Source organism: Claveliimonas bilis (assembly GCF_030296775.1).
Classification (GTDB): Bacteria; Bacillota; Clostridia; order Lachnospirales; family Lachnospiraceae; genus Claveliimonas; species Claveliimonas bilis.
Window position 1 is genome coordinate 1,730,148 of sequence record NZ_AP027742.1, and the last position, 57,671, is coordinate 1,787,818.

Genomic DNA, 57,671 nt, shown 5'->3' on the forward strand with positions numbered 1-57,671 from the left:
CCTTCGTTAACCTGAATATTTTTAGTCCGGCAGCCTGCCTTCATACATGATACTCAGCTCGCCATATACCTGGCCCCAGTTCCGGATGGTAGTAGTCCATCTTTTGGTGGCTTCGAAGGTAGCGAGATATAGGGCTTTCAGCAGCGCCGTATCGCTCGGAAAAACGCTTCTCTGCTGGTTCAGTCTCCGATAGGTGGAGTTTAACGATTCTATCGCATTTGTCGTATATATGACCTTCCGGACAGCTGCTGAAAACTTGAAAATCGGAGAAATCGCATCCCAGTTATCCTTCCAGCGCTTCATGGAATTCGGGTATTTTGGCGTCCATTTCTCTGTTACCCGGTCAAGGGCTGCCAGGGCTTTCTTTTCGTCGGCCGCCTGATAGATGGTTTTCAAATCCGTTGCGAAGGCTTTCCTGTCTTTATCCGGAACATACTTCAGGGTGTTTCTTACCTGATGGACAATACAGCGTTGATACTCTGTTTTCGGAAAGGAGGCTGCAATGGCTTCTTTGATCCCGGTCAGACCATCAGCACAGAGAATCAAGATATCTTTTACACCGCGGTTTTTCAGCTCATTCAGAACGGACAGCCAGTATTTAGAGCTTTCGTTATCTCCAACCTGAATGGTAAGAACTTCCTTCTTTCCTTCCGTATTGATCCCTAAGATCACATATGCCGCCAGTTTGCGGATCACTCCATTATCCCGGACTGAATAGTGGATCGCATCGATAAAGAGGATTGGATATACTTCATCCAGAGGGCGGTTCTGCCAGTCCTCTATCTGTGGAAGGATTTTATCCGTCACATCAGAGATAAAACCCTCTGAAGTTTCAAAACCATAAATATCCTCTATGGTTTCAGAAATCTGTCTGGTTGTCATTCCTTTGGCATACATGGATATGATCTTCTGATCGATATCAGAGATATCTTTCTGGCGCTTTTTGACCACCTGTGGCTGGAAAGTTGATTTGCGGTCCTGTGGAACCTCAATCTCCATAGAGCCATAGCTGCTGTTTATACGTTTACGTTTGTAACCATTCCGGTAATCATCATTATCTGAACGCTCAGATTTTTCGTACCCAAGATGATCCTCCATTTCTGCTTCCATCATTTCTTTGATTGTTCCGCCAAGTAAATCCTTGAGAGCATCCTGAATATCTTCGGCTGTCTGAATATCGTATTCTTCCAGTAGCTGATGGATAATGTTACGTTTCCCTTCTGTCATTTGTACTCGATGGACAGGTTTCTTCTGTTTTGCCATAATAAAAGGCCCTCCTATGAATTAGATTTTATCATAGAAGAACCTTTGATGACATATTTACAGAAAAAGTTTCACACCGCCGTGCCTGCTGCCGTTTCCGGAATGATTCTCACGGCCCGTCCCGGTATTCTTTCTGCTATTTTCTCCATTATCGTCTACATTGCCCGATAATTGGCTGATCCGCTCTCTGATCTCGCGCATTGTCATGCTCTGGATTTCTTCAACGGTAATTGTGGGATCAAGCTTTTGCAGCTCTAAAAATGCTTTGTATTTTCCATAGGAAAGACCGCTTTCATGCGCTTTTTCCACTTCTTCCGAATGAGTATAATAACAATAGGTATTGTCTCTTCCAGCTGTACAGGACTGCATATTGGAAAGGACCTCTTCGGATTGTAAGTTGTCTGTTCCGACAACGGCAATCGTCATGACTTCATCATTCTCCAATAATGTCAGTATTTCTTCACTGTCTATGATCCTGTTTACCGCTTCTGAATAATCCATAAATTTTATATCAAGAGAATCCGTTAATTTATCCCCGTCATCATTGTAACTTTCAAAAGAAATGATGCGGTTGAAGCGGTTCACGCCTAATTCCACAGAGGGATTGATGTCTATGCTGATCTGCACTGTAGGAGTAAAATAGAGCCAGTACCCGCCGATCAGAAGGAAGGCGACGCACGCAAAAGCCGATGCCAGGTATTTGAAATTAGCAGTCTTTGCCTGTTTGTATCCTTTTGTCTTTTGGAAGATAAAATCTTTTGTTTTGTCTTTTAATTCGTTTTCTGCCTGTACCTGATCAAAGGCTTGCCGGATTTTATCATTCATATTCCTCACCTCCCAGCTTTTCTCGAAGCATTTGCCTGGAACGGGTCAGGAGCGTATAAATCGTATTTACCTTTTTCCCCAGAATCTGACTGATTTCCGGAGCAGTGCAGCCCTCATAGTAATGTAAATATACAACCTCTCTGTATTTTTGCGGAAGTGATAATACGGCCTCCAAAACTTCTCTGTGATCCTCCTGCATTTCTGTGGAATGTTCCCAAATTTCATCCAGTGATGTGACATGACTGTGAAAAAAATTTCTGAGCAGATCTTTACACGCATTGATTGTAACACGAATGAACCATGCTTTCTCGTGTTCTTCATTTTCAAAGGCAGCCGAACTGAGGACATATTTTAAAAATACCGTCTGAAATATATCCTCGGTATCAGCATAATTTTTCAAATGTATCATACAAAGCCGCCGAACCATATCAGAGTACTGTTCGATAGCTCTGGTTACCTCTTGCTCACTCCGCATTGAATTGTCCCCTGCTATTTGTTATGACAGCCGCGAAATCCTCTTCCATGTTTTGCGCCATAGTTGTCACAGATTCCATCTCCATCGGCGTCAATAAAATTTTCATTACATTTTTCACGGCAAAGCTGATTTTTGCCGCTGTTGTCGCAAATTCCATCATTATCTGCGTCAATATAGCGGCAGGCGTTTCCTATATAGCGGCAAACGCCGTCACCACCAGTATTTACAGGATTCTTTCCATATTCCGCTCCAGCCGCAAATGTGCTTGCCGTTCCAAGTGTCAGCACAGCTGCTGCCGTTAAAATACCCACGACTGTTCTGTTCATTTTCCGCTTCATTCTTAATTCCTCCTACCTTATTTATTTAAGATATATCTTACCTGTTTCACTTATAATACGACTGGAAGAACAGAATCCATTCATTTTTTGATAATTTATTTTGGTTTATTATAGCATATTATTTCGAGGAAGCAGGAGTTTCTGTCCCTTTCTCTTTGCTCGATTTAATTTTCAGGATAATCTGTATATGTATAATTTTGAAGAATACGCCCAAATATCAAACATATGATAACGCCAGTAATTCCCAGAAGGAAGAGCATAAACGCTGCACCGGATCCTTTGCCTGTTCCAAACAGACGGGCGGCCAAACTACCGACAGCGACAGAACGCATCAGAGGCTCACACACCTTATCTACCATGCCGCCTCCTACAAACAGCCCTATAGGAATGGTAAAAAACTGCAGAGTGTTTCTGCAGGAATAAACCCGTCCCTGCATTTCCAGAGGAATGGATGTCCTTAGGATAACATCAAGATTCGCATTCATTACAGGAACGAAAAACCATCCAATCAGTTGCCCAAGACACCATAAAATCGGCGAATCAGAAAATGACAAAAGGAAATTCTCTGTCCCAAGAGAAAACAGCATCGTAAGGTAGATTACCCGGATGCGGTTCTTTGGAGCGGGGAGAAGTACAGTTGCCAGACTTCCGACTAAAGTTGCGATTCCGGCACAGGAACTGACGATTCCAAGAATGGCCTCGCCGCCGTTTGCTTTAGGAAGAATCAAAGCTGGAAGAACTGCATCAAAAGCGGATGCAACAAAATTGATTCCTGCAAGAAACAGTATCAATGTAAGAATGAGCCGGTTATTGTTTAAATAGCTAAGACCTGACCTGACAGTTTCTATAAAAGATTCTTTCTTGGCGAAATCTCTTTCTTGACCGGAAGGAATATTTACCTTAAAAAGAAGTGCCAGAAAGGCAATTGCAAAAGTAGTCAGATCAATAGAAATTACTGCCTCCATTCCCAGAAGGGAGAATACGGCTGTGGCAAGCACAGGATTAAAAATTGTAATCAGGGAATTGGAAAGAGATTTCAGTCCGCTTGCCTTTTGATAATATTTGTCCGGTATAATTATTGTCATTGCCACATCGCTGGCTGGCTGCTGTACTGAATTCATCAGACCGCTAACGGCATTTAAGAGATACATGTGAACCGGTTGAAGAAGTTCTGCTTTCAGGAGAAAGAGAACTATTACACTACAGCAGGCGGCAAAAGTATCACATGCCAACATAATTTTTTTCTTGTTCCAACGGTCGCTGAAAGCACCGGCAAAGATACTTGTAGCAACATAGGGGGCATAGGAACAAATGGACAGAAGAGCTGTTTGGAGTGCGGATCCTGTCTTCTGATACAACCACAGAGTCAACGCAAAACCTGTCATGGAACTGCCGAGCTGAGACAGTGACTGTGTACTCCACAAAATTAGAAATGTTTTTAAATCTGTTATTAAATTTTTCATTGTTATACTTTGCTCCTTTGATGTTTTATTTTCAAATATTTTGTGAGAGAAATATGGACATCAAAAAGCAAAGTCTGAGGACAGGTCGTTTCAGACCATACGCGCAGCAATTTTGTTTTTTAAGCATTATGACTGCGCTGCCTCTCCATGCAACGTCCTCAGACTTTGCATGGAGCGATTGCAATACATAACATTGTCAAATACCTCCGGATCTTATATACTAATGATAGTATATGCTGGGCTGCAGATTCCTGTCAACTGGAGGAGGAAAGGGAAAATGTAAATATGAAAGGAGGCAGGTAAATGGCATATTTTGAATATCGCGGAAAATCTGTTTATTATGGAGAATACGGTCAGGGAACACCTCTTATTTTTCTGCATGGAAATACCGCTTCTTCCAAAATGTTTGAGCTTCTTATGCCATTATATTCAGAAAAATTCCGGTGCATATTAATTGATTTTCTGGGGAATGGGAAGTCTGACAGAATAGAAAAATTTTCACCGGATATGTGGTTTGATGAAGCAATGCAGACCATTGCACTTGTGGAATATTTGCATTTGCGCGGTGCCAGTCTGGCAGGAACCAGCGGAGGGGCGTGGGCAGCCATGAATGCGGCGTTAGAGCGTCCGGATTTATTTGACAGAATTGTAGCGGACAGTTTTGACGGCCGGACACTCAATGAACATTTTGCAGATAATCTTTTGAAAGAAAGAGAAGGAGCAAAAGCAGATCTTCAGGCCAGACAGTTCTATGAATGGTGCCAGGGAGCGGACTGGGAAAAAGTAGTCGATCTTGATACAGAGGCGCTGCTTCAGTGCGCAAAGGAAAAGACTCCTTTGTATCGGAAATCATTGGAAGAGCTGAAAGTTCCTGTCTTGTTTTTAGGAAGCAGGGAAGACGAGATGTGCCGGGAAAATTTAGAACAGGAGTATAAAGAAATGGCGGCTTCTATTCCGGAGGCGTCTGTTTATATGTTTCCCCATGGCGGGCATCCTGCCATAGCCTCAAACGCCGAAGAAGCAGCCGGAGTTATCGAGACTTTTTTAAAAGGGGGAAAATAAATGAAACTATTTTTTAATACCTTATCGGTTATCATGCTCGTTCTTTTGGTTATATGTGCGGTGCTGTATTTTATAAAAGGAGTTTTCCTGCCCGTCAGCGGCATGATGCTGATCTTGTTTATCATTGCTGTGGCAGGTACCCAAAAGTACAGAGACAAGAAATAAAATAATATCTCATAGATACGCAAACAAAGTCGGCTTTTATAAGTCGACTTTTTCAAATCTGCGGACAGAGATACGATAGGAAAATATAAGAAAAGTGATGTAACATAAGATACCAAGCAATAGGAAAGGTATCTGTCTGAAAAGGTCACGGGGAATGCTGCTGTCCAGATAGGAAAAGACCGGGAAGCGAACAGATCCTTCAGCAATTATCATTAAAAGCAGCATGGGAATAGCTGCAACTATAAAAGCTTTTCCGGCTTTATATCCATTTTTATAATAGGCCGGAAAAAATATCAGATCAAAAACAGCATAAATAATAAGACCTAATCCATACCAGGCTACAGTTGCGTCTATTCCTACCGGATTATTTCCAACTTCCAGAATGTGCCGGAGAAAAAGGCAGGGAATGGAGATGAGAAGTTGGAAAATTTGCAAAGAGACGGCCAGCAGAAATTTTCCTTTTACGTTTTCTCGCTTTGTGACAGGCAGAATGGATGTATACCAGGTATCATTTGTTTCCCTTGCATAGAGTAAGGTCAGATAAAGAGCCAGACATCCAAACATAAAGATGACGGTATATGGATAGGCCGGCACAATAACCAGACATCCCAGAAAAGCAAATACAATAGAAGTAGGATGGGCGGCAAGAGTTAATTCTTTATAAAGCAGTTTCATATAGATCGCTCCTTTCTGTTCGCAGCATAATTTCCTCCAGCGTAAGTTCTCCGGTGTCTTCCGGAGACTTCAGATAGTCAAAAGAACGGAGAAAAGTTTCTTTGTCTGAACTTTTTAAAACCTGTCCTCTTTGTATATAAGTGATATCATCCGCACAGTGATCCAGGTCTGATGTGATATGGGTAGAGAATAGGACAGATTTCTCCTTGTCTTTTACAATGTGGGTAAAGATGTGGAGAATTTCATCCCTGGATACAGGATCCAGACCGGAGGTGGGTTCATCAAGCAGATAGAGTCGGGCATTATGGGAAAGGGCAAGGGCCAGTAAATATTTTACCTTCATCCCGTTAGAAAGTGATTTGAATATTTTGTTTTCGTCCAGAGAGAACTGCCGAAGGTAGTTCTCGTATTTTTGCTGATCCCATTCCGGGTAAAAAGTTCTGGTGACAGCCGTAATAGCGGACAGCTTTTTCAAAGGGTAAAAGTCAATACCGCCGAACACTACACCAATGTTTTGTTTACAGGCTTTCTCATTCTGAAAAAAATCCTTCCCGAACATAGTGACCGTTCCCTGATCCGGTTTTACGATGTTCAGCATAGATTTTAAAATCGTACTTTTCCCGGCCCCGTTTTTCCCCACAAGCCCCATGATCCGACCTGGTTTAAGCGTAAAAGATACATCCTGAAGACTAAATCCGGGATAATGTTTGCTTAAATGTTCTATTTTCAGCAGATCCGTCATTGTTCTTCCTCCTTTTCGCTGGCATTGAGGAGAGTTTGTAAAAAGGTCATTTGGTGAAGAACTGTATCTTCCGGGATCAGCGCAATTCCGGCGCTTTCCGCAGTTTCATCTCCCAGTACGATCAAAAGGTTGCCTGGTTCTATGTGAAAAATATCCCTTGCCTTTTTGGGAAGGACGATCTGTCCTCGTTCGCCAACCTTGACAGTTCCAAAAAGATGTTTCCCGCGCGGTGGAATTGGGATTTTGGCTTCTCCCTGGTCAAAATGGATGAGATCGTCTATAGAGACATTATAAAGCTTTGCCAGAGCATCGCAGTTAAGGATATCAGGTACGGTTTCTCCGGATTCCCATTTCGCGACAGCCTGCCGTGATACACCGATTTTTTCCGCCACTTCTTCCTGAGAATACTTGTGGTATTGACGAAGTGCCGATAAATTCAGAGAAATCAAATTGGATTGTTTTTTCATGTATTTCATACCTCCTTTTCTTTTATTATACTGGATCTATCCTGTATTTCTACCAACTGAACATAACAGAAAAAGTCTGTTTCAGTTGCGGCTTTCAGAAAGATTGGAAGCATTGAAAAAGAATGACAGGAAGAAGGCAGGGTGATATAATATAGTCATTCGTTATTGTAAGAGAAAAGTAGTCAGAGTCTTAAAAAATATTGTTTCAGCTTTATGAGGAGGAGAAATATGGCAAGTTATTATGACGAGGATCTTCACCGGCTTCATCAGGAGACGCTGGAGAAGAAAGGAATAGAGGCAATGCTTTCCGATCTTCAGATACAGAAAGAAGAACTGGAGAAAAAATCAAAAGATTTGGAAAAGTCAATGAACGAGGAGCAGGAAGATGTAGAACGCCTTAACAAGGGAAGTCTTACCGCGTTCTTTTACAGGGTATCCGGGAAGCTGGAAGAAAAGCTGACGAAAGAGGAAGAAGAAGCCCGTGCGGCGGCTATAAAATGGGAGGCGGCAAAAGCTTCCCTGCAGTCAGTAAATGAGGATATTGCACGTTATCAAAGCCGGCTCCTGGAACTAGAAAACTGTGATACAGAATATGAAACGGTGCTGGCAGAAAAAATGGAAGCGATCAAGTCATCGGAGACTCCGGAGGCAGAGAAAATCCTGCAGCTGGAAAGGAATCTGACATTTTTTGAAACACAGGAAAAAGAAATCGACGAAGCCATAAGTGCCGGGGAGAGGGCACTTCAGATAGCACGGGAGGTATTGGATGAACTTGGCGGAGCGCAGACCTGGAGTATTATAGATATGGCAGGCAATAGTATAATAGATGATGTTATAAAATACAGCCATCTGAATACGGCACAGTCCAAAATCAATTCGCTCCAATTGGCGCTGCGCAGGTTTCGGACAGAACTGTCAGATGTTTCAAAGGGGATATCAGGAGATATCAGAGTGGAGGTTGGAAATTTCCTGTATTTTGCCGATTATTTCTTTGATGATCTTTTTACAGACTGGATGGTTTACGGCAAGATCAAGAATGCGAAAGAAAAGGCCCGGCAAACCTGCGCTCAATTGGAAAATGCGATGGAGAACCTGAAGCAAATGAAAGAAGAGTTCCAAAGCAGGCAGGCGCAGGCGAAAAAAGATCTGGAACAAACAGCGCTGGATCTTAAATTGTAATATTAAAAAGGCAGGAGGCAGAAATTTTGCAATTCTGCAATAAATCGTTCTGCAATGGGAGTAAACAGCTGCTGTTTCTTCCAGATAATATACATTTGCGTTTCCAGTACGGGAAAAAGCGGTCGGAATACAAGACCGCTTTTTTCACTTGTATCGATCAGATGGTCAAAGGTAAGAAGATAGCCCAGACCTTCCCGGGCGAAGACAGAGCCATTATAGGAAAGGCGAAAGGAGCCTTCCAAGCGTAGTTCATCCATGCGGTTCTGGCACCATCTGGGAAGATCAGCCCTCCAGCTTTGTTCCGAACAAAAGAGGGGAAGACCTTTCAGATCATCAAAAGTAATCTGTTCTTTCTGTGCAAGAGGACTGTCAGAAGGCATAATGACGCCCCAGCGGTCGCCGCCGGGTATCTTCAGAACATTATATTTTTCGTAATCCGGTTCCTCTACAATAACTGCAAAATCAAGAATGCCTTTGTCCAGTTTCTCTGTGACCTGTTCTGTGTCGCCGCTGGTGATGTGATAGTGAAAATCCGGATACTGTTCTTTGAAACGTTTGATCACCCGTGCCAGATGGCGGATCTGATAAGATTCAGCGCATCCGAAATAAATATTCCCGCCGACAATATCATCCATAGCTGAAAATTCTTCCAAGATCTTGTCAGCCATAGAAAGGAGATCCTCGGCACGTTTTCTAAGCAGCATTCCCTCTTCCGTCAGTTCGATGGAAAAGCTGTGTCTAAGAAACAACTTTTTGCCCAGCTCATTTTCCAAGGCCTGCATCTGTTTTGAAAGGGTGGGCTGGGTGATGTGAAGGATTTCTGCGGCCCGGGTCATATTTTCCTCTCTGGCAATTGCCATAAAATAGCGAAGTGTACGAATTTCCATAGGAATCTCCTTTCCCGTTTTTTCTCATGTCCGAATCATTCTCTTACACTTAAGTGTAGCATATGAAATGCAAAAAAGGAATAACACGAAATAAATTATAACAATTAGGTTGATTGAAATCCTTACTGCAACATTGAAGTTGTAACTGCACATTGAAAACTTTATGAAGTTGTAACTGCACGCTGTCATGAGTAACTGCAACAGTTTTAATCTGTTTTTCTAGCTTTGGATTGCTTTTTTTCGATTTTCCTTGTAAAATTTCTTAAAGGAAGGCATCACAAAACACAGACTGCATTTTTTACTTTTCGCAGAAGTTGTAAATGCACCCCGTTTGTGTTCTCTTTTTTATCGTGTCCTGCCTTCTCTAAAATTCCGGTTTACTTCTTAAACAAAGCCGGTGTAAGGGTTATGGAATTGGACGGGATTTTCTCAAGGCCCAGGAGGTTCGCAGTTTCCTGACCGTAGATCTTGACAAAAAGATCGATTGGAGCCTGTCCGTTCCATTTTTTTCGCGGATAGGAATTGATATGGTTCATCATTTTCCTAATCTCTTCCTCCGTATATTCATCCTTTCCATGTTTCTTAGGTATGATATAGCGGATCAGTTCATGGTTCCTTTCACAGTTGCTCTTCTGATTTGTATTCATCGGATCACAATAGAATACGCGGCATTGAATTTCCCCGGTCTCCATATCTGCTTCGATTTTTTGGGGATCGCTAAATTCACTTCCCCGATCGGTAATAATAACCTGGAAAAGTATCCGAAACTTTTCGTCTCCAAGTGCTTTCCTCAGCCGACAGAATATTTCCGTTACAGATCCTGCTGTATTGCGTTCTCTCAGAAACATGAGCTGCAAGTCACAGTTGGTAAACAGGATTGTCAGCAGTGTCTGGCCTCCTTTGTGTATGACCACACTGTCCATCTGGCTGACCATGGCATCTGGATTCTGGTGCATATATTCCTCGTATTCTTCATAACTGCGTCCGATATGGCATTTCCGGTCTACCCGGAGAACCGGGCCGCTCTTTTTCCGTTCCGGCCTGCGCAGTTTCCTTCTCAAGTCTATATTTCTGGCATCCAGAAGACCTGCATCAATATAGGAATAGATTGTCCGTTCCGATACTGGCAGTTCATCTCTGTGACGTTCACAGATAATCGGGAGTGACTGTCCTTTTTTTAACAGCGGTGTGATCGTATCATTGATCCGATTTAATTCCTGCTCCGAGAGAGAGATGCCTTTCCGTGATTCAGAGAGCATCTGTTCATACTGTTGCTGAGCATACCTGGCGTCGTAAAGCATCCTGCGCAGACGGCAACGAAGCCGGTGGTCACATACATTGCATACAAACGGCGACTTTTCATAGTCTATACAGAACTCTTCCTGATAATCAGGGCACCCTTCCTGACATCGTCCACAGGCTGTCTGGCACTGCTTCTTCCCACGAAAGCAGCCTAGACGACAGTTCGGGATTCTGGTGCAGGTACGATGATGGATACAGTTGTTGCCTTTGGAAGTGGAGACCAGCCTCCTGTGTGCTTTAATCTCTCTGCCGACAGTAGACCGATCCTTTCCAATGTTTTTGGCGATCTGTGCGACCTTCAATCCCTGCTGCAGACCTGCCTGGATGGCAAGCCTGTCATCATATGTAAGGTGTTTATTACTCATGGTTACCTCCAATCCGAAGGCAGGACAAGGATAGTATACTGGAAAAAAGGCAAAAAGAAACCATGAAGTTACAACTGCAACTCCATGGCCCATATGCCTTATAATTCTAACTGCAACGACCTATGTTGCAACTAATTTTTCAATTGACCAATTATAACAATTAGCGAAATAGAAAGCCGCAGATATATAATCATATCAGAAACTTTGGAAAGGAGATTCTTTTTTATGAATAAACTTTTTGATGAAAAAGAAAATCTGATCCAGCTTCTTGGAAATGTGGGATGCAGGGCAGATGACATCGCTGTTATACAAAAATTTATCAGAGAAGATGACTTTTGCGCTGCCAAACGCCTCTTGCGGCGTCATCGCGCTGAATTACTTGAAAATCTTCACAAAAGCCAGGCGCAGATAGACTGTCTGGATTTTATTGTGTACCAGATGGAAAAGTGTAAGAAAGCAAAAAAATGAAAGGATGATTGCAACATGGAAGAATTAAAATTAACACAGGAATGGGACAAAGTATTTCCCAAAAGTGACAAAGTTGAACACAGTAAAGTGACATTCCACAATCGCTATGGCATTACTCTGGCGGCGGATCTTTATATTCCTAAAAATGTGGAAGGCAAGCTTGCGGCAATCGCGGTGTGCGGTCCTTTTGGCGCGGTAAAGGAGCAGGCGTCAGGACTTTACGCACAGACAATGGCAGAACGTGGCTTTTTAACAATGGCTTTTGACCCTTCCTTTACAGGCGAGAGCGGAGGCAAGCCACGGTATATGGCTTCTCCGGACATCAACACCGAAGATTTTCAGGCGGCGGTAGATTTCCTATCTTTACATGAAAAGGCCGATCCTGAAAGGATAGGTATTATCGGTATATGCGGATGGGGCGGTATGGCGCTGAATGCGGCAGCGCTGGATACACGGATCAAGGCGACAGTAGCATCTACCATGTATGATATGACGCGCGTCAACGCAAAAGGGTATTTTGACGCAGAGGATTCGGAGGAAGCCCGCTATGAGAAGAAACAGGCTATGAATGCACAGCGTCTGGAAGATTACCGGAGCGGAACCTATGCTTTGGGCGGCGGTGTAGTTGATCCGCTTCCGGAGGACGCGCCTTTCTTTGTAAAAGATTATCATGACTACTACAAAACAAAGCGGGGATATCATGCAAGATCCCTTAATTCCAACGGCGGATGGAATATAACGGGCTGCATGTCCTTCCTGAATCAGCCTATTCTTAAATACAGCAATGAAATCCGAAGCGCTGTACTGATCATGCACGGAGAAAAAGCCCATTCCTGTTATTTCAGCCGGGATGCTTATGCAGATATGGTAAAGGATAATCCATATGCTGATAACAAGGAACTGCTCATCATTCCGGGAGCAGTTCACACGGACCTTTACGACGGAGGCGGGAAAGACGCGATCCCATTTGACAAAATGGAAGAATTTTTTACAGAAAATCTGAAATAATCTGCAGAAAGCAAAAGCGTCTGGCGGTATATACTGTCAGGCGCTTTTGACCTTTGCTGCTTTTGCCCGAAAGTTTGACAGTCATTGGCAGCCATAGTAAAATGAAGGAAAAATGTGCGTATCAGGAGGGAAAAATGAGGACAAGTCAGATTACAAGAGAGCAGGCACTGAAACTGCTGAAAACATATAACAAAGAGGAATTCCATATTCAGCATGCTCTGACAGTGGAAGGTGTAATGCGCTGGTATGCAAAAGAACTTGGATATGGAGAAGAAGAGGAATATTGGGGAATCAGCGGCCTTCTGCATGATATTGATTTTGAATTATATCCGGAAGAGCACTGCAGGAAAGCTCCTGAGCTTTTGCGAGACGGAGGCGTGGGTGAAGATATGATTTATACGATCTGCTCTCACGGCTATGGCATCTGCAGTGATATGGAACCTGTACACGAGATGGAAAAAGTTCTTTTTGCCGCTGATGAACTTACCGGTCTTATCTGGGCGGCAGCTCTGATGCGTCCATCAAAAAGTGTAATGGATATGGAAGTTTCCAGCGTGAAGAAAAAATTTAAAGATAAAAGATTTGCGGCAGGATGCTCCAGGGATATCATCCGGACGGGAGCAGAGCGCCTTGGCTGGGAATTAAATGATCTGTTTGAAAAGACGATCCTCGCTATGCGCTCCTGCGAAGAAAGTATCCAAAAAGAGATGGAAACTATGAGATAATTTTTTTAATGATTTTCTCTGTCGGCTAAGATTAGGTTTTACACGGGATTTCAAACATTAATAGGAAATCTCTATAACTTGGATGAGTATATAAACATAATCGATTTGTCGGAAAAATTATGTGTTGATATAATAAATATGTTCACAAAGCACATAAAGGAGGAAAATCATGAAAAAGAAATTGATCAGTGTACTGCTTACAGCTTCTATGTGCATGGCTCTTGCAGTGGGATGTGGAAGTCAGAGCAGTGATGAGGGGGAAGCATCAGAGGAAGGCGAAAGCGAAAAAATTACTTTTATGGTTCCGGACTGGGGCGTTCCGACAGATGAACAGCTTGCAGCATTCACAGAGGAAACGGGGATTGAAGTAGAGATTTCAGAAGTAGGCTGGGATGATATTCGCGAAAAGCTCGGAACAGCTGCCGCAGCGAACGAATGCGTTGCGGATGTGGTAGAAGTTGACTGGTCCTGGGTCGGTGAGTTTTACGCTGCCGGCTGGCTGGAACCTTTGGAAGTATCGGAAGAAGATAAAGCGGATATGCCTACCATTGATACATTTACCATTGATGACCAGGTACTGGCTATGCCATATGCAAACGACTACCGTCTGGCATACTACAATACAGAACAGTTTAAGGCTGCCGGTATCACAGAAGAGCCGCAGACATGGGATGACGTTCTGGAAGCTTGCCGTCAGTTAAAATCAACAGGTACAGTAGACTATCCATTTGCTATTGCATTAAATGCTGAAGAAAAAACAGCCACCTGTCTGATGTGGCTTGCGTACACTATGAATGGAGTTGTATGGAATGACGATGGTACCTTTAATGAAGAGTCTGTTATGGAAGCGTTGAAGTATATGGAGACTTTGATCAATGAAGAGCTGGTTGCTCCGGAAGATAAAACATCATCAGGAATGGACGCTTATATGCGGATCTGCGGAGGAACTGCAAGCTTTTTGACGGGTCCGACTTCCTTCGTTTCCAGAAGTCAGAATGAAGAACTTTGCAGTGTTGTTGGACAGATCACTCCGATTCTGGTTCCAGGCAAAGATGGAAAAGCTGCACAGACAATGCCGCTGCCTGAGGCTATCGGGGTAAACAGCCTGTCAGAAAACAAAGAAGCTGCAAAGACATTTATCGAGTGGTATACATCTGCCGATATGCAGAAACAGTTAAATGAGACAAACAGTGCAATCCCGACACGCAACTCAGTTCTGGAAGAGCTGATCAACGATGGAACAATCCAAAATTCCGGAGCAATGCTGGAGCAGGCAAAGCTGGTTTCTTCACCATTCCCGAATGGTGTGCCGTCCTATTACGCAGAGATGAGCAGCGCTATGTATAATGCAATTAACAAAATGGCTCGCGGTGAGCTGAATGCAGAAGAAGCATATGCAGAAATGTCCGGTGCGCTGGAAGAACTTTTAAACGAATAATTTAGGAAGAAAAGATGAAAAAGAAATTATTTCCTTATTTGTTACTTACACCCATGATTTTAATCATGGGTGTGTTAGTGTTTTATCCCATTATTACAACATTCTCATACAGTTTAAAAAAGTGGAAGCTGACAGCACCAGGAGATATCCGATTTATAGGATTTAAGAATTATATTGATATTATTCAATCTGATTCTTTCTGGTACAGTCTGCAGAACACGATTTTCATTTTAGTAATTGTTGTTATCTTTACTACAGTTTTCGGCTGGCTGGTTGCCTCTTTTTTAAACATTAAAGTAAAGTGTTCCGGGCTGCTTTTGGCGCTTTCTGTCCTTCCATGGGCGCTTCCACCCTTTGTAAATGGAATTTTGTGGAGATTTGTATTTTTCTCCGGATATGGATTTTTAAATAAGCTTCTGATCGGGATCGGTCTTACAGATGAACCTGTTGAATTTCTAAGCTCCAGGTGGATGCTTCTTTTTGTGCTGTCTATTGTGGTAGTGTGGAGAAGCGTGCCTTTTATGGCCCTGGTCTGCTTATCTGGAAGACAATCTATCCCTGAAGAACTTTATGAGGCTGCAAAAATAGACGGAGGTACAAAAGGGAACATATTCCGTCATATTACTATGCCTTTGATGATGCCCTTTGTGGCAGTGGGAGTGACCTCTACTTCCGTCACAGCTATCAATGTATTTGATGAAATTGTTGCTCTTTCAGGATATAGTGATCTTGGGAAAAACATCCTGATGGAAAGCTATCTGACAACCTTCAATTTCCTGAACTTTGGAAAGGGAAGCGCGATGACATATATTGTTATGCTGTTTGCTTTAATTCTTGGAATCTTCTATCTTAGAAGTTTGAACAAGGAGGTGGAGTATTGATGAAATATTTTAGAAAGGGCGGCTATATTCTGGCACTTGTTTTATTTCTGATTTTTACAGTAGGTCCCTTTATCTGGACATTTATTTTATCTGTGACTCCTGATTACAGCATGTTTTCACCGGACAGTAATCTGCTGCCAGACAAAATCATATGGGATAATTACAGGGAGTTGTTTTCCGGCGGACAAAGAGGCGCCAGATTTTTTACAGGTATGTTTAATTCTCTGAGAGCTGCTGCCATTACACTGGTTATTGGGATTCCAGTTGCTTTGATGAGCGCTTATGCTCTTGGACGAATGCAGTTCAGAGGAAGAAAAGCAATCAAAAATATTCTTTTGATTACAATGGTGATTCCGGTGATGGCGACGATCATTCCTCTGTATCGTATGTTTGCTGACGCAAGGCTTCTTGACAATATTTTCTGGCTTTCTGTCGTATATGTCAGTTCTTACCTTCCCCTTGCAGTCTGGTTGATTTCCAACTATTTTGCAACTATTCCAAAAGAATTGGAAGAGGCGGCCTTAATTGACGGCTGCGGAAGAACAGCTACATTTTTTCGCATTATGATTCCTTTGTCTGCTCCGATTATTTTGTCTATTTCGCTGATCATGTTTTTGAATACCTGGAGTCAGTTCCAGATTCCTTTGATCTTGGCTTCTTCTATGGAGACAAAGCCGATGGCCATCGTGGTATCAGAATTTGTTACGAAGGATACCATTCAGTACGGCCTTGTAGCGGCGGCAGGTATGATCGCATTGATTCCTCCTGCACTTGCAGCGCTGGTTTTCCGGAAATATTTGGTATCGGGGATGATGAAAGGTTCTGTAAAAGGGTAGTACAGGAAAAGCTTTTCTGTACATAGAAGAGAAATTCAGATATAATTAGAGCTCAATGATGAGAAAAGTCGGAGGAAATTTCGGGAAATTACTGAAAAAGGACAAAGAAACGATACTATGAAAGCCAGAAGTAAGGAAAACTACAGGATTTTAAACAGGGACGCCATAAAATACATCGCCGCATTTACCATGCTCTTGAATCACATTGCGTTGATCTGGATGAGGCCGGAAAGCTTTGTGGCAAATATATTTGAGAATATCGGATATTTTACGGCGATTACGATGTGTTATTTCCTGGTAGAAGGGTTCTACTGTACCAGATCAAGAAAAAGATATGCCTTCCGGCTGTTCCTGTTTGGAGTGATCTCGCAAATACCATATGATCTGGCTATCATAAAACGGGCGCCGGAAGGGACAGCGCGTCTGAATATGATGTTTACCCTTCTGATCTGCTTTTTGATCCTTCTTGCCCTGGAAGTGATATCCAATGAAATTCTTCTCGTTCTGACAATTGGAGGGCTGTTTGGACTGTCCGTTTTTTGCGACTGGTCACTTTTGGCTCCGGGATTTACCCTGTTGTTTTGGTGGGCGTACGGACTGAAGAGAGAAACAAAAACAGCCTTTGCAATTTCTGCCGTTTTGCTGGGATTATTTCATTTGTCCGGCGGGATTTTGTCTGCTCTGGGAAGCATGGCGGGAGGAGTCCTTTCCGGGGTGGTGATCGTCTGTCTCTACAATGGGAAACGGGCAGAGAAGAGAAAGAAGTTTTCCAAATGGTTCTTCTATTGGTTCTTCTATTGGTTCTATCCGCTGCATCTTCTGATCTTAGGGATTTTGCGGATTGCAGGAGAACAGGGCCGGATATAAAGAGAGGGTAAGGAAAGGCAGGAATTAGTATGGTAGAATGTATGATTGTCGGCGCCGGAGGGTTTATCGGAGCGGTGTGCAGATACTTGATCGGATTGATCCCACTGGAACAGGGATCTGTATTTCCGGTGAAAACCTTTGCGATCAATGTACTGGGATCTTTTGTGATCGGAGTTATAGCAGCGCTGGCAGCAAAGGACAGTTGGCTGGATCCGCAGATCGTCCTGTTTCTGAAAGTAGGGATATGCGGAGGTTTTACGACATTTTCCTCTTTTGCATTGGAAACGGCGGATATGTTGAAAAGCGGCAGCGAAGCTACAGCAGTTTTGTATGTATCCCTAAGTATGGTAATCGGTGTGGCTGCCGTATTTGCCGGTCAATGGGCTGTAAATTATATGAAATAATAAAAAGCGAAAATAAAATTGTGTTTTTTCTGTGATAAGTCTTGATTAATTTCCACCGAAATTTATAATAGTTTACGGAGAAACAGTTTACGAGGAAACTATTATAAGTTTGGCGGAAAGGAGAGCAAGATGAGAAAGAATGCAGAGACCTGGATGGGGATCCGCGCAGTACTCAGATTATATGAGAAAATGCTAAGAAAAGTATGTGCCCGACATCAGTTGACCGGCACAGAGGCAGATGTGATCGGATTCCTGCATAATAATCCGGGAAAAGACACAGCAGCGGATATTGTAGAGCTTAGAGGTCTTTCCAAGGGTGCTGTTTCCAAAGCGGTCGATTCTTTGATACGGAAATCTATGTTAGAGAAAATTCCGGACAAGAAGGACCGCCGGAAGCAGCACCTTTGTCTGCGCTCGGAGGCACAATCTGTAAGAGAAGATATTGAGTCAGTGCAGGAAGAATTTTGGGATACTGTGCTGGAAGGCTTTACGGCCGCGGAGCTTGAAGGATATGAACAGTTTAAAAAGAAGCTGTTGAAAAATATAGAACAGGCGACAGAAAGGATGAAAGACAATGAATCATAGAGAAAATGCACAGCCAGCGTCAGATAAGGAATTTCTGGGAACGGATCCGATAGGAAAGCTTTTGTTCCGTCTTGCAGTTCCTACTGTCATCGCACAGCTTATCAACATGCTCTACAATATTGTAGACAGAATCTACATTGGCCACATTCCGGAGATTGGAGCGACGGCACTGACAGGTGTGGGCGTATGTATGCCCCTGATCATGATCGTATCAGCTTTTGCAGCCCTGGTTGGATACGGCGGCTCACCAAGAGCATCTATTTTCATGGGAAAGAAAGATAATGAATCTGCAGAAAAAATACTGGGAAACTGTTTTATTGTCCAGGTCATTATTTCTCTGATCCTGACGGCGGTACTTCTTATATGGAACCGGGATTTGCTCATGGCTTTTGGAGCCAGCCAAAATACCATTGAATATGGCGTAAACTATATGAATATTTATGCCCTTGGAACGATATTTGTAGAGTTGACTCTTGGCATGAATGCATTTATTACAGCCCAGGGATTTGCAAAGACCGGAATGATGTCTGTTTTGATCGGGGCCGTAGCGAATATTATTTTGGACCCGATTTTTATTTTCGGATTTGATATGGATGTCAGAGGAGCTGCTCTTGCCACTATTATTTCACAGGGACTTTCCTGTATATGGGTTGTTTCTTTTCTGTGCGGAAAAAAGACATTCCTGAAGATCAGAAAGAAAAATCTGATCCTTGTTCCCAGGTTTATCCTTCCCTGTCTTGCTCTCGGAGTATCCACTTTTGTGATGCAGGCAAGCGAGAGTGTTATTTCGGTATGCTTCAATTCATCTCTGCAAAAATATGGGGGAGACATTGCAGTGGGGGCTATGACAATTCTGACCAGTGTCATGCAGTTCGCCATGCTTCCACTTCAGGGACTTGGGCAGGGAGCGCAACCTATTATCAGCTATAACTATGGTGCCGGCAATGCTGTCAGGGTACAAAGTGCTTTTAAATTACTTTTGAAAGTCAGCCTTTGCTATTCTGTGATTCTGTGGCTGCTTGTTATGCTCCTTCCGGGAGGGTTTGCGGCAATGTTTACCACAGATGCTGCTTTAATGGAATTTACAAAAACAGCTCTGCGCATCTATATGGGAGCGATGTTCCTTTTCGGAATCCAGGTTTCCTGTCAGATGACTTTTAACGCCCTTGGAAAAGCGGTAGAATCCATTATCGTAGCGGTTATGCGGAAGTTTGTGCTTCTCCTTCCGCTGATCTATATTATGCCGCGTATTTTTTCTTCAGATCCGACAACGGGCGTTTATACGGCAGAACCCATTGCGGATGTGATCGCAGTAACTTTTACAGCAATACTCTTTTCTATACAGTTTAAGAAAGCGCTTTCAAAAATGAAAAAACAGTGTTAAGAAAGTGCTAAGATTTTGTTAAAAACTGTCAAATTATTCTTTTAAGTTTTTCTGAAAGTGCTAAAATAATCATTTGTGAAAACAGCTACAAATGATGACGGAGTGTTGCAATATGACAGAAGAACAAAAAGTGAGCAAAACGCCGTTCCTCCTTGTTGGTGTAGATATAGGATCCACTACGACGAAGCTGGCGGTAATGACAGAAGACATCCTATCGTGGTGCGCAATTCGGACAATCCTGCGAAGCGCTGGAACATTCCTTTTGATGCGCCATTGTTTCACTGGTATAAGGACGAGGACCGGAACCGGCAGCTCTGTCTGTATATGAAAGAAACGTTCCGGATTTCGGCAGATGAGACTATGGCGGCAATCGAAGCAGGAGATACGGCGCAGAAACAGTTCCATAAAGAACTGACAGAGGCCGGAAAAAAGGTATGCGAGGATGTAAAGAGTAAGGGAACCTATGCGGTTATTTTGGCCTCCCGCCCCTACCAGAACGATGCGCTTGTTAATCACGACCTTCCTGATATGTTCACGAAGCTTGGGATCCCGGTACTGACAGCGGACTCTCTTCCGGAGATTAATCATGTGGAGCTGAAGAAGAGCAGGCTTGATGTTGTCAATAATTATCATGCCAGAATGCTCTCATCGGCGGTTCTGGCTGCAAAAACAGATTATCTGGAATACGTACAGCTGGTCAGCTTCGGGTGCGGTCACGATGCTTATCTTTCTGATGAGATCATCCGTCTTATGAAAGAAATATCAGGTAAGATACCCTTGATCTTAAAGCTGGACGAAAGCGATATTCAGGGCCCTCTGCGCATCCGTATCCGTTCTTTTACAGAGACGGTAGACATGCGACGCAGAAAGGAGAGCCGGCCTAAGATCCATTCGCTTTCGGATCCTTATCCTGTCAAATACACAAAGCAATCCCGCAAAGAAAAGATTGCTTTGATCCCAAATACTTCCCATGCCTTCAGCAGATTGATGGCAGCGGCCTTTGCCGGACAGGGAGTGAGAACAGAATCCCTGGCTGTGGGACGTGAAGAGGCGATCCGCCTTGGAAAGCAGTACGTACATAACGATATATGTTTCCCGGCACAGATTGTAATAGGCGAAGCCCTTGCCGCTTTGAAAAGCGGAAAATATGACGGGGACGAAGTGGCTATCGGAATGGGAAAATATGTAGGAGACTGCCGTCTGACCCACTACAGCGCGCTGCTTCGCAAAGCGCTGGACGATGCAGGATATCCCCAGGTTCCGATTCTGACTAATGATGACAAAGATTCCCACAAGCTTCACCCCGGCTTTCACATGAATCTTTTTACTGCAGTTAAGATCGCCTTCGGCCTTCCAATGATCGATGTCCTCGAAGAGCTTTTAAGGAAAATCCGTCCTTATGAGAAAGAAAAGGGAAGCGCCGATCAGGCATTTGAGAAGGCCTTGGATGAGGTGATCAGGGGACTGGAGAGAAGAGGAATCTCCGGGGCCAGGAAGGGATTTGAAAAGGCCATTGAAATCATGAAAGATATTCCCTATGACCGTTCGGAAAAAAGACCGCAGGTATGGATCGTGGGAGAGTATCTTCTGAATTTCCATCCCGGAGCTAATCATGATATTGAAGCATATCTGGAGAAGAATGGTTTTGAGATCATTGAGGCCAGAATGACAGATGTCATCCGGAAAACCTACTTTTATCAATATACCCAGATCCGGGAATACCGCCTGAAAAAGCCTCTGGCAGACAAAGTCTGGCTCCGTACGGCGAATCAGGCTTTTGAGATCGCCCATGATGTGACAGATAAGATTGCGGCAAGACATCCGCTTTATACGCCGGCCTGCAGGCTGCCGGATCTTGTGAAAGACAGTGATCCTATTATCCATCATACCTTTGATGCAGGGGAGGGCGTCCTGATACCGGGAGAAATCCTGCATCATGCAAAAAAAGGCTGCAGAGCCTTTGTAATCCTTCAGCCTTTTGGATGCCTGCCTAATCATGTGGTGGGGCGGGGAATTACGAAGAAATTAAAGGAGATTTATCCGGATGCCCAGATTCTGCCCCTGGACTATGATCCCGACGTCAGTTTTGCAAATATAGAGAACCGGCTTCAAATGCTGGTTATGAGCTGTAAAAAGTAAATAAAGTCAGGCAGCGGCGCTTCGTGCCGCTGCTTTTTCTGTACATACAGTAAAACATCGGGTATAATAAATACAAATCTGTCTTATGATAACACCCGGCAGGAAAAGAAAAGGAGGCAGCTATGGTGAGAGAAGAAGAATCCTTTTTGCAGGATGTGACAGAAAAAATTAAAAAGAGAATAGAAAAAATAGATCAAACCCTTCTTACAGGACAAAAAGAGATCGAAAACATGCACGACTATTACTGGGAAAATTATACGGAAATGGACCAGTACGGATATGAAGACTACGACAATCAGCAGGCTCTTCTTAGCCAGGTAAATGCCAATCAGGAAGCGGCTAAACAGAAGCAGCGCTTTTTGAAGATGTTGGATTCTCCATACTTCGGCAGAGTAGATTTCGTATATTCAGGGGAAACAGAAAAGGAACCTTTTTATATAGGAATTGGAAATTTTGCAGAGGAGGCGGGAAGTATCCCCCTCATCTATGACTGGCGGGCCCCTGTGGCAGGTCTTTTCTATGATTATGACAAAGGAGAGGCTTCTTATGAAGCTCCTGCCGGAGTTATGACAGGGGAGATCATTTCAAAATGGCAGTATAAGATCAGAAACGGCAGGATGATATATGCTTTTGAAAGCGACACAAAAATCGACGATGACATTTTGAAAGAAGAACTTGGAAGCAGCAGTGACGTCCAGCTGAAAAATATTGTACGGACGATCCAGAAGGAACAAAACGCTATCATCCGGAACCAGAGGGATAAGATCCTGGTGATCCAGGGAGCGGCAGGCAGCGGGAAAACCTCGGTAGCGCTCCATCGGGCGGCCTATCTTCTGTATCACGACAGGAAGAATCTGAAGGCATCAGATATCCTGATCCTTTCGCCCAACAGTGTTTTTGCGGATTATATTTCTCACATCCTCCCGGAACTGGGAGAGGAAAATATCCAGGAAATGAGTTTTGATCTCTTTGCTTACAGGGAGCTTAGGGGAATCACGGATGACTGCGAAGACCGATATCATCATCTGGAGCGGATGATGAAATATCCGGATGCGGAGCAAAGCAGACGCTTTCAAAAAAAGCAGTCTTCAGAGTTCATCGGGGAAATGGAAGGATTTCTGGCCATTTTAGAGGACAGATTGATGGATTTTAGGGAAGTCTCATTTCGGGGAATAAAAAAGACAGAAGAAGAGCTTATCCGCCTTTTTTATTTTAAGTTTCAGGATCTTCCGCTGCTTGCCAGGATGGATGCCGTACGGGAATACGTAGTGGACGAGTATGAGACCCTGTATGGGAAAGAACTTACCGAAGAAGAAGCAGAAGCGGTGAAAGCCCAGTTTGACCGTTCCTATGTGACAAAAGATATCTATCAGATCTACAGCTGGTTCCTGGAAGACAACGGTTATCCGCCATTGCCGGATATTTCTCTGGGACAGAGAATGACAGAATATGAAGATGTATATGGCTTGCTGTATCTGAAATATCGTCTTCTTGGCAGAGGAAAGCACCGACGGATCAAACATCTGATCATCGACGAAATGCAGGATTACTCCTATCTGCAGTATGTGATCCTTGACATGCTGTTTGACTGTAAGATGACAATCCTTGGAGATAAGGCCCAGACACTGGATGAAACTGTGCATGATGTATGCACGTTTCTCCCCGGAATCTTCGGAAAGAAGATGCGGAAGATCACCATGAATAAGAGTTACCGGAATACGGTGCAGATTGCATCTTATGCGGCACAGTTTTCATCGGATCCGGATGTGGAACTTTTAGAAAGACAGGGAAAGGAAGTGGAGGAAAGACAGTTTCAGAAAGAGGATGATCTGCTGGAGGCAATCCTGGAGGCAGTGAGCGCAGGAGAAGAAATGTTTGAGACAGCGGCAGTTCTGACACGGACGGAAGAGGAGGCCGAGGATATTTACCATATCTGGAAATCAAAAGGAGTTCAGGTTTCCTATATAGACAGGAACAGTACCTCGTTCCGGAAGGGGCTTACCGTGACAACATTTTATATGGCTAAAGGACTGGAATTTGACCAGGTTTTTGCGGTGAAAGACAGAAAAGAGACGCCTCTTGATAATCAGGCGGCCTATATTTCAGCAACAAGAGCCCTCCATGAGCTGTATGTATTTTCTCTGTGCTGAATCGGTGAGAAAGAACTAAGCCGGAACAAAAAAGGGAGGAAGGAAAGATGGGACAGGACAAAGAAACGAGAGGGGAAGGAGAGCCGGACAGAATCCGAAAGCAGTTTGATTTTATACGGGAAATCGACAAGGAGAAGTTTATCGGGCGTCAGACCTATCTCACAGACGGAAACCGAAAAGAAAATGATGCGGAACATGCATGGCATATGGCGATCATGACCTTTCTTCTGGCAGAATATTCCAACGAAGAAATTGATGTTTTAAAGACCATGGCAATGCTCTTGATCCACGATATCGTGGAAATCGACGCAGGCGATACCTATGCTTACGATGAAGAGGCCAAGAAGACGCAGAAAGAGCGGGAAACACGGGCGGCGGATCGTATATTCGGGCTCCTTCCCGGGGATCAGGAAAAAAAACTGAAAGATCTGTGGCAGGAATTTGAAGAGGGCAGAACAAAGGAAGCTAAATTTGCCCGTACCATGGATAATCTTCAGCCTATTATGCTGAATGCAGCCACAGACGGGAAAGCATGGGAGGAGCATCAGGTACATCTTTCGCAGATATTGAAGCGCAACGAAAAAACGGCAGACGGTTCCCGTTTTCTCTGGAAATATGCATATGAAAATTTTATTGAACCCAATGTGAAAATGAAGAAAATTCAAAGTGAAAAGTCAAAGCAATAATAAAGGAGGAAAAGAAAATGGATGGAAAAGCGATGTACAAATTAAGCTATGGGCTCTTTGTGGTGACAGCCAGAGAGGGAGAAAAGGATAACGGCTGCATCACAAACACAGCGGCACAGGTGACAACAACGCCGAACCGCATTACTCTTGCCGTAAATAAGGGAAATTACACTCACGATATGATTGTAAGGACAGGAGTCTTCAATGTGTCTGTCCTGTCGGAGAAAGCATCCTTTGATACTTTCAAACACTTTGGGTTCCAGAGCGGAAGGGATGTTGACAAATTTGCAGATTACGAAAAGACCGGAAGATCTCCAAACGGACTTTATTATGTGACAGACGGAACTAATGCCTGGCTTTCTGCAAAGGTCGTTGATACAGTGGATCTGGGAACCCATACGCTGTTCCTTGCAGATGTGACGGACGGAGAAGTATTGTCTGATGATAACTCGGCTACCTATTCTTACTACCAGTCCAACATCAAACCGGCTCCGGCAAAGGAGGAGAAGAAGGGCTGGAGATGTAAAATATGCGGTTATATCTACGAAGGAGAGATACTTCCAGAGGATTTCGTCTGTCCGATCTGCAAGCACGGAGCGGCTGACTTTGAGAAAATATAGCGCAAATATAAAAAACGGGCAAGTATAAGGAAAGAATAATGCCGTCAGGGGATGATAAAAATGACAATGTATGAATTGATCTTGAAGAAAAAGAGAGGCGGAGCGCTTACTTCCGAGGAAATAAACTGGATGGTCCGGGAATATACAAACGGATGCATTCCGGATTATCAGATGTCAGCCATGCTGATGGCAGTCTGTTTCCAGAAAATGAACACCGAAGAGACAACAGCGCTGACGCTGGCTATGGCGGACAGCGGTGACAGAATGGACCTTTCTTCCATAAAAGGGATCAAGGTGGATAAGCACAGCACAGGGGGCGTCGGAGATAAGACCTCCCTTGTACTGGCGCCCCTTGTGGCTTCGCTGGGGATCCCGGTGGCAAAAATGTCCGGGAGAGGGCTGGGACACACGGGAGGAACCATTGATAAACTGGAAAGTATATCAGGATTTCGCACTTCTTTATCAGAAGAAGAATTTCTGAAAAACGTGGCGGACATTCATATAGCAATTGCAGGACAGACCAAAAATCTTGCACCGGCAGACAAAAAACTCTATGCGCTCCGGGATGTTACCGGAACCGTAGATAATCTCTCCCTCATTGCCAGCAGTATCATGAGTAAGAAACTGGCATCCGGAGCAGATGCTATTGTACTGGATGTGAAAGCCGGCGACGGCGCTTTTATGAAGACGCCCGGGGAAGCAAAGGCTCTTGCGCGGATGATGATCCAGATAGGAGAAAAGGCGGGAAAGGCCATGACAGCAGTGATTTCGGATATGAATCAGCCGCTGGGAAATGCGGTAGGCAATGCGCTGGAGCTTGAGGAAGTCATTGCCACACTCAAAGGACATGGACCAGAGGATCTGACAGAACTTGTCTTTACTTTAGGGGCCTGTATGCTTCTGTCAGCAAAAGCAGCAGACAGTATGGAAGATGCCGAAAAGAAATTGCAGGACGCCCTTTTTTCCGGAAAGGCTTATGGAAAATTCCTGGAGTTTGTAAAGGCTCAGGGCGGTAATACGGATCAGGTTGAGGATCCCTGTCTTCTTCCGCAGGCGTCTCTTCGTATGGAGGTATATGCGGACAGGGAAGGATTTGTTACAGGAATCCATACGGAAGAGATCGGAAGGATCTGCCTGCTTCTTGGCGGCGGAAGAGCCGTAAAAGAGGATCCGATCGATCCGGCCGTGGGCATTGTCCTTCATCGTAAGATCGGAGATTTTGTCAAAAAAGGAGATTCCATTGCCACGATCTGCGCAAATGATAAAACAAAGTGCCAGGCGGCAGGAGACCGGCTGAAAGCAGCCTACGAATACGGCGACCGGTCTTTAGAGGAAAGAAAGATCGTGTACGAAGTGATTCATTAGATTGCCATATGTTGTTCATATTTTCAGAATGCCCCACATAGATTAGATAGAAAGCTATGTGGGGCATTTGCCATGAAAAAGAACAGAAATGAGGAAGACAGAGTAATCGGACGCATGGCAGAGGCAGCCGGTGTGCCAAAAGAACTGGTACTGGGCGTACCTGTTCTTCATATAACAGGAAGGGAAGAAATAAGACTGGAAAATTATCGGGGCATACAGGAGTATACAGAGGAACTGATCCGGATCCAGACAAGAACAGGACAGATCCGGCTGACAGGCAAAAGGCTCAATGTTGAGTATTATACCAATGACGAGATGAAGGTCACAGGTTGGATTCAAAGTATTGAATATCTATAGGGGGCAGAAGAGTTGCTTTTATCCATGATCCGCTTTTTGCGGGGCTATATAAAAATAAGAGTATCCGGGTATTCTCCGGAGCGGTTTTTGAACGCCTGCAGCCACAAAGGTATCTGTCTGTGGGGACTTAAACCGGTCCGGGGTGCTTATGAGATGTATACAGATGCCAGGAGTTTAAAGAAGATGAAGGCAGTCCTTAAAAAGACCGGAACAAAGGCAGAGATTACAGGCCGGTATGGACTTCCTTTTTTTTTACACAGATATCGGAAAAGAAAGGTGTTTTTTGCTGGAATTTTCTTTTGTGCCGCATTGATCTATATTTTCTCTCTTTTTATATGGGAAATTGATATCGAAGGAAATTTAAGAAGAACAGATGAAGCTATTCTCTCTTTTCTGGATTCCGAGGATGTCCGGCACGGAATGCCTGTAAGCAAAGTGGACTGCAGCAGGATCGCATCCAGGATCCGCGAGGAGTACAGCGATATCATATGGGTTTCTGCTTCCATTCAGGGGGCAAAGCTGGTGATCCGGGTAAAGGAAAATGAAGATCTGTCGCAAGAGGAACCGTCGGCAGACAGTGAAGAGAAAGCAGAAGATTCGAAAAAAGGCACGGATCTGGTTGCCGACAGGGATTGCACGATTGTATCCATCGTGACCCGTAACGGTATACCGGCTGTAAAAGCGGGCAGCAAGGTAAAGAAAGGAGATATCCTGGTGTCCGGCAGGGTGGAAATGAAAAATGATGCCGGAGAAGTGACAGGTTACCGCTACAGAGAGGCAGACGCCGATATTAAAGGAGAATATATACAGCAGTATGAAAATACGGTGGAAAGAGAATATCCTGTTAAAGATTATATAAAAGAGAGGAATCAGCCTGTAAAAAAGAGTCAGTGGTATTTAAGGATCGGGCCATGGACCGCCTCCCTTGGGAGCATTGAAAACAAGTACGAGAACTGTGAATACCGCGCTTGGGAAAAGGATCTTAAACTGGGAGATTCCTTTATTCTTCCGGTATCCTTTGGAGAAAGAGAGGTAGTTCCCTACAAAACCCACAGAGAAAGTCTCACGGATGAGGAAATCCAGCAAGACTTAAGCCGGGCATTTGCGCTCTGGTGTGAGGAACTGGAAAAAAAGGGGGTAGAAATTATCAGGAATGATGTTAAAATATACACAGAGCAAAAAAAAGCGTCTGCCAAAGGCAGTGTGACCCTCCAAGGAGAGGTCGCCGAAAAAAGGGATACGGAAATCCTGCCGGATCCGGAAAGGGAGACGCTTGAGACAGAAAGGGAAAATCAGAATGGGAATGATTGAAATGACGATAGATATCCCGGCAGAATATCAGATACATGTATTCGGGCAGTTCGACAGCTTTGCAAAGAAAATCGAACGCGCCCTCCATGTCACTTTGATTCCCCGGGGAGATACGGTGAAAATACTGGGAACGGAGCCGCAGGCGAAGAAGGCAAAAAGTGTTCTGGAACAGCTGACTGCTCTGGCGGAAAGAGGAAATGAAATCCTGGAACAAAATGTAGATTATACCCTGTCTCTTGCCATGGAAGACCAGGAAGAACAGGTATTGGAGATTGACAGGGATATGATCTGCCAGACCATTCAGGGAAAACCGGTAAAGCCAAAGACGCTGGGACAGAAAAAATATGTGGATGCGATCCGGAATAAAATGATCGTGTTCGGTCTTGGACCGGCAGGTACCGGAAAGACCTATCTTGCGATGGCGATGGCGATTACAGCTTTTAAGAACAACGAGGTGGGGAGGATCATTCTGACCCGTCCTGCCATTGAAGCCGGGGAAAAGCTTGGATTTTTGCCGGGGGATCTGCAAAGCAAGATCGATCCCTATCTGCGTCCGCTTTACGATGCGCTTTACCAGATCATGGGAGCGGAAAGTTTTTTGAAAAATTCGGAAAAAGGCCTGATCGAGGTGGCGCCCCTTGCGTATATGAGAGGACGTACTCTTGACAATGCCTTTATTATTCTTGACGAGGCTCAGAATACGACTCCGGCACAGATGAAGATGTTTTTGACAAGAATCGGTTTCGGCTCTAAAGTTGTCATCACCGGAGATGCAACGCAAAAAGACCTTCCGTCCGGCCAGATTTCCGGTCTGGATGTTGCTACGGCAGTCGTACGTAACCTGGAGGATATCAGTATCTGTAATCTTACCAGCAAAGATGTGGTACGTCATCCGCTGGTACAGAAGATCGTAAAAGCATACGAGGAGTACGAATCCAGGGAGAACCGCAGAAAAAAAGGCAAAGATCGGAGGAGAAAATAAATGTCTTTGTTCTATGAGGAAGAAGGGGAGAACACGCTCCCCCTTGCATGTGAAGAGCTGGCGAAAGAAGTGGTAGATGTAGCCCTTGATTATATCGGCTGTCCCTATGAAGCCCAGGTGAATCTTCTTCTCACTACAGATGAGCAGATCAAAGAAATGAACCGGGATTTCCGTGGCATTGACCGGCCTACAGACGTTCTGTCTTTCCCCATGGTGGAATATGAAATACCCGGAGAGTTTGATTTTCTGGAAGACCAGGAGGATTGTTTTGATCCGGAAAGCGGAGAACTGGTACTGGGTGATATTGTCATATCCAAGGATAAGGTGATGGAACAGGCAAAGGCTTACGGACATTCAGCCAAAAGAGAATTTGCTTTCTTAATCGCTCATTCTGTGTTACACTTAACAGGATATGATCACATAGACGAGGAGGAACGTCTTGTGATGGAAGAAAAGCAGCGGGCAATTCTGGAAAGACTGAATATTCTGCGTTAAGGATGAAATCAGCGAGGAATTACCGAAGAGATAGAAGAAACATGGAGCAACGATATGTCGGATAAGAAAAAAGGAACTAATTTTTTGATGCAGGGAACGATCCTTGCGGCAGCGGCTATGATCACCAAGATCGTGGGACTTGCGTACCGCATACCGCTGACCAATATTATGGGGGCAGAGGGAAACGGCTATTACGGCGTTGTCTTTCAGGTGTACAGCCTTGCATTGATGCTGACATCTTACAGCCTTCCCATGGCTGTATCCAAACTTGTATCGGCCCGTGTTGCGTTAGGGCAGTATAAAAATGCATACCGGGTTTTCAAAGGCGCGATGACTTTCGGTATTCTTTCCGGCGGCATTGTGTCGGCAATCGTCTTTTTTAATGCCAGATTTATCTCAGAAGAGATTATGAAGATGGGACTTAGTATCTATGCATTGAGAGTTCTGTCGCCCTGTATATTGATCGTAGCGATCCTGGGCGTACTTCGGGGCTTTTTCCAGGGATATGGGACCATGATCCCTACAGCCATATCCCAGGTGGCAGAGCAGCTCATTAATGCCATTGTCAGTGTAGTGGGGGCTTACCTGCTGATGCAGACGGGACGGAGCATGGCAAGCGGAGAAGCAAAAGAATCTTACGGCGCTGCCTTTGCGGCGGCAGGAGGAACGCTGGGTACTGTAATAGGAGCGCTCACCGCACTTTTATTTCTTCTGTTTGTTTTTACCGCATATAAAACACGTCTGAAACGTCAGATGCGCAGGGACCGGACAAGAAGGCTGGAAAGCCGGAAGACCATTTACAAAGTTCTTCTTCTGACAATTGCCCCTGTTATTTTAAGCGCAACAGTTTACAATATCAGTAATCTGATCGATCAGACCATGTTTTCCAATATTATGGCGGCTCAGGGAATGGCGGAGAAAGAATATTCCAGTCTCCTGGGACTGCTCAACGGACAGTATGACACTATGACGAATATTCCTTTAAGTGTGTCCAGCGCTTTGGCGGCATCTTTTATGCCGAGTCTTGTTGCTACAATGCAGACGGGAAACCGTAAGCAGATACACAGCAAGATCAATATGGTGTCCCGGTTCAATATGCTGATCGCCATTCCCTGTGCAGCCGGATTTATTACGTTGTCAGGTCCGATCCTGAATCTTCTTTATTTCAATCAGGACAATGCCATACCGTCGCTTATGCTTCGGATTGGCGGTATTTCCGTTGTATTTTTCTGCCTGTCAACTGTGACAAACGCTGCTTTGCAGGGCTTGGACCGTATGGCAGCTCCAGTGAAAAATGCTGCTATTTCACTGGTGATACATGTCGTTGCTCTGTTTATTATGCTGGTGGTATTTAAGTGGGAAATCTATTCCATTCCAATCAGCAAAATTATTTTTGCCGGCTCCATCTGCATATTAAATGCCCATGATCTCAGAGGGGCGTGCGGATATATGCAGGAACAGAAGCAAACCTTTGTCATCCCTACGATCGCATCTGTGATCATGGGCGCTGTTTCTTTGCTGGTACATCTTTTATGCGTATTGTTTATCGGAGAGATGGCGGCTGCTGTTATTGCAATTATTGTGGCAGTAATTGTGTACGGTATTGCGTTGGTAGTGCTTGGCGGAATTACGGAAGAAGAAATTTTATCCGCTCCGAAAGGGGCTACCCTTGTAGCGATATGCAGAAAACTGCATCTTCTGAAGGGGCGGTACCGTTAACAGGGATATCGCTTCACAAAAATGTATAAATTTGAAGAAAAAGACCGATACTTTACTAAAAAAGGAGTTGTCCTTATGAAAAAGAAGTTAAGTATCGGTTTTTTTACAGCATCTCTGGCAGCTTTTATTATTTTGGCGGCTGCCTATCACTTTACTTATGAGAGAGCCGTGGACCGGGCAAGGGAAGAAATGAACCAGACAGCGTCAGAGGAAAACCTGGAGCAAAATGAGGAAACTGTTACAACAGAAGGAGATGCAAGTAAGGAAGACTGCTATTATCTTATGGAAGTAAACGGTTATGTTGTTGTCTTTTTAAGCGATAAAAAGACCGCTTATGACTATACAAGCATTGAAGTTTCTACGCTTCCGACCGAACTGCAAAATGAAGTGAAAAATGGGAAATATATTGAAAGTACGCAGCTTCTCTACAGTTTTCTTGAAAATTATTCCAGTTGATACAAGGTGCTGAGTTCAACGAAGAGTTCGAGGGGAAAATGGCTTGCTCATTTGTGCAGGATAGTGTAAGATGGATAGCGGATCAATAAAGAGAATGGGACGTCGGTGTATACCGGCGTTCATGCAAAAGAAAATAAAGCAGAGGAAGATACAATGGATGAAAATAAGATAAAAAGGATCAATGAGCTTTATCGCCGCTCCAAAGCGGAAGGTTTGACGGAGGAAGAAAAGAAAGAGCAGCAGCTTCTTCGCCGGGAATACATTGAAGCGGTAAAAGCGAACCTTAGGGGGCAGCTGAACAATATTTCCATACAGGAAACAGATGGATCTATTACAGATCTGGGGGAGAAATTTGGTAAAAAAAGAGGAAATTAGAAAAAAGGTTCTCTCTCTTCGGGAAGCGATGGAAAAAGGGGAGTGGGATCAAAAGACCAGAAATATCACCAAAAGGGTGACCAGCCATCCTCTGTTTTTACAGGCAGAGGAGATTTACTGCTATATGGATTTCCGCGGGGAAGTGGGGACTCGCAGGATCATTGAAAAGGCCTGGGAGATGAATAAGAAAGTTGCTATTCCCAAAACAGTAGGAAAAACAATGGAATTTTATTATATTTCTTCCTTCCGGGAAACCCATCCGGGAAGATTCGGCATTTTAGAGCCGGATGAAAGACGACCTGCCTCCGGTGAGGAAGGGCTGATCCTGATGCCGGGAGTTGCATTTGACCATGAACTTCACAGGATCGGATATGGAGGCGGTTTCTATGACCGTTATCTGGAAGCCCACACCGGACTTCTTTCTATGGCTCTGGCCTTTGAATGTCAGGTGCTTCCCGCCATTCCGCAGGAAGAATACGATATCCGTCCCCGTGTTCTCGTGACCGAGATGCGGATAGAGACAAGATACATGGAGGGTGAAAAAGAAGAATGATGACAGGACTGCCAAAGGACCCGGTGCTACTGCTGGGCGTGGTGAATACGAAACTTAGAGATTATTATTCTGACCTGGATGCCTTGTGCGAAGATATGCAGGCGGAAAAAGAAAAAATCGTGGAACAACTGAAAGGAATAGATTATGAGTACGATGAATCCGTAAATCAGTTTGTATAAGGGGACACTGCTGTTTGAGTTTTTGATGGACAGCAGTGTTTTTTTCTTATTATGACGCAATAAGTATACTCACGTTCCTCCTTTTGCGATATCATGTAAACTATTATGTTTCTAGTAGTACGTGCAAGAAATTATTTCCATATGCAACGAAACTTTGATTACCATGAACATAAACTGAGCATAAACGTAACTTACAATAAAACAAAGGTAAAATATATATAATCAAATATGAGAGGAGGGACACCTTTAATAGATATATTATTGCTAATTGTTAATTTTTAGAAAGCACGGGGAAAAGAATATGAAAAAGAAATTATTAAAGTCAATAAGTGTTATTTTTGTTTTTGTTTTACTTATGGGGAATGTTGCTTTTGCACAAGATAATGGCGACGTATCCTATGATGAAAAAAGGCAATATCTGATTGAACATGGTTACAGAGAAGATATACTGCAAACACTGCCGGAGAATATTGTAGTTCAGACATATGAGCGCATGACAGAGTATTTTGATGTTCCAGTAACAGTTGCGGCGGAGGAGACAACAAAATACAAAGAATTTTCTCCTGATATAGAAAATTCTCAAACAACCAGAGGATCCATTCCAAACTCAAAACTGCAATTATCGATTATCGTTCATAATTTTATGGATGGATCCGGAAAAATCCTGGGGGCAGAAGTTGTTGTTATGCACAATTGGATTGTGACGCCTGCAATTTTAGGGCAGGATCTGATTACTGTTAATTGGGACCCGGATTACTTTTTGTTATCTGGTCAAAGCGGATTTCATTCTTATTGTACAGTACATAATATGTCCACGAACAACACGGAGTTTTTCTATTTTCAATCAAATCCAAGTGTAGTAAATACAGGTGGAGTTGGATATTACGCACAATTGAGAAACCCTAATTTATCTCCAAAGATTACAAGTAATCCAGGTGGATCTGCTACATTATTTTTTGAGCCAAAATATACATTTTACAACAGTAGTAATATTTCTACAAATTTTAATGTTAATTATACGCATGACAAATCAGGAGGAATAGAGTCGCTTGGGTTTCTTATAAAGGTTTTGGGGTTACCGTTACTCTTGGTAATCTGTCTGATACTATGGCGGCAACAGCAATTTATAGATCGTACAATGGAGAAATAGCAGGATAATTTTATAAATGTTAATCTATTGTTCTTACATAGACCACTGGAGGTCATGATATAAGTAGAAAAATACATATTATAGTTATTCTTCTGCAGCCACCTGATCTACGGTGGCTGTACCATTTTGTACAAAATTAGCGTTAATAAAACTCCAGCTATTCCAGATACTGATAATAAGAGTTAGGACGGTAAAAAAAGTTAATAATATAGATTTTATATTTAGATTATGACTAATATAAAAGGTAAATATACCTGTTATTATCCCTAAAATTGGAAACATACATGAAATAGATAAAAATGCAATAATTACAAAATAACTTAAATATTTTTTTTCAACAGGAACGTCTTTTGAAGAACTGCTAGTATCTACGGTATCTTCCTCTAACAATTTTTCCAATTTTATGTTATATAATCGAGATATTTTTTGCAGCATTTCTAAATCGGGTATACTTTGTCCCCTTTCCCAGTTTGAAATTGCCTGACGTGTTACACCAAGCTTGTCAGCAACTTCACCTTGAGTTAAACTACAGGCATTTCGATATATTTTTAATCTATTTCCTATGTTCATACTAGTTCCTCCTTGGTTTCCATAAATATTATAATAAATATTTTATTGTTTTGCAATAATATTTTATTATCATGATATTTCATTATCAGCAAAAGTAATTAGATAGAGGAATATGACCTATAGATTTCCGGTTGCCTTGAATTGTACTCCATGATATAATTTCAACGGTAAAATGATACTAAAAAACAGTTTTTAAGATGCCAGGAGAAATTTAATGATAGAAAATGAAAAATGGAATAAAATATTTAACACCCCTTTAGAGGAGCCGCCTGTAAATGAGCCGGAACGCCAGTATTATTTTATGGAGAAGGCAAAGATTCTGATTCAGGAGCTGGTACAGAAAGCCGGACGTCCCCTGACGTTCTGTGTAACAACATTCGGCTGTCAGATGAATGCCAGAGATTCAGAGAAGCTGTGCGGCATTCTGAAAAACATCGGTTACATAGAACAGGAAGACGAAGAGAAGGCGGACTTTGTGATCTACAATACCTGCACCGTGCGGGAAAATGCCAATCAGAGAGTTTACGGTCGTCTGGGGCAGCTTGGAAAGGCGAAAAAAAAGAATCCTTATATGATCATTGGGTTGTGCGGCTGCATGATGCAGGAGCCGGAGGTAGTGGAAAAAATCAAAAAAAGTTACCGTTTCGTTGACCTTATTTTCGGCACGCACAATATCTATAAATTCGCAGAGCTGATTGTATCCAGGCTGGAATCCCAGCGTATGATCATTGATATCTGGAAAGATACGGATAAGATTGTGGAGGATCTTCCGGTAGAAAGAAAATATCCTTTTAAATCGGGGGTCAATATTATGTTTGGCTGTAATAATTTCTGCAGCTACTGTATTGTTCCTTATGTAAGAGGAAGGGAGAGAAGCCGTGATCCGAGAGCGATCATCAGAGAGATTGAAAAGCTGGCTCAGGATGGAGTAGTGGAGATCATGCTTCTTGGACAGAATGTTAATTCTTATGGAAAAACGCTGGATGAGCCTATGTCTTTTGCACAGCTTCTTCAGGAAGTGGAAAAGGTGGACGGAATCGAAAGGATCCGTTTTATGACCTCCCATCCGAAAGACCTGTCGGATGAATTAATTGAAGTCATGGCAAGATCCGAAAAGATCTGCCGTCATCTCCATCTTCCGGTACAGTCGGGAAGCAGCCGGATTTTAAAGAAAATGAACCGGCGCTACACAAAAGAACAGTACCTTGCTCTTGTGGAAAAAATTCGAAAGGCAGTACCAGATATTTCTCTGACAACAGATATTATTGTAGGATTCCCCGGAGAAACAGAAGAAGATTTTCTGGAGACCATGGATGTTGTGAAAAGAGTACGGTATGACAGTGCATTTACGTTCATTTATTCCAAAAGGACAGGGACGCCGGCTGCTGTTATGGAAGATCAGGTTCCGCCGGATGTGATAAAGGACCGCTTTGATCGTCTTTTGAAAGAAGTGCAGCATATTTCTTCTGAAGTATGTGCAATCCATCAGGGAACCACGCAAACTGTTCTGGTGGAATCTGTCAATGACCATGAACCCGGCATGGTGACAGGACGCCTCAGCAATAATCTTCTGGTGCATTTTCCGGGGGACGAAAAGCTGATCGGTACATTGGTAAATGTTTATCTGGATGAATGCAAAGGATTTTACTATATCGGGACCAGAGTTTAAGGTATAATTCAGGAAAGAAACGCTCACACTATATGGGAAAACATATAGTGAGGGCGTTTTTTACATGAAAAGACTGGGTGAGTATTTGTTTTTATGGGTGGTAGGAGGAATGCTTTATTATTCTTTCGAATTTATTTTTCGCGGCTTTTCCCACTGGAGTATGTTTGTTTTGGGAGGTGTCTGCCTCGTTTTCTGTGCCTGGCAGGGGCAGATTCTGGAATGGAAGGATCCGTTCTTTCGGCAGATTCTGCGCTGTATCATCTTTGTGACAGCCTGTGAATTTATTACCGGGATTATTGTAAATAAATGGATGAAATGGCATGTCTGGGATTATACCGGACTTCCGTTCCAATTGTGGGGGCAGATCTGTCTGCCTTTTATGATCATTTTTTCCGGCCTGTGCGCCATAGGGATCCTGCTGGGAGGATATCTTTTATGGGGTGTGTTTGGCGAGAAAAAACCGCATTTTTTCCTGTTTTAACTTTGGGGAAAAATATGCTATACTAAATGAGCACAAAAGATTAAGCACAAAAAGGAGTACTTAGATGGCAGAATTAACCCCAATGATGCAGCAGTATATGGAGACGAAAAAAGAATATAAAGACTGCATTTTGTTTTATAGACTTGGTGACTTTTATGAAATGTTTTTTGAGGATGCACTGACCGCATCCAGAGAACTGGAAATCACACTGACCGGAAAAAACTGCGGGCTGGAAGAGCGGGCACCCATGTGTGGTGTCCCTTATCATGCTGTGGACAGTTATCTGAACCGCCTTGTTTCCAAGGGGTATAAAGTGGCAATATGTGAGCAGATGGAGGATCCGGCCACAGCGAAGGGGATTGTGCGCCGTGAGGTTGTCCGTATTGTAACGCCGGGGACAAATCTGGACACACAGGCTCTGGATGAAACGAAAAATAATTATATCATGTGTGTCGCTTACATAGGAGACCGGTACGGAGTGTCAGTTGCAGATGTAACCACAGGAGATTATTTTGTCACAGAGCTGGATGAGAGCAGTAAACTGTTTGACGAGATCAGCCGGTTTATGCCATCTGAACTTGTCTGCAATGAGGCTTTCTACATGAGCGGTATGGATCTTGATGATCTGAAAGAGCGTCTTGGAATTACTATCTATGCACTGGATTCATGGTATTTTGATGACGCGATCTGCAAAAGAACACTTCTTGAGCATTTTAAAACCAGTTCCCTGGAAGGACTGGGCCTTGCTGATTATGACTGCGGCGTGATCGGCGCCGGCGCCCTTTTTGTATATCTGAAGGAGACTCAGAAGACAGACCTTTGCCAGTTTACAAGACTGACCGGATACACAACAGGAAAATATATGCTTTTAGACAGTTCAAGCCGAAGAAATCTGGAGCTGTGTGAAACCTTGCGGGAAAAGCAGAAAAGAGGATCCCTTTTGTGGGTGCTTGATAAGACAAAGACTGCCATGGGGGCAAGAACACTTCGGAGTATGCTGGAACAGCCTCTGATTGAGAAAAAAGCGATTGTGGAACGTTTGGATGCGGTAGAGGAATTAAAGGACAATGCCATATGCAGAGAAGAGATGCGTGAATACCTTTCTCCCATCTATGACCTGGAAAGACTTCTTAGCAAAGTAGCCTACAGATCAGCAAATCCGAGAGATCTGACTGCTTTTGGAAGTTCTCTGTCTATGCTTCCTCACATCCGCTGTATCCTGGAGGATATGAAAAGTCCGCTTCTTAAGAAGCTTTATAACAATCTTGATCCCCTTGAAGATCTTTGCAGGCTGATTTCCGCTGCAATCTGCGAGGAGCCGCCTATTGCCATGAAAGAGGGCGGGATCATTCGGGAAGGTTACAATGAAGAAGTGGACCGCCTCCGCCATGCCAAGACAGAAGGAAAAGACTGGCTTGCAAAATTGGAGGAGGAAGAAAGGGAAAAGACAGGAATCAAGAATCTTCGTATCCGTTATAATAAAGTATTTGGTTACTATCTTGAGGTTACCAATTCTTTTAAACATCTGGTGCCGGAATACTACACAAGAAAGCAGACGCTGGCAAATGCGGAGCGATACATTATTCCGCGCCTGAAGGAGCTGGAAGATACCATTCTCGGAGCGGAGGATAAGCTTTATGCTTTGGAATATGAACTGTACTGCCAGGTGAGAGATGCCATCGGACAGGAAGTTGTGAGAATACAAAAAACTGCCAAAGCTGTGGCGGAACTGGATACTCTGGCCTCCCTTGCGCTTGTGGCAGAAAGAAACCGCTATGTCCGCCCCAAAATCAATGAAAAAGGAGTCATCAATATTAAAGACGGGCGGCATCCGGTCGTAGAGCAGATGATCCCAAATGACATGTTCATTGCCAATGATACATATCTGGATGATAAAAAGAATCGGATTTCTATTATAACAGGTCCCAATATGGCGGGAAAATCTACCTATATGCGTCAGACAGCACTGATCGTGCTGATGGCGCAGGTTGGCTGCTTTGTACCGGCTTCCAGTGCTGATATCGGCATTGTAGACCGGATTTTTACCAGAGTAGGCGCTTCAGATGATCTGGCGTCCGGACAGAGTACATTTATGGTGGAAATGACCGAAGTTGCCAACATTTTAAGAAACGCCACACGAAACAGCCTGCTGATCCTGGATGAGATCGGAAGAGGAACCAGTACCTTTGACGGACTTAGCATTGCGTGGGCTGTGATTGAACATATCAGCAACACACGGCTTCTTGGTGCAAAAACACTTTTTGCAACCCATTATCATGAGCTGACTGAGCTGGAAGGTAAGATTGATAACGTAAACAACTATTGTATTGCAGTAAAGGAAAAGGGCGATGATATTGTATTCTTGAGGAAAATTGTAAAAGGAGGCGCAGACCGGAGTTATGGAATCCAGGTTGCAAAACTTGCCGGAGTGCCGGAATCTGTCACAACAAGAGCAAGGGAAATTGCAGAAGAGCTTTCCTATGCAGATATCACAACAAGAGTAAAAGATATTGCTGTGGGAGGACATGAGCCGAGGAAAAAGGCCAAAAAATATGATGAAGTGGATCTGGCTCAGATGTCCTTGTTTGATACAGTAAAAGATGACGATGTACTGGAAGAGATAAAAAATCTGGATGTCAGTCATCTGACTCCCATAGACGCACTGAATACTTTGTACCAGCTTCAGAACAAATTAAAGAACAGGTGGTAGATATGAGCAGAATACAGGTTTTAGACCAGGTGACGATTGATAAGATCGCAGCAGGAGAAGTGATCGAAAGGCCGGCATCCATTGTAAAAGAGCTGACGGAAAACGCCATAGATGCAGGAGCAACCTCCATTGCAGTAGAGATAAAAGAAGGCGGGATTTCTTTCATACGAGTGACGGACAATGGCTGCGGCATTGAAAAAGAAGATATACCAAATGCCTTCCTCCGTCATTCTACCAGCAAGATCCGTACAGCGGAGGATCTTGCCCATATTGCCTCCCTGGGATTCCGCGGGGAGGCTTTGTCCAGTATTGCCGCTGTATCCCAGGTGGAACTGATTACAAAGACGAAGGAAAATACATTCGGATCCTCCTATCGGATCGAGGGTGGAAGAGAAGCGGCTTTCGAGGATACAGGCGCGCCGGACGGCACCACATTTCTTGTAAGACAGCTCTTTTATAATACTCCGGCGCGGCGGAAATTTTTAAAAACAGCTATGACAGAAGCGAGCCATGTGGGAGATCTCGTTATGCGCCTTGCCCTTTCTCACCCTGAAATTTCCTTTCAGTTCTATAATAACGGTCAGTCAAAAATCCACACATCAGGCAACGGAAATCTGAAGGATGTCATTTATCATATATATGGAAGAGAAATTGCCGGACACCTTCTGGAAGTGAACTGTGAAACAGAAGGGCTGAAGATCAGGGGATATATTGGAGAACCGCTGATCTCACGGGGAAACCGCAATTTTGAAAACTATTTTATAAACGGGCGCTATATAAAAAGCAATATTATAGCCAAAGCCATTGAGGACGCTTATAAAGATTTTCAGATGCAGCACAAGTATCCTTTTACTGTACTGCATCTGACGGCAGATACACAAGCGATTGATGTCAACGTACATCCCACAAAAATGGAGATCCGTTTTCAGAACCAGCAGGAGATATATAAAGCCGTCAGTGAAGCAGTAGGGCGGGCTCTTCATCAGGAGGAACTGATTCCGGAGGTGGAAGTGCCCGAACCGCCATCTGTCACAGAAAAAGCACCCGAAAAACAGAGCGCGGTCGGTTTTGATGCAAACGAAAACGTCAAGAAACAGAGTACACTCTATCAAAAACAGAGTGTACTCCAAAATTCCAACTCATCCAACAACGAAAAACAGAGCGCGCTCCGCGAAAATCCTCCACAAAGAGACTTGGATTATTTTATGAAGAAGATGCGGGAGAGGGTTCTTTCCTATCATCAGCAAAATTCTTCTGCAGAAGTAAAGGAACAAGGTGAAATATTCAAGCCTGACAGACAAAAAGACCGGATCATGGAAGCAGTAAATTACAGAAAAGCTTCAGAACCGGAATCCCTGTCCAACCGGCAGATGAATCTCTTTGAAGATAAGCTTTTAAGTAAGGCTTCTGTACCGGAACATAAAATTATCGGGCAGGTTTTTGATACATACTGGCTTGTGCAGTACAAAGACAATCTGTATATTATCGACCAGCATGCTGCCCACGAAAGAGTGCTCTATGAAAAGACGCTTGCCGGAATGAAAACAAGGGAATTTACATCTCAGAATATCAGCCCGCCCATTATTTTAAATCTGTCTATGCAGGAAGCACAGCTTTTAAATACCTATATGGACAGGTTTGAAAGGATCGGCTTTGAAATAGAAGAATTTGGGCAGGATTCCTATGCAGTCCGGGCAGTTCCTGACAATTTATTTGATATTGCAAAAAAAGAATTGCTCATGGAGATGATTGACAGCTTATCCGATGAGATTTATACTGGACTGGCACCGGATATCATTGATGAAAAGATTGCGTCCATGTCCTGTAAGGCAGCGGTAAAAGGGAAGATGCAGATTTCTGCAAAAGAAGCAGAAACTCTGATAGGCGAGCTTTTGAAGCTGGAGAATCCCTATCACTGCCCTCATGGAAGACCAACCATCATTGCAATGAGCAAACGGGAGCTGGAGAAAAAGTTTAAGAGGATCGTGTAATGAAAAGGCCATTGATCATATTGACAGGCCCTACCGCCGTAGGGAAAACAAGTCTGTCTCTCTCTCTTGCGAAAGAGTTAGACGGAGAGATCGTCTCCGCCGATTCCATGCAGGTATACCGATACATGGATATCGGTACGGCGAAGATACGTGAAGAAGAACGGCAGGGGATTCCACATCATCTGATCGATGTGCTGGATCCCTGGGAAGATTTTAATGTGGTACGTTTCCAGAAAATGGCGCGTGAAGCGCTTGAGGAAATCTGGGAACGGGGACATATTCCTATTGTAACAGGCGGAACGGGGTTCTATATTCAGGCGCTTTTGTATGACATTCATTTTACAGAAAATAATGAGGATTCTTCTTTGAGAAAGGATCTGGAAAATTATGCCCGTGAAAATGGAGCAGAAGCGCTTCATTCAAGACTTGTGGAAGTAGATGAAAAGGCGGCTTCCCAGATTCATTTTAATAATGTGAAGAGGGTGATCCGCGCTCTGGAATTTTATTATCAGACCGGCAAAAAAATGTCAGAGCACAATGAGGAGGAGCGAAAGAGAACCTCTCCGTATGATTTTAAATATTTTGTATTGAACGACGAAAGGGAACATCTCTATGCCGGGATCAATAGAAGAGTTGATCTGATGATGGAGGAAGGGCTTGTAGAGGAAGTACGAAAATTAAAAGAAATGGGATGCGACAGCGCGATGGTATCTATGCAGGGGTTGGGATATAAGGAAATCCTTTCTCATCTGGAAGGGGAATATACCTTGGATGAAGCTGTATACAAGATCAAAAGAGACACCCGTCATTTTGCCAAAAGACAGATTACCTGGTTCAAAAGGGAGCGGGATGTGATCTGGCTCCATAAACCGGATTACGATTATGATGAAACGAAAATAAGGGAGGCAGTTCTTTCTTATTACATATAGAGGGAAATAAGATTTAAGATACAAAAGGGGAGCGATGGAAATGTTAAAAAAATTATTTGGAGGTTTTGGAGGATCGAAATTTTTAAAGAGGATGAATCCTTTGATGGAGCTGTACGCCCACAGCCGCAACAGTGAGAAAACCTATCAGGAGCTGTTGGCTCTGGAACCGCTGATCCGCACAAAGGGGGAGAGGGCAATGTTCAATCTGAACCGTGCGGGAATCCTGTATGATATGTACAGATACAGGGAAGCTGCAGATATCATGCGTGAAATCCCGGCTTTAAATCCGGAGTTTGATGCGCAGTGCGCCGAGATGAAAACAAAGATCATGGCTGCTATGACAAGGGGAGAACATCGATAAAAATGCCATGATAATGAGGAGAAAACAGATAATGCAAAAGATCAATGATATAGAAGAAATGTATGAAAGCCTGGGGATTTCGAAAAAGGTTTTGGAGTTTGGAAAGCAGGCGGAACTAAAGTTAAAGGAGCGGTTTGAAGCCATTGACCGAACGGCGGAGTACAATCAGCTCAAAGTGATCGGTGCTATGCAGAAAAACCGTGTCAGTGAGGGGTGTTTTCATTATGCCAGCGGATATGGATATGACGATCAGGGGCGGGATACTTTAGAAAAAGTATACGCTGATGTATTTCATACAGAGGCTACTCTTGTGCGGCCCCAGATTGCCTGCGGAACGCACGCTCTTGCCCTTGCTCTTGGAGCGAACTTAAGGCCGGGAGACGAGTTGCTCTCTCCGGCAGGGAAACCATATGATACATTGGAGGAAGTGATCGGTATCCGCCCGTCAGCGGGATCCCTGGCAGAATATGGTATTACTTACCGCCAGGTGGATCTTAAGCCGGACGGAAGTTTTGACTATGAGAACATTGAAAAAGCCATTCATGAAAAAACAAAATTAATTACCATTCAGCGGTCAAAGGGATATCAGACAAGACCGAGTTTTTCCGTCGCCCAGATTGGGGAATTGATCGCTTTTGTAAAAAAGATCAAACCGGATGTTATCTGTATGGTTGACAACTGTTATGGTGAATTTGTAGAGACAATAGAACCCAGTGATGTGGGAGCAGATATGGTCGTGGGATCCCTTATCAAAAATCCGGGCGGAGGACTTGCGCCCATCGGCGGTTATGTTGCCGGCAGAACGGATCTGATTGAAAACTGCGGATACCGTCTGACCTCTCCCGGACTTGGCCGGGAAGTGGGGGCTTCTCTGGGGGTGATGCAGTCCTTTTACCAGGGGCTTTTCCTTGCGCCGACCGTGGTGGCAAGCGCCCTTAAAGGAGCGATCCTTGCGGCCAACCTTTATGAATCTCTGGGATTTCCGGTAGTGCCTGACGGCTCCGAGAGCAGGCACGATATTATTCAGGCGGTAGAGCTTGGCACGCCGGAGGGCGTGATCGCTTTCTGCCAGGGCATCCAGGCAGCGGCGCCGGTAGATTCCTATGTAACGCCGGAACCATGGGCTATGCCCGGCTATGACAGCGATGTGATCATGGCAGCCGGAGCTTTTGTACAGGGTTCTTCCATAGAACTGAGTGCTGACGGTCCCATCAAACCGCCCTACGCAGTATATTTTCAGGGAGGCCTGACCTGGCCTCACGCCAAACTTGGCATTTTAATGTCTCTGGAACATATGGTTCGGAAAGGATTGGTTCAAATATGAGAAGAACCGTTGTCATCGGAGGAGGAGCTTCCGGGCTTGTAGCCTCCATTGCGGCAGCCGGAAAAGGCGCTGACGTAACCTTAGTGGAACAAAAAGAACTGGTGGGAAAGAAAATCCTGTCTACCGGAAATGGCCGCTGTAATCTTACAAACCTTGCCATGAGTCCCGAATATTACCGTGGAGGGAACCCGGACACAGTAGAGAAGGTACTCCATACTTTCGGCACGGAAGATACCGTCAGATTTTTCAGAAAGCTGGGAATTATAACAAAAGCAAGAGGAACCTACCTTTACCCTAAGAATGATCAGGCATCGTCCGTCCGGGAAGCACTGGCTCTTGGAATCGCCCGGCTCCAGGTAGAAACGTATCTTCAGACAAAGGTAGAAAAGGTTTCTTTTTCTAAAGGAAAATTTGATATATATACGAGGAAAAACGGAGAAGAACAAAGATTTGAAGCTGACAGGCTGATCCTTGCCGCCGGCGGCAAGGCTTCTCCAGGTCTTGGATCTGACGGCAGCGGATATCAACTTGCCAAAAGCCTGGGACATACCATAACCCCGGTCTTTCCGGCGTTGGTGCAGCTTACGTCGGATGATCCTGCTTTTCGGAAGCTGGCCGGCGTAAGAAGCGACGCAAAGATTGTTCTTATGTCAGACGGAGCTGCAGTGTGTGCCGACCAGGGAGAGATTCAATTTACAGATTACGGGCTTTCAGGTATCCCTGTCTTTCAGGTGAGCCGGTTCGCTGCAGAGGGCCTGCGGGAAGGAAAGCCTGTTTCTGTCATCCTTGACTTCCTTCCGGAGATGCAGGAGACAGAAATCTGCGCCCTCTTCAGAGAGAAGCAAAAAGACTGGAGCGACAATACTGCGGAAGAATTTTTAAGAGGAATTTTTCACCGCAAACTGGTAAATGTGCTCCTTACCCGGGCACACATCCGTTGGTCGCAGAAAGTGGAGAATTTCAGCGAAGAAGATTTTGCAGGACTCGCCTGCCTCTGCAAAAAATTTGAAGTAAAGATTACAGGAACCCGTTCTTTTGATCAGGCGCAGGTCTGTGCAGGAGGAGTTTCTCTTGAAGAGATCGATCCTCTGACTATGGAATCCCTGAAATGCCCCGGGCTGTATATAACAGGCGAACTCCTTGACGTCGACGGCATGTGTGGGGGATATAATCTGCAGTGGGCCTGGGCAACGGGATATATAGCCGGAGAAGCGGCGGCGCTATAAGAGAAAAACGAAGGAAAGGACGGATGTTTATGATCAGACTCCAGCAGTTGAAATTGAATATCGATCATACAGAAGCGGATCTTAGGAGGAAACTTTTGAAAACCCTCCGTGTGAAAGAAGATGCGCTTCTTTCATATCAAATAGAAAAGCAGTCTCTGGATGCCAGGAAAAAGCCTCAGCTTTCCTATGTGTATACAGTGGCTGTCCATTTAAAAAATGAAAAGGAGTTTTTGAAAAAGAACCGGAACGCCAACATCCAGGCTGCCAGCGAAAATCGGTATCACATGGACGTTTCGGGAACGGAAGCGCTGAGGGAAAGGCCTGTCATAGTCGGCAGCGGTCCGGCAGGTCTGTTCTGTGCTTATATGCTTGCCAAAGCCGGATACCGACCGCTGCTTTTGGAACGGGGAATGCCTGTGGAGCAGCGGAAAAAAGATGTAGAGAAGTTCTGGGAGACACAGAGTCTTGATCCGGAATCAAACGTACAGTTCGGCGAGGGAGGAGCCGGTACCTTTTCTGACGGCAAACTCAATACTCTTGTGAAAGATAAAGATGGCAGGGGCCGGAAGGTGCTGGAAATTTTTGTGAAGAACGGTGCGCCCAAAGATATCCTGTATGTGAATAAACCTCATATCGGAACTGACCTTTTGATGTCCATTGTGGCAAACATGCGAAAAGAGATTCTTGCATCAGGAGGCGAAGTCCTCTTTCATACGAGAATGGATCGGATACTTCAAAATGAGAACGGTACCTTGCAGGAATTACTTGTCACAGATACAGTCACTGGCCGGAGCCGGCATATAAAGGCAGATATCTGTGTTCTTGCCATCGGTCACAGCGCCCGCGATACATTTGCCATGCTGGATGAGGAACAGGTGAAAATGGAGGCGAAATCCTTTGCTGTAGGAGTACGTATTGAGCATCCGCAGAAAATGATCGATCTGTCACAGTACGGCGATACCACTTTGCCTCTTCCGGCGGCAGCCTATAAACTGACGGCTTCTTCCTCTGATGGGAGAGGGGTATATACATTCTGCATGTGCCCCGGGGGATATGTAGTGAATGCTTCCTCGGAACAAGGTTATCTGGCGGTCAACGGCATGAGTTATCACGACAGGGCAGGCGAAAACGCCAATAGTGCTGTTGTGGTTACCGTTTCACCGGAAGATTTCGGCGGAAGCGGCGTGCTTGCCGGAGTGGCTTTTCAAAGAAGACTGGAAAAAGCAGCTTTTGCGACTGGCGGCGGTCTTGTCCCGATACAGCTGTTTGAGGATTTCTGCCAGGGGAAAATAACAGAAAATCTGGGCGAGATCACCCCGCAGATCAAAGGGGGATATGCTTTTGGAAACGTACGGGGGATCTTCCCGGAGGAAATTTCCCGCGCTCTGGAAGAAGGGATAAAAGCCTTCGGAAGAAAACTTCCGGGATATGACAGGAAAGACGCCGTCCTCGCCGGCGTGGAAAGCCGGACATCTTCCCCGGTACGTATTCTGCGGGGAGCTGATATGCAGGGAAGCATAAGAGGACTTTACCCATGCGGCGAGGGAGCGGGCTATGCCGGAGGAATTACTTCAGCCGCTATGGACGGTTTGAAGACGGCGGAAGCAATCGCCAGAAAATATCATCCTTTCGACAAAGAGACAAAGGATTAAGAAATTTTTAATGGGATAAGGCTATACACTTTTTTTGAAATATGATAGAATATATTGAGTTTTTTAAAGAAAAACAAAGATGTGAGGTGGAGTACATATGAAAGGAGCAGGCGGGAAAAATTCCTGGGCTTTGTTTCTGCTGATTCTGGCAGGAATTGTCCTGGGAGGTTTTATCGGTATGCTTGCAGGTGATACAGGGGGACTTAGTTGGCTTAACTATGGACAGACATTCGGGTTAAGCGAGCCGGTTGTGCTGAATCTTGGCATAGTCGTTATTACATTCGGACTTACGATCAAAATTACGGTTGCCAGCATCATCGGCATGGTTCTTGCAATTATTATTTATCGCTTCTTGTAATAACCGATCTTTACGTGAAGGTTATACTTATCTACAAAGGATGAATCAGACAAATACCATGAAAGAAATGTTGGTATCAGAGCGCCCATACGAAAAGTGTGACGAAAAAGGGGCAGGCAGCTTAAGCGACGCGGAACTTCTGTCTGTTCTGCTGCGCACTGGTACAAGGGGAGAAAATGTCCTGGAGCTTTCCAGGAAAATTTTAAAAGAAGCCGGGGAGGACGGCCTTTTGGGACTCCACCGCTTTACAAAAGAAAAATTTATGAAGATCAGAGGTGTGGGGAAAGTGAAAACGATCCAGCTCCTCTGTATTTTAGAACTGTCTGCAAGGCTTGCGAAAGCTGAAGCGCGCAAAACACTGTGTTTCAGAAATCCGTCAACGATTGCCGGATATTATATGGAAGAAATGCGTCATCTTTCCCAGGAACATATGAAGTTGTTAATGCTGGACACAAAATCAAATCTTATTGCTGAAAAGAATATTTACAAAGGAACTGTAAATGCATCATTGGTAGAACCAAGAGAGATTTTTGTGGAGGCGGTAAAAAGGGAGGCGGTTTCTATTATTCTGCTCCATAATCATCCCAGTGGAGATCCGACTCCAAGCAAAGCGGATGTGGCGATTACTCGGCGGATAAGGCTGGCCGGAGAATTAATTGGAATTGAACTGTTAGATCATATTATTATTGGGAATAATTCTTATATCAGTTTTCTGGAAGAGAATCTGATATACACGAAAGGATAAGAGCAAAAATGGCACGGAATGTATACGGACTTGATCTCGGATCCTATGAGATCAAAGTATATGATAAGAAGAAAGATACGATCTGGAAAGAAAAAAACGTGATTGCCATTGCAAATAAAAAAGAGGTATTTGCTGTGGGCGATGAAGCATATGAGATGTTTGAAAAAGCCCCGGCCAATATACAGGTTGTCTTTCCTATGAAAGACGGAGTGATTTCCAGATTTAACGATATGCAGTACCTTCTTCAGGGACTTTTGAAAAAGGACAGAGGGTTCGCACGGGGAGCGGAGTATGTAATTGCCGTTCCTACAGATGTGACGGAGGTGGAAAAGAAAGCTTTTTTCGATCTTGTCATTCATTCTACAGCCCGGGCAAAAGAAGTCAATATTGTGGAACGGGGGATTGCCGATGCAGTAGGTCTGAATCTGGATGTACAGAATACGAAGGGGCTGTTCATTGTAAACCTGGGCGGAGACACGACTGAACTTTCCATTCTTGCCGGAGGCGGTATTGTACTGAACCGGCTTATAAAAGTGGGAGGTGCAACCTTTGACAATGCTGTTGCCCAGCTTGTACGTTATAACCATGACTTCCTGATCGGAAAGGTAACCTCAGAAATCCTGAGAAAAAGGTTCGGTGTGTTCAGCGAGGACAACAGCGCTTCGCTTACCGTTGCCGGAAGAGATCTGATCACCGGAGTTCCGCAGCAAAGAGAAATTTCTATCAGCCTTGTGCGGGCCGCTATCAAAGATCCTCTGGAGGAATGCATTCACTGTATCCATTCTCTCCTGGACCGTACCCCTCCGGAGGTGCGGAAGGCAGTTTACCGTAACGGTATTTTTCTGACGGGAGGACTTGCCAATCTTCCGGGACTGGAGGTATATATGGAAGAAATGACAGGCATACGTGTCCGGACGGCTATTGATCCGGATATCTGTGCAGTGACAGGGCTGAAGCAGATCATTCAGTCCAAAGAACTAAGAAAACTGGCGTATTCGATGCTGGATGAAAATTATAGGTGGATGAGATAGTATGAAGATCAAAAATCAAAATACGATTCCAAGTAAATATCTTCTTCTGATCGTTGTTGTTGTGTGCGGCATCTTACTGGGAGCGGAACGTTTTATGGACGGAGGTCCTCTTAGCTGGGTGGCAAATTATACCATCATTCCCATGCAAAAAGGGATCAGCTATGTAGGAACGTGGATGAGCGATCTCACAGATAATTTTGCAACTCTTAAGGATCTTCAAAAAGAAAACGAAGAACTGCAGGAGAGAATAGATACTCTGACCATCGACAATACCCGCTTAAGACAGGAGCAGTATGAACTGGAAAGACTGCAGGAACTCTATAAATTGGATCAGAATTATGCGGATTATGAAAAAGTCGGGGCACATGTGATCGCCAACAACGGAACGAACTGGTTCAGTTCCTTTACCATCGATAAAGGCAGCAATGACGGGATCCGCAAGGATATGAACGTACTGGCCGGAAGCGGTCTCGTAGGTATTGTTACAGATGTAGGACCCGATTATGCACAGGTTCGTTCCATTATCGACGATGGAAGTAATGTCAGCGGTATGGTTCTTTCCACTTCCGACCTCTGTATGGTACGCGGTGATCTGCAGCTTATGGAAGACGGCAGGATCCGCTTTGAAAAACTTCCCAACAATGATAACGAGATCGAGGTGGGAGAGCAGGTTGTGACCTCCCATATCAGCTCAACTTACCTCCAGGGACTTTTCATCGGATATATTTCCGAGATCAGTGTGGACTCCAACAATCTGACAAGATCCGGATATATTACTCCGGCAGTGGATTTTTCCAAACTTCAGGAAGTCCTTGTTATTACGACAACAAAGCAGGATCTTACGAATCAGGATGAAGGCAGCGAAGGTGAATAGCCTATGAAAAGAAAAGTTATTACATTTTGTATTATTATTATATGTTTCCTTCTGCAGTCTACTGTTTTTGCAGAGTTGACGTTTGCCTCTATCCGTCCCAATCTGATGATCATTCTGACATCAGCTCTCGGTTTTATGAGAGGAAAAAAGACAGGGATGGCAGTAGGATTCTTCTCCGGTATTCTGATGGATGTGTTCTGGGGGGAAACTCTTGGATTTTATGCGCTGATCCTTACAGTGATCGGCTATCTGAACGGAAGCTTTAAGCGTCTGTTTTATGATGAGGATATTAAGCTTCCGCTTGTCCTTATTGCGGGAAGCGAACTGGTTTACGGGCTGGTCATTTACATTTGTTTCTTTATGATGCAGGGTGATTTCCATTTCTTTTATTACCTGATCCATCTGATCATGCCCGAATTGGTATATACTATTCTGGTAACGATTGTTTTATACCAGATCCTTCTCTACATGAACCGTAAATTAGAAGAAGAAGAACAAAGGAGTGCAAGTAAGTTTGTATAGTATTTGGGATCGCATTAAATCAACAATTGTCGAATTGTTTCAGAGGCGTCTTCTTGTGATGATCATTGTGTTTTGTATCCTGTTTACAGTTTTGGCCGGACGCTGTTTTCAGCTGCAGATTGTAGACGGTCAGTCCTATCTGGATGATTACCGGCTTCAGATCCAAAAAACAAGAACGATACAGGGAACAAGAGGAAATATCTATGACCGGAACGGTAAGCTTCTGGCTTACAACGAGCTGGCCTATTCCGTGACTATCGAAGACAACGGGGAATATGACACAATTGCGGAGAAAAATAAGGAGCTTAATAAAGAGATCAGCCAGATCATAGAGATTGTTGAGAGCAATGGAGACTCTGTTATCAGCGATTTCAGTATTGTTCTGGACGCCAATAATGAATATCAGTTTTCTATGACGAATGAAACACAGCGTCTTAGATTTGTGGCAGACGTATTCGGTGAGCAGAAGATCGATGGCCTTGACGAGGAACAGCAGAATATGTCAGCAGCAGATATTATAGATTACCTTTGTACAGACGAAACCTATGGATATGGCATTGATCAGGATGAGTTGGAGAAGTCAGAAGTCCTGAAGCTCGTAAATATCCGCTACGCTATCAGCCTGAACAGTTTCCAGAAATATATTCCCACAACAGTGGCGGAAGATGTAAGCGAGGAAACCGTTGCCGGGATCATGGAACATATGGATGAACTTCAGGGAGTAGACATTGCGGAAGAATCTCTCCGGAAATATACAGACAGTAAATATTTTGCCAATATTATCGGATATACAGGACAGATCTCACAGGAAGAATACAATGCCTTAAGTGATGAGGAAAAAGAGCAGTACGATCTGACAGATACCGTTGGAAAATCGGGACTGGAACAGGTACTGGACAGTACCCTTCAGGGAGAGAAAGGTGAAGTCAAGCTGTATGTAAACAGTGTGGGACGTGTGACAGAGACCGTCGGTGAAACGGAACCGAAAGCAGGAGACAATGTATATTTAACGATTGACGCGGATCTTCAGAAAGCAGCTTATGATATTTTAGAGCAGGAAATCGCGGGAATCCTTCTTGCGAAAATGCAGAATATTCTGGATTATGACCGCAGCGGAACAGAAGATGCGGCAGATGTCATCGTTGCCAGCGGAGATGCCTACAATGCTTTTATTTCTAATGATATTGTAGATATGAGCCATTTTTCCGCTGAGGATGCAGGAAGTGCTGAAAAATCCGTGTACAGCAAATTCTCTTCCTATAAAGAGCAGGTGATCGGACAGCTTACTTCCATTTTGCAGGATGGGAACAGTACCGTTTACAGCAATCTCTCTAAAGAATGGAAAGCCTATCTTACGTATCTTGTCAGCGATGTACTGACAGACAGCGCCGGCATCATTGATTCTGACGCCATCGATACGGATGATGAAACCTACAGCGAATGGATTTCCGGAGGAGATATTAATATTTATACTTATCTGAACTATGCAATATCCCAGAACTGGGTGGACTCATCCAAACTGCAGGATTATCTGGAATCCGGGGAAAAGTATTCAGACTCCTCGGAGATATATAATGCGATCGTAACTTATCTTACAGACCGTGTGCAGACAGATACCAGCTTTGATAAACTGATCTATCAGTATATGATCAAGGCCGGCACGGTGACAGGCAGTGAACTTTGCCGGATCCTCTATGAGCAGGGAGTGCTGGAGTGGGATGAAACACAGTACAATAATCTGGCATCCGGAGCTACCGGAGCTTATGATTTCCTGAGATCCAAGATCCAGTCTCTGGAGATTACGCCGGGACAGCTGGGATTGGAGCCGTGTTCAGGATCTGTGGTGATTACCGATCCGGATAACGGTGATGTGCTGGCATGTGTTTCCTATCCGGGATATGACAACAACCGCCTGGCCAATACGATGGACAGTGCATATTTCAATGAACTGAATACGAATTCCTCTCTGCCTCTTTACAACCGTGCCACTCAGGAGACGACAGCACCCGGTTCTACTTATAAGCCGCTGTCAGCTGTAGCCGGTCTGACGGAGGGAGCGGTTACACTTGATACGGCAGTTTACTGTGACGGTGTTTATGACAACATCAGCCCATCTGTTCGCTGCTGGATCTATCCCAGCAGTCACGGAACCATGGATGTCGTCAGCGGTATAACCAATTCCTGTAACGAATATTTTAATAACCTGGGTTATCAGCTGGGTATTCAGGAAGACGGAACCTATTCCAGTGACGTCGGTCTGGAGAAGCTGAAAAAATACGCTGAGATGTTCGGTCTGGGTGAAACGTCGGGTCTTGAAATACCGGAAACAGATCCGCAGATATCTACGGAAGACTCTGTACGTTCTGCTATGGGACAGGGCAACAACAACTTTACGACAAGCCAGCTTGCAAGATATATTACAGCAGTTGCAAATCAGGGAACTCTCTACGAACTTACGCTGCTCGACCGGGTAGAAAAGGTGGATGGCACAGTCGAGAAAGAATATGAAGCCAAAAGCCAGAAGATCGAAGGAATCTCTTCAACCACCTGGAATGCAGTAAATGCCGGTATGCAGGGCGTGGTACAGAACAGCAGTGTCTTTCCGGAAATTAATGCCAGCGGCATCAGCGTATCCGGGAAGACAGGTACCGCTCAGCAGAGTAATGAGCATGCAGACCATGGATTATTTGTAGCATTTGCTCCAAGTGAAAGTCCTGAGATCGCCATGGCTCTTCGTATCGCAAACGGATACAGCTCCACCTATGCTTCTGAAGTAGGCAGCGCAATCCTGCAATACTATTATCAGATTACAGATTCTTCTGAATTAATTACAGGACAGGCAGCCGAAATAGCAGCTACAACACATGGAGATTAAAGGTAAGGAGAGTTTTCGCTGTGAAAGATCATGTCATGATTAAAAGCAACCGATACGGCTTAACAGTTTATTTAGACAAAGAAATGCCTTTTGATGAGCTGTTAATGGAGATAGAAAACAAATTCAGGGCCTCCGTCCACTTCTTTGAAGGTACAGGGATGGCAGTCCGATTTGAGAACCGTATTCTTACCAAAGAGGAAGAGCAAAAAATCGTGGATACTATATCCGAAGCAGCAAAAATACAAATCCTGTGTATACTGGATTACGATGAAAAAACGGACAAGATGTACAAAAGCGCCGTAGATCAGACTCTGGCAGAAATGCCGGAGCCCGACGGACGGTTCTACAGGGGGACACTGAAGAAAAAGCAGGTGTTGGAATCAGAAACCAGCATTGTGATCATCGGAGATGTAGAGGAAGGTGCAACCGTTGTTTCCAAAGGAAATATTGTAATTATTGGAACTCTGTTCGGTTGTGCTCAAGCCGGAGCATCAGGACGAAAAGACGCTTTCATCGCCGCTCTTCATATGGAACCGGAAAAACTTCGCATCGGCGACAGGAAAGTAAAACCAGTGATAGGAGGAAATTATTCATGGGCGAGGTTATCGTAATTACATCAGGAAAAGGCGGGGTTGGTAAGACAACCACGACGGCAAATATCGGAGCAGGACTTTCACAGGCAGATAAAAAGGTTATTATCGTAGACACAGATCTGGGGCTTCGGAATCTGGATGTGGTCATGGGACTGGAAAATTTTATCGTGTATAATCTGGTAGATGTAATAGAAGGCAGCTGCCGTCTGAAGCAGGCGCTGATCCGGGATAAAAGATATGAGAATCTTTATCTGCTTCCGTCTGCGCAGACAAAAGATAAATCTGCCGTCTCTCCGGGACAGATGAAAAAACTTACAGCAGAGCTTAAGGAAGAATACGATTATGTTCTTCTGGACTGTCCCGCCGGAATAGAGCAGGGCTTTCAAAACGCCATTGCCGGGGCGGACCGGGCAATCGTTGTCACTACCCCGGAAGTCTCGTCTATCCGTGACGCGGACCGTATTATCGGGCTTCTTGAGGCAGAGAAGATCGGACGCTGTGAACTGATCATCAACCGGATCCGTATGGATATGGTAAAAAAAGGAGATATGATGTCTGTAGACGATGTGACGGAGATCCTCTCCATTCCTCTTTTGGGAGCCATACCGGACGACGAGCAGGTCGTGATCGGAACAAATCAGGGGGAACCGGTTATATCTATGGAGTCAAGAGCCGGACAGGCCTATCGGAATATATGCCGCCGGATCCTGGGAGAGGATATTCCTTTTATGGATCTGAACGGAAATGGGGGACTGCTCTCTAAGCTTTCCCAGATCTTCCATAAAAATTAAGGGGGCGCAAAAGCAGTATGGTGAGACGGTCTTCAGTGAGAATTGCAAAAGACAGGCTGAAGGTGCTGGTGGGAACGGACCGGATGCAGTGCAAACCGGATTTTTACGAAAAGATCAGCCGTGAGCTATACCAGACACTTTCCAAATATATTGAAATTACACCGGAGGAATTTGAAGTCTCTTATACAAGGACGCATGTACATATCAAATTTACAGGAGAAAAGCAGTGAAATTTCTTAAAATAACAAAACCTTATCATCTGAAAGATTATAAATTCACTCTGATCATACTTGTCATGGCCATCTCTTTTTTAGGCGTGCTGGTTATCGGAAGTGCAAATGAATCCTATCAGGGAAAACAGATCATCGGTCTGGTAGCCGCTGTCATTTTGATGGTCGTTGTATCTGTGATCGATTATGTATGGATTGCAAACTTTTACTGGATCTTGTATATCCTTTCCGTAGGGATGCTTGCCATTGTACTGATTCCCGGCGTAGGAGAGGTAGTCAACGGAGCGCGGCGCTGGATCAATCTGGGATTTACCAATTTTCAGCCTTCAGAGCTTGCAAAAATCTTTCTGATCATTTTCTTCGCAAAATTTATTATGGTTCATGAAGAGGATTTGAGCAGCAAAAGGACAATTTTAAAGGCAGTTATATTGATCGTTATACCTCTTGTATTGATTTTTGAGGAACCGAACCTCTCTACTACTATTTGTACAGCCGCTTTATTCTGTGTGCTGATGTATGTGGGCGGGCTGTCTTACCGCTTCATTGGGATTGTGCTGCTCGTCACAGTGCCGACGGCAATTATTTTGCTAAGTCTTATTGTGCAGCCGGATCAGAAGATCCTGGACGATTATCAGCAAAAGCGTATTCTTGCCTGGCTGAATCCGGAGGAATATGCCAGCGATGAAGCCTATCAGCAGAACAATTCCGTCATGGCAATCGGATCCGGTCAGCTGACAGGAAAAGGGCTGAACAATAATACAACAACTTCTGTAAAAAACGGAAACTTTATTCTGGAGCCCCAGACAGACTTTATTTTTGCAATTGTTGGAGAAGAATTAGGTTTTGTGGGTTGCTGTATTGTTATTGTTTTGTTATTATTAATCGTGATACAATGTATTGTAATAGGGATCCGAGCCCAGGATACAACGGGCAGAATCATCTGCTGCGGGGTCGGATCCCTGATCGGGATACAAACTTTTATTAATATTGCTGTTGCAACACAGATTTTCCCTAACACAGGAATTCCCCTTCCATTTGTAAGTTATGGACTTACTTCTCTGTGGAGTATGTATCTGGGAATTGGAATCGTTCTGAATGTGGGGCTGCAGCCGAAAAAATATCAGTAACCTGTTTTTTACTAATGTGAGGAGGAATCGTTGTATGAATATTGGTCTTATTGCCCACGATGGGAAAAAGACGCTGATGCAGAATTTTTGCATCGCGTATCGCGGGATTTTGAGCAAGCACAATCTGTTTGCAACAGGAACAACCGGAAGGTTAATAGAAGAAGTAACCAATTTGTCCATTCACAAATATCTGGCGGGCCATCTCGGAGGCGAACAGCAGATGAGCGCCCAGATTGCGCAGAATGATATTGATGCCCTGATTTTTTTAAGAGATCCTATGGCAAAACCCCATGAACCTGAAGTGAACGGAGTAATCAAGCTTTGCGACATGCATAATATTCCTATGGCGACAAATCTCGCCACAGCAGAATTAATTATACTTTCAATAGACAGAGGAGATTTAGATTGGCGTGAAATATACAGGTAAAAAGACATCGCTTATTCTTTGCGCAGCCGGAATTTCGCTGCTGATATCCGGGTGCGGCGCTGGAAGCGCTGTGACATCCTTTGAAAAAGAGAATTATAATAAAAGTATCTATGAGGCGGAATTGTTTGCTGAGGATCTCTGTGTGACAGATTCTGATGTATCCATCTCCGGTTTTGAGGGGGATTCTTCGCTCCATGCGGAAGGCCTGTTTGATCTGACTGATCACACGGTAGAGTATGGATATAATCTTTTTGAAAGATTATATCCGGCAAGTACCACAAAGATCTTAACAGCCCTTGTAGCAATCAAAAATTCCGATATGGACGATGTCGTCACTGTCAGCAGAAATGCAGCTGCGTCAAGCTTTGGCTGGGAAGATCAGGTATGCGGCCTCCAGGAAGGGGACCAGCTGACCATGAGAGATCTTTTGTACGGGCTGCTGCTTTGGTCCGGAAATGATAATGCAGTCGCCATTGCAGAACATGTCGGCGGAGATGTGGATACTTTTATGGAGATGGTAAATGACCAGGCCGCGGAGTTGATGGCTACCGGGACGCATTTTGTTACGCCCAACGGTCTCCATGATCCGGATCATTATACAACTGCATACGATCTGTATCTGATCTTTAATGAATGCATTAAACATGAGGAATTTATGGATATTATCAGTGCTTCATCCTATACGGCAAATGTGACCGGTGCTGACGGGACAGCAAGACAGCTTACATGGGAACCGACCAATTACTATGCCAGAGGAGCGGCCGCTCTGCCGGAAGGCGCAACTGTGATCGGCGGCAAAACAGGATACACAGGGGATGCAGGAGACTGTCTTGTTCTTCTCTGT

Annotated in this window: 60 protein-coding genes (1 of these 60 only partly in view); 49 read left to right on the forward strand and 11 right to left on the reverse strand. The window is 44.3% G+C overall.

The genetic code is table 11. From position 1 onward, the window contains the following. Positions 1–21: 21 nt before the first annotated feature. From R2J37_RS08510 to R2J37_RS08530, 5 genes are all read right to left on the reverse strand, one after another. A complete protein-coding gene (locus R2J37_RS08510; RefSeq protein ID WP_256194440.1) occupies positions 22–1,263 on the reverse strand; it encodes an IS256 family transposase in 1,242 nt (413 codons plus the stop codon). Positions 1,264–1,320: 57 nt separating this feature from the next. Continuing rightward, positions 1,321–2,088 (reverse strand): anti-sigma-I factor RsgI family protein, encoded by a 768-nt coding sequence (locus tag R2J37_RS08515; RefSeq protein ID WP_316264540.1) that lies wholly within the window; start codon positions 2,086–2,088, stop codon positions 1,321–1,323. After that, a complete protein-coding gene (locus tag R2J37_RS08520) occupies positions 2,081–2,563 on the reverse strand; it encodes an RNA polymerase sigma factor (protein WP_256194277.1) in 483 nt (160 codons plus the stop codon). The genes R2J37_RS08515 and R2J37_RS08520 overlap by 8 nt, the downstream gene beginning before the upstream one ends. A gap of 14 nt (positions 2,564–2,577) precedes the next feature. Further along, positions 2,578–2,901: a hypothetical protein gene (locus R2J37_RS08525; RefSeq protein WP_316264542.1), complete on the reverse strand. Its 324-nt coding sequence runs from the start codon at positions 2,899–2,901 to the stop codon at positions 2,578–2,580. A 164-nt stretch (positions 2,902–3,065) separates the two neighbouring features. Next, positions 3,066–4,364, reverse strand: a complete 1,299-nt coding sequence (locus tag R2J37_RS08530; protein WP_316264543.1) for an MFS transporter — start codon at positions 4,362–4,364, stop codon at positions 3,066–3,068. A gap of 303 nt (positions 4,365–4,667) precedes the next feature. On the opposite strand from R2J37_RS08530, the gene R2J37_RS08535 reads away from it, so the two are divergent. Next, positions 4,668–5,426, forward strand: coding sequence for an alpha/beta fold hydrolase (locus tag R2J37_RS08535; RefSeq protein ID WP_316264545.1), 759 nt, complete (start codon positions 4,668–4,670; stop codon positions 5,424–5,426). Further along, positions 5,427–5,591, forward strand: a complete 165-nt coding sequence (locus R2J37_RS08540) for a hypothetical protein (RefSeq protein WP_316264547.1) — start codon at positions 5,427–5,429, stop codon at positions 5,589–5,591. It abuts the gene before it with no gap. 36 nt (positions 5,592–5,627) lie between these two features. Here R2J37_RS08540 and R2J37_RS08545 read toward each other — a convergent pair whose 3' ends face one another. The 3 genes from R2J37_RS08545 to R2J37_RS08555 are packed head-to-tail and all read right to left on the reverse strand — an operon-like array spanning position 5,628 to position 7,475. Continuing rightward, positions 5,628–6,266, reverse strand: coding sequence for an ABC-2 transporter permease (locus R2J37_RS08545; RefSeq protein ID WP_316264549.1), 639 nt, complete (start codon positions 6,264–6,266; stop codon positions 5,628–5,630). Continuing rightward, on the reverse strand, positions 6,250–7,008 hold the full coding sequence (locus tag R2J37_RS08550) for an ABC transporter ATP-binding protein (protein WP_230106200.1): 759 nt from the start codon (positions 7,006–7,008) through the stop codon (positions 6,250–6,252). The genes R2J37_RS08545 and R2J37_RS08550 overlap by 17 nt, the downstream gene beginning before the upstream one ends. Beyond that, positions 7,005–7,475: a helix-turn-helix domain-containing protein gene (locus R2J37_RS08555; RefSeq protein WP_255682344.1), complete on the reverse strand. Its 471-nt coding sequence runs from the start codon at positions 7,473–7,475 to the stop codon at positions 7,005–7,007. Before R2J37_RS08555 ends, R2J37_RS08550 begins: the two co-directional genes overlap by 4 nt. A 228-nt stretch (positions 7,476–7,703) precedes the next feature. Between R2J37_RS08555 and R2J37_RS08560 the strand changes: the two genes are divergently transcribed. Then, positions 7,704–8,654 carry a hypothetical protein gene (locus R2J37_RS08560; protein WP_316264552.1) on the forward strand — a complete coding sequence of 317 codons (951 nt, stop codon included), beginning with the start codon at positions 7,704–7,706 and terminating at the stop codon, positions 8,652–8,654. A gap of 2 nt (positions 8,655–8,656) precedes the next feature. On the opposite strand, the gene R2J37_RS08565 is transcribed toward R2J37_RS08560, so the two are convergent. Continuing rightward, on the reverse strand, positions 8,657–9,541 hold the full coding sequence (locus R2J37_RS08565) for a LysR family transcriptional regulator (RefSeq protein ID WP_316264554.1): 885 nt from the start codon (positions 9,539–9,541) through the stop codon (positions 8,657–8,659). A gap of 377 nt (positions 9,542–9,918) precedes the next feature. Further along, entirely contained in the window at positions 9,919–11,208 is a 1,290-nt protein-coding gene (locus tag R2J37_RS08570) for an IS30 family transposase (RefSeq protein WP_230105002.1), read from the reverse strand. A 225-nt stretch (positions 11,209–11,433) separates the two neighbouring features. On the opposite strand from R2J37_RS08570, the gene R2J37_RS08575 reads away from it, so the two are divergent. The 25 genes from R2J37_RS08575 to R2J37_RS08695 all read left to right on the forward strand — a co-directional run bounded on the left by R2J37_RS08575 (position 11,434) and on the right by R2J37_RS08695 (position 34,341). Beyond that, on the forward strand, positions 11,434–11,676 hold the full coding sequence (locus tag R2J37_RS08575; RefSeq protein ID WP_230106196.1) for a hypothetical protein: 243 nt from the start codon (positions 11,434–11,436) through the stop codon (positions 11,674–11,676). Positions 11,677–11,691: 15 nt separating this feature from the next. Beyond that, complete coding sequence (locus R2J37_RS08580; protein ID WP_316264557.1) at positions 11,692–12,684, forward strand: alpha/beta hydrolase; 993 nt, start codon at positions 11,692–11,694, stop codon at positions 12,682–12,684. A gap of 134 nt (positions 12,685–12,818) precedes the next feature. Continuing rightward, positions 12,819–13,409, forward strand: a complete 591-nt coding sequence (locus R2J37_RS08585; RefSeq protein ID WP_230106194.1) for a hydrolase — start codon at positions 12,819–12,821, stop codon at positions 13,407–13,409. 169 nt (positions 13,410–13,578) lie between these two features. After that, positions 13,579–14,847 (forward strand): sugar ABC transporter substrate-binding protein, encoded by a 1,269-nt coding sequence (locus R2J37_RS08590; RefSeq protein ID WP_316264559.1) that lies wholly within the window; start codon positions 13,579–13,581, stop codon positions 14,845–14,847. 14 nt (positions 14,848–14,861) lie between these two features. Continuing rightward, positions 14,862–15,728: a carbohydrate ABC transporter permease gene (locus R2J37_RS08595; RefSeq protein WP_256195086.1), complete on the forward strand. Its 867-nt coding sequence runs from the start codon at positions 14,862–14,864 to the stop codon at positions 15,726–15,728. Then, positions 15,728–16,564, forward strand: a complete 837-nt coding sequence (locus tag R2J37_RS08600) for a carbohydrate ABC transporter permease (protein WP_316264562.1) — start codon at positions 15,728–15,730, stop codon at positions 16,562–16,564. The genes R2J37_RS08595 and R2J37_RS08600 overlap by 1 nt, the downstream gene beginning before the upstream one ends. A 117-nt stretch (positions 16,565–16,681) precedes the next feature. Next, complete coding sequence (locus R2J37_RS08605; RefSeq protein ID WP_316264565.1) at positions 16,682–17,431, forward strand: TraX family protein; 750 nt, start codon at positions 16,682–16,684, stop codon at positions 17,429–17,431. Between the two features lie 29 nt (positions 17,432–17,460). Continuing rightward, positions 17,461–17,835, forward strand: a complete 375-nt coding sequence (gene crcB / locus R2J37_RS08610; RefSeq protein WP_230106189.1) for a fluoride efflux transporter CrcB — start codon at positions 17,461–17,463, stop codon at positions 17,833–17,835. Between the two features lie 129 nt (positions 17,836–17,964). Further along, positions 17,965–18,420 (forward strand): MarR family winged helix-turn-helix transcriptional regulator, encoded by a 456-nt coding sequence (locus tag R2J37_RS08615; RefSeq protein WP_230106188.1) that lies wholly within the window; start codon positions 17,965–17,967, stop codon positions 18,418–18,420. Further along, a complete protein-coding gene (locus R2J37_RS08620; protein WP_316264567.1) occupies positions 18,410–19,804 on the forward strand; it encodes an MATE family efflux transporter in 1,395 nt (464 codons plus the stop codon). The genes R2J37_RS08615 and R2J37_RS08620 overlap by 11 nt, the downstream gene beginning before the upstream one ends. A gap of 216 nt (positions 19,805–20,020) precedes the next feature. Beyond that, entirely contained in the window at positions 20,021–21,943 is a 1,923-nt protein-coding gene (locus R2J37_RS08625; protein WP_316264569.1) for an acyl-CoA dehydratase activase-related protein, read from the forward strand. Positions 21,944–22,065: 122 nt separating this feature from the next. Beyond that, positions 22,066–24,093, forward strand: a complete 2,028-nt coding sequence (locus tag R2J37_RS08630) for a HelD family protein (RefSeq protein WP_230106185.1) — start codon at positions 22,066–22,068, stop codon at positions 24,091–24,093. A gap of 47 nt (positions 24,094–24,140) precedes the next feature. Next, a complete protein-coding gene (locus R2J37_RS08635; protein ID WP_230106184.1) occupies positions 24,141–24,779 on the forward strand; it encodes an HD domain-containing protein in 639 nt (212 codons plus the stop codon). Between the two features lie 17 nt (positions 24,780–24,796). Beyond that, the gene (locus R2J37_RS08640; protein ID WP_230106183.1) at positions 24,797–25,399 is read left to right on the forward strand and encodes a flavin reductase; all 603 of its coding nucleotides are present in this window, start codon (positions 24,797–24,799) and stop codon (positions 25,397–25,399) included. A gap of 60 nt (positions 25,400–25,459) precedes the next feature. Beyond that, positions 25,460–26,764 carry a pyrimidine-nucleoside phosphorylase gene (locus tag R2J37_RS08645; RefSeq protein WP_230106182.1) on the forward strand — a complete coding sequence of 435 codons (1,305 nt, stop codon included), beginning with the start codon at positions 25,460–25,462 and terminating at the stop codon, positions 26,762–26,764. 72 nt (positions 26,765–26,836) lie between these two features. Then, positions 26,837–27,121, forward strand: a complete 285-nt coding sequence (locus tag R2J37_RS08650) for a YabP/YqfC family sporulation protein (protein WP_230106181.1) — start codon at positions 26,837–26,839, stop codon at positions 27,119–27,121. A 12-nt stretch (positions 27,122–27,133) separates the two neighbouring features. Further along, on the forward strand, positions 27,134–28,432 hold the full coding sequence (locus R2J37_RS08655) for a sporulation protein YqfD (RefSeq protein ID WP_230106180.1): 1,299 nt from the start codon (positions 27,134–27,136) through the stop codon (positions 28,430–28,432). Then, positions 28,419–29,414, forward strand: coding sequence for a PhoH family protein (locus R2J37_RS08660; RefSeq protein ID WP_230106179.1), 996 nt, complete (start codon positions 28,419–28,421; stop codon positions 29,412–29,414). The genes R2J37_RS08655 and R2J37_RS08660 overlap by 14 nt, the downstream gene beginning before the upstream one ends. After that, positions 29,415–29,909, forward strand: coding sequence for an rRNA maturation RNase YbeY (gene ybeY, locus R2J37_RS08665; protein ID WP_230106178.1), 495 nt, complete (start codon positions 29,415–29,417; stop codon positions 29,907–29,909). It abuts the gene before it with no gap. Between the two features lie 54 nt (positions 29,910–29,963). Continuing rightward, on the forward strand, positions 29,964–31,628 hold the full coding sequence (locus tag R2J37_RS08670; protein ID WP_230106177.1) for a putative polysaccharide biosynthesis protein: 1,665 nt from the start codon (positions 29,964–29,966) through the stop codon (positions 31,626–31,628). Between the two features lie 75 nt (positions 31,629–31,703). Further along, positions 31,704–32,084, forward strand: coding sequence for a hypothetical protein (locus R2J37_RS08675; protein ID WP_230106176.1), 381 nt, complete (start codon positions 31,704–31,706; stop codon positions 32,082–32,084). 153 nt (positions 32,085–32,237) lie between these two features. Then, the gene (locus R2J37_RS08680; protein WP_230106175.1) at positions 32,238–32,459 is read left to right on the forward strand and encodes a DUF896 domain-containing protein; all 222 of its coding nucleotides are present in this window, start codon (positions 32,238–32,240) and stop codon (positions 32,457–32,459) included. Beyond that, complete coding sequence (locus R2J37_RS08685) at positions 32,437–33,012, forward strand: 5-formyltetrahydrofolate cyclo-ligase (RefSeq protein WP_316264574.1); 576 nt, start codon at positions 32,437–32,439, stop codon at positions 33,010–33,012. The genes R2J37_RS08680 and R2J37_RS08685 overlap by 23 nt, the downstream gene beginning before the upstream one ends. Further along, a complete protein-coding gene (locus R2J37_RS08690; protein WP_316264576.1) occupies positions 33,009–33,191 on the forward strand; it encodes a DUF4250 domain-containing protein in 183 nt (60 codons plus the stop codon). Before R2J37_RS08685 ends, R2J37_RS08690 begins: the two co-directional genes overlap by 4 nt. 301 nt (positions 33,192–33,492) lie before the next feature. Continuing rightward, positions 33,493–34,341, forward strand: a complete 849-nt coding sequence (locus R2J37_RS08695; RefSeq protein WP_316264578.1) for a hypothetical protein — start codon at positions 33,493–33,495, stop codon at positions 34,339–34,341. A gap of 84 nt (positions 34,342–34,425) precedes the next feature. On the opposite strand, the gene R2J37_RS08700 is transcribed toward R2J37_RS08695, so the two are convergent. Continuing rightward, a complete protein-coding gene (locus R2J37_RS08700) occupies positions 34,426–34,911 on the reverse strand; it encodes a helix-turn-helix transcriptional regulator (RefSeq protein WP_316264579.1) in 486 nt (161 codons plus the stop codon). A gap of 214 nt (positions 34,912–35,125) precedes the next feature. Here R2J37_RS08700 and miaB point away from each other — a divergent pair, with 214 nt between their 5' ends. The 21 genes from miaB to R2J37_RS08805 all read left to right on the forward strand — a co-directional run. Continuing rightward, positions 35,126–36,580, forward strand: coding sequence for a tRNA (N6-isopentenyl adenosine(37)-C2)-methylthiotransferase MiaB (miaB, locus tag R2J37_RS08705; RefSeq protein WP_316264581.1), 1,455 nt, complete (start codon positions 35,126–35,128; stop codon positions 36,578–36,580). Positions 36,581–36,644: 64 nt separating this feature from the next. Further along, on the forward strand, positions 36,645–37,061 hold the full coding sequence (locus tag R2J37_RS08710; RefSeq protein ID WP_230106171.1) for a putative ABC transporter permease: 417 nt from the start codon (positions 36,645–36,647) through the stop codon (positions 37,059–37,061). A gap of 64 nt (positions 37,062–37,125) precedes the next feature. Continuing rightward, positions 37,126–39,771: a DNA mismatch repair protein MutS gene (mutS, locus tag R2J37_RS08715; protein ID WP_230106170.1), complete on the forward strand. Its 2,646-nt coding sequence runs from the start codon at positions 37,126–37,128 to the stop codon at positions 39,769–39,771. A gap of 2 nt (positions 39,772–39,773) precedes the next feature. Beyond that, positions 39,774–41,762, forward strand: a complete 1,989-nt coding sequence (gene mutL / locus R2J37_RS08720; protein WP_316264583.1) for a DNA mismatch repair endonuclease MutL — start codon at positions 39,774–39,776, stop codon at positions 41,760–41,762. Then, positions 41,762–42,691 carry a tRNA (adenosine(37)-N6)-dimethylallyltransferase MiaA gene (miaA, locus tag R2J37_RS08725; protein ID WP_316264585.1) on the forward strand — a complete coding sequence of 310 codons (930 nt, stop codon included), beginning with the start codon at positions 41,762–41,764 and terminating at the stop codon, positions 42,689–42,691. The genes mutL and miaA overlap by 1 nt, the downstream gene beginning before the upstream one ends. A gap of 40 nt (positions 42,692–42,731) precedes the next feature. Continuing rightward, a complete protein-coding gene (locus R2J37_RS08730; RefSeq protein WP_230106167.1) occupies positions 42,732–43,052 on the forward strand; it encodes a hypothetical protein in 321 nt (106 codons plus the stop codon). Positions 43,053–43,083: 31 nt separating this feature from the next. After that, positions 43,084–44,376, forward strand: a complete 1,293-nt coding sequence (locus R2J37_RS08735; RefSeq protein ID WP_230106166.1) for a methionine gamma-lyase family protein — start codon at positions 43,084–43,086, stop codon at positions 44,374–44,376. Then, the gene (locus R2J37_RS08740) at positions 44,373–45,602 is read left to right on the forward strand and encodes a BaiN/RdsA family NAD(P)/FAD-dependent oxidoreductase (RefSeq protein WP_230106165.1); all 1,230 of its coding nucleotides are present in this window, start codon (positions 44,373–44,375) and stop codon (positions 45,600–45,602) included. Before R2J37_RS08735 ends, R2J37_RS08740 begins: the two co-directional genes overlap by 4 nt. A gap of 29 nt (positions 45,603–45,631) precedes the next feature. Further along, positions 45,632–47,254: an NAD(P)/FAD-dependent oxidoreductase gene (locus tag R2J37_RS08745; RefSeq protein WP_316267017.1), complete on the forward strand. Its 1,623-nt coding sequence runs from the start codon at positions 45,632–45,634 to the stop codon at positions 47,252–47,254. Positions 47,255–47,351: 97 nt separating this feature from the next. After that, positions 47,352–47,612 carry a DUF4321 domain-containing protein gene (locus R2J37_RS08750; protein ID WP_230106164.1) on the forward strand — a complete coding sequence of 87 codons (261 nt, stop codon included), beginning with the start codon at positions 47,352–47,354 and terminating at the stop codon, positions 47,610–47,612. 40 nt (positions 47,613–47,652) lie between these two features. Beyond that, positions 47,653–48,357: a RadC family protein gene (radC, locus tag R2J37_RS08755; protein WP_230106163.1), complete on the forward strand. Its 705-nt coding sequence runs from the start codon at positions 47,653–47,655 to the stop codon at positions 48,355–48,357. Positions 48,358–48,365: 8 nt separating this feature from the next. Beyond that, positions 48,366–49,388 (forward strand): rod shape-determining protein, encoded by a 1,023-nt coding sequence (locus tag R2J37_RS08760; protein ID WP_230106162.1) that lies wholly within the window; start codon positions 48,366–48,368, stop codon positions 49,386–49,388. A 1-nt stretch (position 49,389) separates the two neighbouring features. Beyond that, positions 49,390–50,262 carry a rod shape-determining protein MreC gene (gene mreC / locus R2J37_RS08765; RefSeq protein ID WP_230106161.1) on the forward strand — a complete coding sequence of 291 codons (873 nt, stop codon included), beginning with the start codon at positions 49,390–49,392 and terminating at the stop codon, positions 50,260–50,262. Positions 50,263–50,265: 3 nt separating this feature from the next. After that, positions 50,266–50,784 (forward strand): rod shape-determining protein MreD, encoded by a 519-nt coding sequence (gene mreD, locus R2J37_RS08770; RefSeq protein ID WP_230106160.1) that lies wholly within the window; start codon positions 50,266–50,268, stop codon positions 50,782–50,784. 1 nt (position 50,785) lies between these two features. After that, positions 50,786–53,659, forward strand: coding sequence for a penicillin-binding transpeptidase domain-containing protein (locus tag R2J37_RS08775; protein WP_230107618.1), 2,874 nt, complete (start codon positions 50,786–50,788; stop codon positions 53,657–53,659). Positions 53,660–53,679: 20 nt separating this feature from the next. Then, on the forward strand, positions 53,680–54,270 hold the full coding sequence (locus tag R2J37_RS08780; RefSeq protein WP_230106159.1) for a septum site-determining protein MinC: 591 nt from the start codon (positions 53,680–53,682) through the stop codon (positions 54,268–54,270). Then, positions 54,252–55,043 carry a septum site-determining protein MinD gene (gene minD, locus R2J37_RS08785; RefSeq protein ID WP_230106158.1) on the forward strand — a complete coding sequence of 264 codons (792 nt, stop codon included), beginning with the start codon at positions 54,252–54,254 and terminating at the stop codon, positions 55,041–55,043. Before R2J37_RS08780 ends, minD begins: the two co-directional genes overlap by 19 nt. A 17-nt stretch (positions 55,044–55,060) precedes the next feature. Further along, positions 55,061–55,273, forward strand: a complete 213-nt coding sequence (locus R2J37_RS08790; RefSeq protein ID WP_230106157.1) for a cell division topological specificity factor MinE — start codon at positions 55,061–55,063, stop codon at positions 55,271–55,273. Beyond that, complete coding sequence (locus tag R2J37_RS08795; protein ID WP_230106156.1) at positions 55,270–56,400, forward strand: FtsW/RodA/SpoVE family cell cycle protein; 1,131 nt, start codon at positions 55,270–55,272, stop codon at positions 56,398–56,400. Before R2J37_RS08790 ends, R2J37_RS08795 begins: the two co-directional genes overlap by 4 nt. A gap of 34 nt (positions 56,401–56,434) precedes the next feature. Continuing rightward, entirely contained in the window at positions 56,435–56,827 is a 393-nt protein-coding gene (mgsA, locus tag R2J37_RS08800) for a methylglyoxal synthase (protein ID WP_230106155.1), read from the forward strand. Beyond that, on the forward strand, positions 56,811–57,671 hold the 5' portion of the coding sequence (locus tag R2J37_RS08805; protein ID WP_230106154.1) for a D-alanyl-D-alanine carboxypeptidase family protein. The gene runs 111 nt beyond the window's last position; 861 of the gene's 972 nt are visible here — the first part of the coding sequence; its start codon is at positions 56,811–56,813; the stop codon falls past the right edge of the window. Before mgsA ends, R2J37_RS08805 begins: the two co-directional genes overlap by 17 nt.

What these genes read in the sequence shown, in the direction of transcription:
- R2J37_RS08525 (WP_316264542.1), bottom strand. Translation starts at nt 2,901, where the DNA reads ATGAAGCGGAAAATGAACAGAACAGTCGTGGGTATTTTAACGGCAGCA.
- R2J37_RS08730 (WP_230106167.1), top strand. Translation starts at nt 42,732, where the DNA reads ATGTTAAAAAAATTATTTGGAGGTTTTGGAGGATCGAAATTTTTAAAG.
- minD (WP_230106158.1), top strand. Translation starts at nt 54,252, where the DNA reads ATGGGCGAGGTTATCGTAATTACATCAGGAAAAGGCGGGGTTGGTAAG.
- R2J37_RS08695 (WP_316264578.1), top strand. Translation starts at nt 33,493, where the DNA reads ATGAAAAAGAAATTATTAAAGTCAATAAGTGTTATTTTTGTTTTTGTT.
- R2J37_RS08630 (WP_230106185.1), top strand. Translation starts at nt 22,066, where the DNA reads ATGGTGAGAGAAGAAGAATCCTTTTTGCAGGATGTGACAGAAAAAATT.
- R2J37_RS08675 (WP_230106176.1), top strand. Translation starts at nt 31,704, where the DNA reads ATGAAAAAGAAGTTAAGTATCGGTTTTTTTACAGCATCTCTGGCAGCT.
- R2J37_RS08735 (WP_230106166.1), top strand. Translation starts at nt 43,084, where the DNA reads ATGCAAAAGATCAATGATATAGAAGAAATGTATGAAAGCCTGGGGATT.
- crcB (WP_230106189.1), top strand. Translation starts at nt 17,461, where the DNA reads ATGGTAGAATGTATGATTGTCGGCGCCGGAGGGTTTATCGGAGCGGTG.
- R2J37_RS08590 (WP_316264559.1), top strand. Translation starts at nt 13,579, where the DNA reads ATGAAAAAGAAATTGATCAGTGTACTGCTTACAGCTTCTATGTGCATG.
- R2J37_RS08740 (WP_230106165.1), top strand. Translation starts at nt 44,373, where the DNA reads ATGAGAAGAACCGTTGTCATCGGAGGAGGAGCTTCCGGGCTTGTAGCC.
- mreC (WP_230106161.1), top strand. Translation starts at nt 49,390, where the DNA reads ATGAAGATCAAAAATCAAAATACGATTCCAAGTAAATATCTTCTTCTG.
- R2J37_RS08535 (WP_316264545.1), top strand. Translation starts at nt 4,668, where the DNA reads ATGGCATATTTTGAATATCGCGGAAAATCTGTTTATTATGGAGAATAC.
- ybeY (WP_230106178.1), top strand. Translation starts at nt 29,415, where the DNA reads ATGTCTTTGTTCTATGAGGAAGAAGGGGAGAACACGCTCCCCCTTGCA.
- R2J37_RS08645 (WP_230106182.1), top strand. Translation starts at nt 25,460, where the DNA reads ATGACAATGTATGAATTGATCTTGAAGAAAAAGAGAGGCGGAGCGCTT.
- R2J37_RS08580 (WP_316264557.1), top strand. Translation starts at nt 11,692, where the DNA reads ATGGAAGAATTAAAATTAACACAGGAATGGGACAAAGTATTTCCCAAA.
- mgsA (WP_230106155.1), top strand. Translation starts at nt 56,435, where the DNA reads ATGAATATTGGTCTTATTGCCCACGATGGGAAAAAGACGCTGATGCAG.
- R2J37_RS08545 (WP_316264549.1), bottom strand. Translation starts at nt 6,266, where the DNA reads ATGAAACTGCTTTATAAAGAATTAACTCTTGCCGCCCATCCTACTTCT.
- R2J37_RS08515 (WP_316264540.1), bottom strand. Translation starts at nt 2,088, where the DNA reads ATGAATGATAAAATCCGGCAAGCCTTTGATCAGGTACAGGCAGAAAAC.
- R2J37_RS08585 (WP_230106194.1), top strand. Translation starts at nt 12,819, where the DNA reads ATGAGGACAAGTCAGATTACAAGAGAGCAGGCACTGAAACTGCTGAAA.
- R2J37_RS08660 (WP_230106179.1), top strand. Translation starts at nt 28,419, where the DNA reads ATGGGAATGATTGAAATGACGATAGATATCCCGGCAGAATATCAGATA.
- R2J37_RS08635 (WP_230106184.1), top strand. Translation starts at nt 24,141, where the DNA reads ATGGGACAGGACAAAGAAACGAGAGGGGAAGGAGAGCCGGACAGAATC.
- R2J37_RS08605 (WP_316264565.1), top strand. Translation starts at nt 16,682, where the DNA reads ATGAAAGCCAGAAGTAAGGAAAACTACAGGATTTTAAACAGGGACGCC.
- radC (WP_230106163.1), top strand. Translation starts at nt 47,653, where the DNA reads ATGAATCAGACAAATACCATGAAAGAAATGTTGGTATCAGAGCGCCCA.
- R2J37_RS08550 (WP_230106200.1), bottom strand. Translation starts at nt 7,008, where the DNA reads ATGACGGATCTGCTGAAAATAGAACATTTAAGCAAACATTATCCCGGA.
- R2J37_RS08510 (WP_256194440.1), bottom strand. Translation starts at nt 1,263, where the DNA reads ATGGCAAAACAGAAGAAACCTGTCCATCGAGTACAAATGACAGAAGGG.
- miaA (WP_316264585.1), top strand. Translation starts at nt 41,762, where the DNA reads ATGAAAAGGCCATTGATCATATTGACAGGCCCTACCGCCGTAGGGAAA.
- R2J37_RS08745 (WP_316267017.1), top strand. Translation starts at nt 45,632, where the DNA reads ATGATCAGACTCCAGCAGTTGAAATTGAATATCGATCATACAGAAGCG.
- R2J37_RS08520 (WP_256194277.1), bottom strand. Translation starts at nt 2,563, where the DNA reads ATGCGGAGTGAGCAAGAGGTAACCAGAGCTATCGAACAGTACTCTGAT.
- mutS (WP_230106170.1), top strand. Translation starts at nt 37,126, where the DNA reads ATGGCAGAATTAACCCCAATGATGCAGCAGTATATGGAGACGAAAAAA.
- R2J37_RS08615 (WP_230106188.1), top strand. Translation starts at nt 17,965, where the DNA reads ATGAGAAAGAATGCAGAGACCTGGATGGGGATCCGCGCAGTACTCAGA.
- R2J37_RS08670 (WP_230106177.1), top strand. Translation starts at nt 29,964, where the DNA reads ATGTCGGATAAGAAAAAAGGAACTAATTTTTTGATGCAGGGAACGATC.
- R2J37_RS08620 (WP_316264567.1), top strand. Translation starts at nt 18,410, where the DNA reads ATGAATCATAGAGAAAATGCACAGCCAGCGTCAGATAAGGAATTTCTG.
- R2J37_RS08570 (WP_230105002.1), bottom strand. Translation starts at nt 11,208, where the DNA reads ATGAGTAATAAACACCTTACATATGATGACAGGCTTGCCATCCAGGCA.
- R2J37_RS08575 (WP_230106196.1), top strand. Translation starts at nt 11,434, where the DNA reads ATGAATAAACTTTTTGATGAAAAAGAAAATCTGATCCAGCTTCTTGGA.
- R2J37_RS08600 (WP_316264562.1), top strand. Translation starts at nt 15,728, where the DNA reads ATGAAATATTTTAGAAAGGGCGGCTATATTCTGGCACTTGTTTTATTT.
- R2J37_RS08530 (WP_316264543.1), bottom strand. Translation starts at nt 4,364, where the DNA reads ATGAAAAATTTAATAACAGATTTAAAAACATTTCTAATTTTGTGGAGT.
- R2J37_RS08710 (WP_230106171.1), top strand. Translation starts at nt 36,645, where the DNA reads ATGAAAAGACTGGGTGAGTATTTGTTTTTATGGGTGGTAGGAGGAATG.
- R2J37_RS08565 (WP_316264554.1), bottom strand. Translation starts at nt 9,541, where the DNA reads ATGGAAATTCGTACACTTCGCTATTTTATGGCAATTGCCAGAGAGGAA.
- R2J37_RS08650 (WP_230106181.1), top strand. Translation starts at nt 26,837, where the DNA reads ATGAAAAAGAACAGAAATGAGGAAGACAGAGTAATCGGACGCATGGCA.
- R2J37_RS08555 (WP_255682344.1), bottom strand. Translation starts at nt 7,475, where the DNA reads ATGAAAAAACAATCCAATTTGATTTCTCTGAATTTATCGGCACTTCGT.
- R2J37_RS08595 (WP_256195086.1), top strand. Translation starts at nt 14,862, where the DNA reads ATGAAAAAGAAATTATTTCCTTATTTGTTACTTACACCCATGATTTTA.
- mutL (WP_316264583.1), top strand. Translation starts at nt 39,774, where the DNA reads ATGAGCAGAATACAGGTTTTAGACCAGGTGACGATTGATAAGATCGCA.
- R2J37_RS08690 (WP_316264576.1), top strand. Translation starts at nt 33,009, where the DNA reads ATGATGACAGGACTGCCAAAGGACCCGGTGCTACTGCTGGGCGTGGTG.
- R2J37_RS08700 (WP_316264579.1), bottom strand. Translation starts at nt 34,911, where the DNA reads ATGAACATAGGAAATAGATTAAAAATATATCGAAATGCCTGTAGTTTA.
- R2J37_RS08750 (WP_230106164.1), top strand. Translation starts at nt 47,352, where the DNA reads ATGAAAGGAGCAGGCGGGAAAAATTCCTGGGCTTTGTTTCTGCTGATT.
- miaB (WP_316264581.1), top strand. Translation starts at nt 35,126, where the DNA reads ATGATAGAAAATGAAAAATGGAATAAAATATTTAACACCCCTTTAGAG.
- R2J37_RS08540 (WP_316264547.1), top strand. Translation starts at nt 5,427, where the DNA reads ATGAAACTATTTTTTAATACCTTATCGGTTATCATGCTCGTTCTTTTG.
- R2J37_RS08640 (WP_230106183.1), top strand. Translation starts at nt 24,797, where the DNA reads ATGGATGGAAAAGCGATGTACAAATTAAGCTATGGGCTCTTTGTGGTG.
- mreD (WP_230106160.1), top strand. Translation starts at nt 50,266, where the DNA reads ATGAAAAGAAAAGTTATTACATTTTGTATTATTATTATATGTTTCCTT.
- R2J37_RS08560 (WP_316264552.1), top strand. Translation starts at nt 7,704, where the DNA reads ATGGCAAGTTATTATGACGAGGATCTTCACCGGCTTCATCAGGAGACG.
- R2J37_RS08790 (WP_230106157.1), top strand. Translation starts at nt 55,061, where the DNA reads ATGGTGAGACGGTCTTCAGTGAGAATTGCAAAAGACAGGCTGAAGGTG.
- R2J37_RS08760 (WP_230106162.1), top strand. Translation starts at nt 48,366, where the DNA reads ATGGCACGGAATGTATACGGACTTGATCTCGGATCCTATGAGATCAAA.
- R2J37_RS08680 (WP_230106175.1), top strand. Translation starts at nt 32,238, where the DNA reads ATGGATGAAAATAAGATAAAAAGGATCAATGAGCTTTATCGCCGCTCC.